General features: G+C 72.8%; 48 protein-coding genes and 2 pseudogenes (1 of these 50 running past the window's edge). 18 read left to right on the plus strand and 32 right to left on the minus strand.

Annotated features, from left to right (window positions below; all coding sequences use genetic code 11):
- The first annotated feature begins 60 nt into the window (after nucleotides 1-60).
- Complete coding sequence (locus AC0I8G_RS10975; RefSeq protein ID WP_471730079.1) at nucleotides 61-1,041, plus strand: aldo/keto reductase; 981 nt, start codon at nucleotides 61-63, stop codon at nucleotides 1,039-1,041.
- Between the two features lie 95 nt (nucleotides 1,042-1,136).
- On the opposite strand, the gene AC0I8G_RS10980 is transcribed toward AC0I8G_RS10975, so the two are convergent.
- From AC0I8G_RS10980 to AC0I8G_RS11010, 7 genes are read right to left on the minus strand one after another with little or no spacing between them, the layout of a single operon-like run.
- Nucleotides 1,137-1,967, minus strand: coding sequence for an MBL fold metallo-hydrolase (locus AC0I8G_RS10980; protein WP_471729948.1), 831 nt, complete (start codon nucleotides 1,965-1,967; stop codon nucleotides 1,137-1,139).
- Complete coding sequence (locus AC0I8G_RS10985; RefSeq protein WP_471729949.1) at nucleotides 1,964-3,979, minus strand: phage holin family protein; 2,016 nt, start codon at nucleotides 3,977-3,979, stop codon at nucleotides 1,964-1,966. Before AC0I8G_RS10985 ends, AC0I8G_RS10980 begins: the two co-directional genes overlap by 4 nt.
- 9 nt (nucleotides 3,980-3,988) lie before the next feature.
- Nucleotides 3,989-4,903: a GTPase Era gene (era, locus tag AC0I8G_RS10990; protein WP_380260216.1), complete on the minus strand. Its 915-nt coding sequence runs from the start codon at nucleotides 4,901-4,903 to the stop codon at nucleotides 3,989-3,991.
- Nucleotides 4,896-6,224 (minus strand): hemolysin family protein, encoded by a 1,329-nt coding sequence (locus AC0I8G_RS10995; protein ID WP_380260217.1) that lies wholly within the window; start codon nucleotides 6,222-6,224, stop codon nucleotides 4,896-4,898. The genes era and AC0I8G_RS10995 overlap by 8 nt, the downstream gene beginning before the upstream one ends.
- A 3-nt stretch (nucleotides 6,225-6,227) precedes the next feature.
- Nucleotides 6,228-6,749, minus strand: a complete 522-nt coding sequence (ybeY, locus tag AC0I8G_RS11000) for an rRNA maturation RNase YbeY (protein ID WP_328295472.1) — start codon at nucleotides 6,747-6,749, stop codon at nucleotides 6,228-6,230.
- Nucleotides 6,746-7,798: a PhoH family protein gene (locus AC0I8G_RS11005; RefSeq protein WP_380260218.1), complete on the minus strand. Its 1,053-nt coding sequence runs from the start codon at nucleotides 7,796-7,798 to the stop codon at nucleotides 6,746-6,748. The genes ybeY and AC0I8G_RS11005 overlap by 4 nt, the downstream gene beginning before the upstream one ends.
- A gap of 57 nt (nucleotides 7,799-7,855) precedes the next feature.
- Nucleotides 7,856-8,719 carry a DUF72 domain-containing protein gene (locus AC0I8G_RS11010; protein ID WP_471729950.1) on the minus strand — a complete coding sequence of 288 codons (864 nt, stop codon included), beginning with the start codon at nucleotides 8,717-8,719 and terminating at the stop codon, nucleotides 7,856-7,858.
- 62 nt (nucleotides 8,720-8,781) lie between these two features.
- On the opposite strand from AC0I8G_RS11010, the gene AC0I8G_RS11015 reads away from it, so the two are divergent.
- Nucleotides 8,782-9,879, plus strand: coding sequence for a Gfo/Idh/MocA family oxidoreductase (locus tag AC0I8G_RS11015; RefSeq protein WP_471729951.1), 1,098 nt, complete (start codon nucleotides 8,782-8,784; stop codon nucleotides 9,877-9,879).
- Nucleotides 9,880-9,918: 39 nt separating this feature from the next.
- On the opposite strand, the gene AC0I8G_RS11020 is transcribed toward AC0I8G_RS11015, so the two are convergent.
- Complete coding sequence (locus AC0I8G_RS11020; protein ID WP_471729952.1) at nucleotides 9,919-11,934, minus strand: GMC oxidoreductase; 2,016 nt, start codon at nucleotides 11,932-11,934, stop codon at nucleotides 9,919-9,921.
- 31 nt (nucleotides 11,935-11,965) lie between these two features.
- On the opposite strand from AC0I8G_RS11020, the gene AC0I8G_RS11025 reads away from it, so the two are divergent.
- Together AC0I8G_RS11025 and AC0I8G_RS11030 are read left to right on the plus strand one after the other, a co-directional pair.
- Complete coding sequence (locus AC0I8G_RS11025; protein ID WP_471729953.1) at nucleotides 11,966-12,781, plus strand: aminotransferase class IV; 816 nt, start codon at nucleotides 11,966-11,968, stop codon at nucleotides 12,779-12,781.
- 23 nt (nucleotides 12,782-12,804) lie between these two features.
- On the plus strand, nucleotides 12,805-14,376 hold the full coding sequence (locus tag AC0I8G_RS11030; protein WP_471729954.1) for an alkaline phosphatase D family protein: 1,572 nt from the start codon (nucleotides 12,805-12,807) through the stop codon (nucleotides 14,374-14,376).
- Between the two features lie 32 nt (nucleotides 14,377-14,408).
- Here the strand turns inward: AC0I8G_RS11030 and AC0I8G_RS11035 are convergent, their stop codons facing one another.
- The 6 genes from AC0I8G_RS11035 to AC0I8G_RS11060 all read right to left on the minus strand — a co-directional run bounded on the left by AC0I8G_RS11035 (nucleotide 14,409) and on the right by AC0I8G_RS11060 (nucleotide 24,041).
- A complete protein-coding gene (locus tag AC0I8G_RS11035; protein ID WP_471729955.1) occupies nucleotides 14,409-16,316 on the minus strand; it encodes a chorismate-binding protein in 1,908 nt (635 codons plus the stop codon).
- Between the two features lie 72 nt (nucleotides 16,317-16,388).
- On the minus strand, nucleotides 16,389-17,096 hold the full coding sequence (locus AC0I8G_RS11040; RefSeq protein WP_471729956.1) for a DUF899 domain-containing protein: 708 nt from the start codon (nucleotides 17,094-17,096) through the stop codon (nucleotides 16,389-16,391).
- Between the two features lie 59 nt (nucleotides 17,097-17,155).
- Nucleotides 17,156-17,575, minus strand: coding sequence for a hypothetical protein (locus AC0I8G_RS11045; protein WP_471729957.1), 420 nt, complete (start codon nucleotides 17,573-17,575; stop codon nucleotides 17,156-17,158).
- Nucleotides 17,576-17,762: 187 nt separating this feature from the next.
- Complete coding sequence (locus tag AC0I8G_RS11050; RefSeq protein WP_471729958.1) at nucleotides 17,763-19,637, minus strand: S9 family peptidase; 1,875 nt, start codon at nucleotides 19,635-19,637, stop codon at nucleotides 17,763-17,765.
- A 71-nt stretch (nucleotides 19,638-19,708) separates the two neighbouring features.
- Nucleotides 19,709-21,493 carry an N-acetylglutaminylglutamine amidotransferase gene (locus AC0I8G_RS11055; RefSeq protein WP_471729959.1) on the minus strand — a complete coding sequence of 595 codons (1,785 nt, stop codon included), beginning with the start codon at nucleotides 21,491-21,493 and terminating at the stop codon, nucleotides 19,709-19,711.
- Nucleotides 21,474-24,041 (minus strand): glutamate--cysteine ligase, encoded by a 2,568-nt coding sequence (locus tag AC0I8G_RS11060; RefSeq protein ID WP_471729960.1) that lies wholly within the window; start codon nucleotides 24,039-24,041, stop codon nucleotides 21,474-21,476. The genes AC0I8G_RS11055 and AC0I8G_RS11060 overlap by 20 nt, the downstream gene beginning before the upstream one ends.
- Nucleotides 24,042-24,187: 146 nt before the next feature.
- Here AC0I8G_RS11060 and AC0I8G_RS11065 point away from each other — a divergent pair, with 146 nt between their 5' ends.
- Nucleotides 24,188-25,123, plus strand: a complete 936-nt coding sequence (locus tag AC0I8G_RS11065) for a hypothetical protein (RefSeq protein WP_471729961.1) — start codon at nucleotides 24,188-24,190, stop codon at nucleotides 25,121-25,123.
- 36 nt (nucleotides 25,124-25,159) lie between these two features.
- Here AC0I8G_RS11065 and AC0I8G_RS11070 read toward each other — a convergent pair whose 3' ends face one another.
- The 5 genes and pseudogenes from AC0I8G_RS11070 to AC0I8G_RS11090 all read right to left on the minus strand — a co-directional run bounded on the left by AC0I8G_RS11070 (nucleotide 25,160) and on the right by AC0I8G_RS11090 (nucleotide 28,852).
- Nucleotides 25,160-25,903, minus strand: a complete 744-nt coding sequence (locus tag AC0I8G_RS11070) for a DNA-formamidopyrimidine glycosylase family protein (RefSeq protein ID WP_471729962.1) — start codon at nucleotides 25,901-25,903, stop codon at nucleotides 25,160-25,162.
- A 1-nt stretch (nucleotide 25,904) separates the two neighbouring features.
- Complete coding sequence (locus AC0I8G_RS11075; RefSeq protein ID WP_471729963.1) at nucleotides 25,905-26,141, minus strand: hypothetical protein; 237 nt, start codon at nucleotides 26,139-26,141, stop codon at nucleotides 25,905-25,907.
- A 9-nt stretch (nucleotides 26,142-26,150) separates the two neighbouring features.
- Nucleotides 26,151-26,542, minus strand: a pseudogene (locus AC0I8G_RS11080) (hypothetical protein); the annotation flags it as partial.
- 139 nt (nucleotides 26,543-26,681) lie between these two features.
- Nucleotides 26,682-28,464 (minus strand): annotated as a pseudogene (locus AC0I8G_RS11085) (N-acetylglutaminylglutamine amidotransferase).
- A 22-nt stretch (nucleotides 28,465-28,486) separates the two neighbouring features.
- Nucleotides 28,487-28,852, minus strand: coding sequence for an HIT domain-containing protein (locus AC0I8G_RS11090; protein ID WP_471729964.1), 366 nt, complete (start codon nucleotides 28,850-28,852; stop codon nucleotides 28,487-28,489).
- A gap of 175 nt (nucleotides 28,853-29,027) precedes the next feature.
- On the opposite strand from AC0I8G_RS11090, the gene AC0I8G_RS11095 reads away from it, so the two are divergent.
- Complete coding sequence (locus AC0I8G_RS11095; protein ID WP_471729965.1) at nucleotides 29,028-29,570, plus strand: SigE family RNA polymerase sigma factor; 543 nt, start codon at nucleotides 29,028-29,030, stop codon at nucleotides 29,568-29,570.
- Nucleotides 29,567-30,718 (plus strand): Gmad2 immunoglobulin-like domain-containing protein, encoded by a 1,152-nt coding sequence (locus AC0I8G_RS11100; RefSeq protein ID WP_471729966.1) that lies wholly within the window; start codon nucleotides 29,567-29,569, stop codon nucleotides 30,716-30,718. The genes AC0I8G_RS11095 and AC0I8G_RS11100 overlap by 4 nt, the downstream gene beginning before the upstream one ends.
- 54 nt (nucleotides 30,719-30,772) lie before the next feature.
- Here AC0I8G_RS11100 and dnaJ read toward each other — a convergent pair whose 3' ends face one another.
- Both dnaJ and hrcA read right to left on the minus strand, forming a co-directional pair.
- A complete protein-coding gene (gene dnaJ, locus AC0I8G_RS11105) occupies nucleotides 30,773-31,894 on the minus strand; it encodes a molecular chaperone DnaJ (RefSeq protein ID WP_380260235.1) in 1,122 nt (373 codons plus the stop codon).
- Nucleotides 31,895-31,937: 43 nt separating this feature from the next.
- Nucleotides 31,938-32,978, minus strand: coding sequence for a heat-inducible transcriptional repressor HrcA (gene hrcA, locus AC0I8G_RS11110; protein WP_380260236.1), 1,041 nt, complete (start codon nucleotides 32,976-32,978; stop codon nucleotides 31,938-31,940).
- Between the two features lie 111 nt (nucleotides 32,979-33,089).
- Here hrcA and AC0I8G_RS11115 point away from each other — a divergent pair, with 111 nt between their 5' ends.
- Entirely contained in the window at nucleotides 33,090-33,956 is an 867-nt protein-coding gene (locus tag AC0I8G_RS11115; RefSeq protein ID WP_471729967.1) for a DUF3097 domain-containing protein, read from the plus strand.
- 21 nt (nucleotides 33,957-33,977) lie between these two features.
- Nucleotides 33,978-34,391 (plus strand): DUF4870 domain-containing protein, encoded by a 414-nt coding sequence (locus tag AC0I8G_RS11120; RefSeq protein ID WP_471729968.1) that lies wholly within the window; start codon nucleotides 33,978-33,980, stop codon nucleotides 34,389-34,391.
- A 25-nt stretch (nucleotides 34,392-34,416) separates the two neighbouring features.
- On the opposite strand, the gene AC0I8G_RS11125 is transcribed toward AC0I8G_RS11120, so the two are convergent.
- From AC0I8G_RS11125 to hemW, 3 genes are read right to left on the minus strand one after another with little or no spacing between them, the layout of a single operon-like run.
- Nucleotides 34,417-35,457, minus strand: coding sequence for an LLM class F420-dependent oxidoreductase (locus AC0I8G_RS11125; RefSeq protein WP_471729969.1), 1,041 nt, complete (start codon nucleotides 35,455-35,457; stop codon nucleotides 34,417-34,419).
- Between the two features lie 58 nt (nucleotides 35,458-35,515).
- Nucleotides 35,516-35,965 carry an EVE domain-containing protein gene (locus AC0I8G_RS11130; RefSeq protein ID WP_471729970.1) on the minus strand — a complete coding sequence of 150 codons (450 nt, stop codon included), beginning with the start codon at nucleotides 35,963-35,965 and terminating at the stop codon, nucleotides 35,516-35,518.
- A 42-nt stretch (nucleotides 35,966-36,007) separates the two neighbouring features.
- The gene (gene hemW, locus AC0I8G_RS11135) at nucleotides 36,008-37,213 is read right to left on the minus strand and encodes a radical SAM family heme chaperone HemW (RefSeq protein ID WP_471729971.1); all 1,206 of its coding nucleotides are present in this window, start codon (nucleotides 37,211-37,213) and stop codon (nucleotides 36,008-36,010) included.
- A gap of 89 nt (nucleotides 37,214-37,302) precedes the next feature.
- Here hemW and AC0I8G_RS11140 point away from each other — a divergent pair, with 89 nt between their 5' ends.
- From AC0I8G_RS11140 to AC0I8G_RS11150, 3 genes are read left to right on the plus strand one after another with little or no spacing between them, the layout of a single operon-like run.
- Nucleotides 37,303-37,593: a metal-sensitive transcriptional regulator gene (locus tag AC0I8G_RS11140; RefSeq protein ID WP_380260242.1), complete on the plus strand. Its 291-nt coding sequence runs from the start codon at nucleotides 37,303-37,305 to the stop codon at nucleotides 37,591-37,593.
- A gap of 47 nt (nucleotides 37,594-37,640) precedes the next feature.
- Nucleotides 37,641-37,826, plus strand: a complete 186-nt coding sequence (locus AC0I8G_RS11145; protein ID WP_471730080.1) for a heavy-metal-associated domain-containing protein — start codon at nucleotides 37,641-37,643, stop codon at nucleotides 37,824-37,826.
- 37 nt (nucleotides 37,827-37,863) lie between these two features.
- Nucleotides 37,864-40,026 (plus strand): heavy metal translocating P-type ATPase, encoded by a 2,163-nt coding sequence (locus tag AC0I8G_RS11150; protein ID WP_471730081.1) that lies wholly within the window; start codon nucleotides 37,864-37,866, stop codon nucleotides 40,024-40,026.
- A gap of 66 nt (nucleotides 40,027-40,092) precedes the next feature.
- Here the strand turns inward: AC0I8G_RS11150 and AC0I8G_RS11155 are convergent, their stop codons facing one another.
- The 6 genes from AC0I8G_RS11155 to AC0I8G_RS11180 all read right to left on the minus strand — a co-directional run bounded on the left by AC0I8G_RS11155 (nucleotide 40,093) and on the right by AC0I8G_RS11180 (nucleotide 47,908).
- On the minus strand, nucleotides 40,093-41,277 hold the full coding sequence (locus AC0I8G_RS11155; protein WP_471729972.1) for a glycoside hydrolase family 1 protein: 1,185 nt from the start codon (nucleotides 41,275-41,277) through the stop codon (nucleotides 40,093-40,095).
- A gap of 35 nt (nucleotides 41,278-41,312) precedes the next feature.
- Nucleotides 41,313-43,013, minus strand: a complete 1,701-nt coding sequence (locus AC0I8G_RS11160; RefSeq protein WP_471729973.1) for an ABC transporter ATP-binding protein — start codon at nucleotides 43,011-43,013, stop codon at nucleotides 41,313-41,315.
- Nucleotides 43,013-43,954, minus strand: a complete 942-nt coding sequence (locus AC0I8G_RS11165; protein WP_471729974.1) for an ABC transporter permease — start codon at nucleotides 43,952-43,954, stop codon at nucleotides 43,013-43,015. The genes AC0I8G_RS11160 and AC0I8G_RS11165 overlap by 1 nt, the downstream gene beginning before the upstream one ends.
- 5 nt (nucleotides 43,955-43,959) lie before the next feature.
- Nucleotides 43,960-45,003, minus strand: a complete 1,044-nt coding sequence (locus AC0I8G_RS11170) for an ABC transporter permease (RefSeq protein ID WP_471729975.1) — start codon at nucleotides 45,001-45,003, stop codon at nucleotides 43,960-43,962.
- Nucleotides 45,000-46,577 carry an ABC transporter substrate-binding protein gene (locus tag AC0I8G_RS11175; RefSeq protein WP_471729976.1) on the minus strand — a complete coding sequence of 526 codons (1,578 nt, stop codon included), beginning with the start codon at nucleotides 46,575-46,577 and terminating at the stop codon, nucleotides 45,000-45,002. Before AC0I8G_RS11175 ends, AC0I8G_RS11170 begins: the two co-directional genes overlap by 4 nt.
- Nucleotides 46,578-46,759: 182 nt before the next feature.
- On the minus strand, nucleotides 46,760-47,908 hold the full coding sequence (locus tag AC0I8G_RS11180) for a LacI family DNA-binding transcriptional regulator (RefSeq protein WP_471729977.1): 1,149 nt from the start codon (nucleotides 47,906-47,908) through the stop codon (nucleotides 46,760-46,762).
- Nucleotides 47,909-48,052: 144 nt separating this feature from the next.
- On the opposite strand from AC0I8G_RS11180, the gene AC0I8G_RS11185 reads away from it, so the two are divergent.
- From AC0I8G_RS11185 to AC0I8G_RS11205, 5 genes are all read left to right on the plus strand, one after another.
- Complete coding sequence (locus AC0I8G_RS11185; protein WP_471729978.1) at nucleotides 48,053-48,862, plus strand: DUF1206 domain-containing protein; 810 nt, start codon at nucleotides 48,053-48,055, stop codon at nucleotides 48,860-48,862.
- A 172-nt stretch (nucleotides 48,863-49,034) separates the two neighbouring features.
- On the plus strand, nucleotides 49,035-49,910 hold the full coding sequence (locus AC0I8G_RS11190) for a GTP-binding protein LepA (RefSeq protein WP_471729979.1): 876 nt from the start codon (nucleotides 49,035-49,037) through the stop codon (nucleotides 49,908-49,910).
- Between the two features lie 16 nt (nucleotides 49,911-49,926).
- Nucleotides 49,927-50,928 carry an acetylxylan esterase gene (locus AC0I8G_RS11195; RefSeq protein WP_471729980.1) on the plus strand — a complete coding sequence of 334 codons (1,002 nt, stop codon included), beginning with the start codon at nucleotides 49,927-49,929 and terminating at the stop codon, nucleotides 50,926-50,928.
- Nucleotides 50,925-51,590: a hypothetical protein gene (locus tag AC0I8G_RS11200; RefSeq protein WP_471729981.1), complete on the plus strand. Its 666-nt coding sequence runs from the start codon at nucleotides 50,925-50,927 to the stop codon at nucleotides 51,588-51,590. Before AC0I8G_RS11195 ends, AC0I8G_RS11200 begins: the two co-directional genes overlap by 4 nt.
- A 31-nt stretch (nucleotides 51,591-51,621) precedes the next feature.
- Nucleotides 51,622-52,605, plus strand: coding sequence for an LLM class flavin-dependent oxidoreductase (locus tag AC0I8G_RS11205; RefSeq protein WP_471730082.1), 984 nt, complete (start codon nucleotides 51,622-51,624; stop codon nucleotides 52,603-52,605).
- A 62-nt stretch (nucleotides 52,606-52,667) separates the two neighbouring features.
- Here AC0I8G_RS11205 and lepA read toward each other — a convergent pair whose 3' ends face one another.
- Nucleotides 52,668-54,515: a translation elongation factor 4 gene (gene lepA / locus AC0I8G_RS11210; RefSeq protein ID WP_471730083.1), complete on the minus strand. Its 1,848-nt coding sequence runs from the start codon at nucleotides 54,513-54,515 to the stop codon at nucleotides 52,668-52,670.
- Between the two features lie 171 nt (nucleotides 54,516-54,686).
- Between lepA and AC0I8G_RS11215 the strand changes: the two genes are divergently transcribed.
- A complete protein-coding gene (locus AC0I8G_RS11215; RefSeq protein ID WP_471729982.1) occupies nucleotides 54,687-55,622 on the plus strand; it encodes a DUF4349 domain-containing protein in 936 nt (311 codons plus the stop codon).
- Between the two features lie 39 nt (nucleotides 55,623-55,661).
- On the opposite strand, the gene AC0I8G_RS11220 is transcribed toward AC0I8G_RS11215, so the two are convergent.
- Nucleotides 55,662-57,077 carry the 3' portion of a GGDEF domain-containing protein gene (locus tag AC0I8G_RS11220; protein WP_471729983.1) on the minus strand. 120 nt of this gene lie beyond the right edge of the window, so the window shows 1,416 of its 1,536 coding nt (coding positions 121-1,536); its start codon lies off the right edge, out of view — the gene reads right to left on this strand; it ends in the stop codon at nucleotides 55,662-55,664.

Below are 57,077 nucleotides of genomic sequence, written 5' to 3' on the forward strand. Positions count from 1 at the left end.
GGCACCGCCCCCCGGGCGGCGGTGCCGTCGCACGCCCCCGCGAACCCCCGAGGAGACACCGTGGAACACACCCACCTGGGCCCGACCGGCCTCACCGTGAGCCGGATCGTCCTCGGCTGCATGAGCTTCGGCGACGGCAACGAGCAGCAGACCTGGACCCTGGACGCCGAGGGCGCCGAGCCGATCTTCCGCGAGGCCGTGGAACTCGGCATCACGTTCTGGGACACCGCCAACGTCTACGGCCGCGGCAGTTCCGAACGCGTCACCGGTGAGGCGATCAGGAAGTACACCCGCCGCGAGGACGTCGTCCTGGCGACCAAGCTGTTCGGGGAGATGGGCCCCGGTCCCGGGCAGTCCGGCCTCTCGCGCCGGGCCGTCCTGGAGCAGGTCGACGCGTCCCTGCAGCGCCTCGGGACCGACTGGATCGACCTCTACCAGATCCACCGCTTCGACCCCGCCACCCCGGTGGAGGAGACGATGGAGGCCCTGCACGACGTCGTGAAGGCCGGCAAGGTCCGCTACCTCGGCGCCTCGAGCATGTGGGCCTGGCAGTTCGCGAAGCTGCAGAGCGCCGCCGACCTCGGTGGGTGGACGCGCTTCGTCTCCATGCAGAACCAGTACAGCCTCGCCCAGCGCGAGGAGGAGCGGGAGATGTTCCCCCTCCTGGCCGACCAGGGCGTCGGTTCCATCCCCTGGGGGCCGCTGCAGGCCGGGAAGATGGCCCGCCCGTGGAGCGAGCAGAGCACCGCGCGCGCCGGGGACGAACCGCAGACCGATCCCAAGGGCAACCCTGTCCGCCTCGACACCGACAAGGGCATCGTCGACGCGATCGAGCGGATCGCCGGCGAGCGGGGCGTGTCGATGGCGCAGGTCGCGCTGGCCTGGGTGCTGCGCAACCCGGTCGTGGACGCGCCGATCGTCGGGGCGACCAAGGTGCACCACCTCCGCGACGCGGTCGCCGCCCTCGACGTCGACCTCACCGACGACGAGGTCACCGCGCTCGAGGAGCACTACGTCCCGCGCCGGCCGACGTTCTTCTGAGCGGTCCCGGACGACGAACGGCCCGCCACCCCCTCGGGGCGGCGGGCCGTTCGTGTCTCAGCGCGATCACCGGAACCGGCGGGGAAACCCGGCCCTCAGAGGGTCAGCGAACCCCCGACGGGCAACTGCGCCGCGCCGGTGACGCCGCGGCGTGCGGCCTCGGCGACGAAGCGGCGGCCGGGTTCCACGAACCGGTCCCCCATGGTCGCGCCCAGCGCGACGGGGTGCAGCGTCCCCCAGTGCACGGGGATCGAGGTTCCCGGCCGGACCCGCGCGACGAGGTCCGCGGCCTGCTGCGGGTCGAGGTGGTGCGGGCCGAGGGTGTGCCCCCAGCCCCCCACCGGGACGAGGGCGACGTCGGGGGAACGTCCCCCCGCGGCGAGCACCGCGTCGGACTCCTCGAACTCACCGGTGTCGCCGACGGCCCACAGCAGCAGGTCGTCGGGGTCGCGCTCCGGGAAGGTCCCGGGGATCCGCACGAGGTGTTCCACGGCCACGGCCTCCGGGGCCCGACTGAACCGGGCTCCCGTCCGGTGGCCGGTGTGGTGGGCGGGCAACGCGCTCACCTGCACCGCACCGGAGGTGAACGGGAGTTCCACCGTGGCCCCGACGGCGACCTCGAGCACCTGGGTCGCGGGGACCCGGAGCTTCCAGCGCACCCAGTCCGAGGAACCCGGCGGGGTCACGAGCACCGCCGGCCGCAGCCGTCGCAGGGAGGGCAGGTCCAGGTGGTCGTGGTGGAGGTGGGAGACCAGGGCCAGGTCGCACCCGGCCGACGCCGACGGCGCGGGCGTCGGGGGACGCCGTCGCAGGTGCCCCAACCCCGGACGCAGCACGGGGTCGGTGACGATGCGCAGGTTCCCGGCGGAACGGGTGACGTCCACCGTCACCGTCGAGTGCCCCAGCCACCGCAACGACGCGCTCACAGGTCGACCTCCTTCATCCAGCGGACCAGTTGTTCGTGGATCGTCGCCGCCCCGACGATCGGCGCCTCCCCCGGCACGGACCGGTCGCGCAGGTCCTCGGCGACCTTCCACTCCGCGGGGTGCACCAGCACCGCCTCGGTCTGCCACCCACCGAGTCCGCCGTGCGAGCCGACCTGTTCCTCGAAGGCGTGGACCTCCCCGGAGACGGGGTCCACCGTGGAGTGCACGAAGAGCGCGGGAGCGGTGGCGAACCGCATCATCCGCAGCAGTTCCCCGGCGGCACGCGGCCCGAACGGGAGCAGCGGGTCGATCCCCTCCACCCGCCCGGAGACGAGGTGGTGCTCACCCTCGGGACCGACGGCGACGACCTCCTCGTCGCGACGGCCGACGACGAAACCCACCCCGCGGGTCTCGACCAGACCCGGCACGAGCGCGGGCCAGCGACGGTCCACCTCGTCCAGGTCCAGTCGCCCCTGCGGCGCGTCGGGCATCGAGAGCAGGGCGGTGCAGCCGGCGGTCGCGACGACGACGGAGTCGCGTCCCGAGGCGACGACCTCCTCGTGCCGGTTGCTGACGAGTTCGGCCCGGGTCGACGTCGCGAAGTCGCGGACCAGGACGTCGACGCGGCCCCGCATCTCCTCGCCGGCGGCTGTGGTGACGACGGGGTGGGTGGGGCCCTCGCGGTCCATCAGGTCGTAGACGAGGTCGCGCAGGTGCCGCCCGGACACCTGCTCGAACGTCGGTCCCTGCGCCTGCCCGTGGTCGGAGACGATGACGACGCGGTAGTCGCGGGGCGCGGCCGCGGCCACGTCCGCCAGCGTCTGCAGCACCCGGTCGATCCCGGCGAGGGCGTCCAGCGATTCCGCCCGGGCCACGCCGGCGTGGTGGGCGACCTCGTCGTAGTCGAGGAAGTCGACGAACACCACCGAGCGCCCGGCGGAGAGTTCCTGCGCCACCAGGACGACGTTGAGGTCACGCAGCAGGGTGTTCGTCACCGCGCGCAGCAGGACGTACCAGCCGCGCCGCGGGATGCGCGGTTCGACACGGCGGACCCGCTGCTGCCAGCCCTGGTAGAGCTCCTTGACGATCTCCCCGACCGTCAGCAGCAGGCTGCGCAGCACCACGAACGGGCGGGCGACGTAGCGCAGGTAGGGGCGCCCCGATCCCCCCGCCCGCGAGGTGGAGACGACGAGGTGCGCGTGGCCGGCCTCGCCGGAGAACACGTTGCCGATGCTGGCCCCGTCGCGGGCCAACAGCCCGGTGCGCCCGGCAGCGTGCGCCGCGGCCCGGACCCGTCCCTCGATGATCGCGGCGTCCGCCGGGCGGTTCGAGACCAGCACCCGGCGCAGTTCCGGGTCCCACCAGCGGAAGGCCGGGACGTCCTCGGTGCTGCCGTGCAGGAACCCCGCCTGGCTGGCCGGGGTCGTGGACGGCAGCGCCGCGCGCCAGCCCTCCGCCAGGTGACTGCCCTCGCGCAGCCAGCGTGCGATCGTGGTCAGCGTTCCCGAGTGCAACCCGAACTGCAGCAACGGCATCGAGAGACCGTCGACCTGCACGACGAGCAAGCCCGGCGGGCACGCCTCCCCCGGCGGACGCGGCCGGTGGCGCAGCAGTTCCCGCACCACCCACCGGCTGTCGTTGGCCCCGATGACCCAGCGGGCGACGACGGCCACCAGCCCGGTCCAGAAGTAGACCAACCACAGGGCGTTCAGGTCACGCAGGTCGAGACCCGGCACCACCGTCAGCGCCGTGTGCAGCAGCAGCAGCTGCACGGAGACCCCGATGAGGACCGTCGGCAACGGACCGAGGAAGGCGACCAGCGGGCCGAGCAACGGGCGGACGACCAGGTCACCGACCGCGAGGACCCCGGCGGAGGCGAGCAGCCAGAACGGGGAGGACACCTCCACCCCGGCGACCAGGTGAGCACTGATCCACAGCGCGAACGCCGTGGGCAGCAACGAGAGCAGCAGGTCCCGGGTGTCGCGGGCGGTGAAGGCGAACCAGGTGCGCACCGAAGGCGCTCAGAACCCGAGGCGCTGCAACTGCTTGGGGTCGCGCTGCCAGTCCTTCGCGATCTTCACGCGCAGGTCGAGGTGGACGCGGGTCCCGAGCAGGGCCTCGATCGAGCGGCGAGCCCTCGTCCCGACGTCCTTCAACCGCGCGCCGCCCTTGCCGATGATGATCCCCTTCTGGGAATCGCGTTCGACGTAGAGCCACACGAAGATCTGCAGCACGCCGTTGTCGCCCTCGTTCATCTCCTCGACGACGACCGCGAGGGAGTGCGGGAGTTCGTCGCGGACCCCCTCCAGCGCGGCCTCGCGGACGAGTTCGGCGACCATGACGGACTCGGGTTCGTCGGTGAGTTCCCCGTCCGGGTACAACCGCGGCCCGACGGGCAGGTGCCCGAGCAGGACGTCGGCGACGGTGTCGACCTGTTCGCCGGTCTTGGCCGACCCGGGGACGACGTCGGCGAAACCTCCGAGCACCTGCTCGCCCAGGGAGACCAGCGCCAGCAGCTGTTCGGCCACCTGCTGCTTGGAGGCCTTGTCCGTCTTGGTGACCAGGCCGATCTTCGTGGAGCGCGGGATCCTGCCGAGGGCCTCGGCGATGAACTTGTCCCCGGGGCCGATCTTCTCGTCGGCGGGGATGCAGATCGCGACGATGTCGACCTCGGCGAGGGTCTCGTGGACCCGGTCGTTCAGCCGCTGCCCGAGCAGGGTGCGGGGCCGGTGCAGACCCGGGGTGTCGACGAGGACGAGCTGGGCGTTCGGGCGGTGCACGATGCCCCGCACGGTGTGGCGGGTGGTCTGCGGTCGCGACGACGTGATCGCGACCTTCTGCCCGACGAGAGCGTTGGTCAGGGTCGACTTGCCCGCGTTGGGTCGCCCGACGAGACAGGCGAACCCGGACCGGTGGGGGGTGGTCTCTTCAGTCATTCTGGTGCCCTCCGGCGTGGTCGTCGACGAGTTCGGACTCTGCGTCCTCGGGGTGTTCGGGCAGGCGGTGCACGAGCACCGTCCGCACCTGGTTGCGGCGGCCGACGCGCCCGTCGGCCTCCAGCCGCAACCCGTGGACCTCGCCCACGGCGCCGGGGACGAGGACCTCCCCGAGGGTCTTGGCGAGGAGCCCGCCGACGGTGTCGACGTCCTCGTCCTCGATCTCCTTCTCGAACAGGTCGCCCAGTTCCTCCACGTGCAGGCGGCTGGAGACCCGGAAACCCCCGTCGGGCAACGGCTCCACCTCGGGGGCCTCGCGGTCGTACTCGTCGGCGATGTCGCCGACGATCTCCTCGATCACGTCCTCGATCGTCACGAGACCGGCCGTGCCGCCGTACTCGTCGACGACGATCGCGACGTGCGTGGTGTCGCGCTGCATCTGCTTGAGCAGGTCGTCGACGGGCAGGCTGTCGGGGACGAACACCGTCTGGCGGACGACGCTCTCGACCCGCTCGGCGCGGGCGGCGTCGGGGTCGGCGTGGAAGCGGCGGGCGACGTCCTTGAGGTAGACGACGCCCAGGACGTCGTCGGAGTCGTCGCCCACGACGGGCATCCGGGAGAAGCCCGAGCGCAGGAACAGGGCCTCGACCTCGTAGAGCCCCGTGCCGCGGCGGGCCGACACGATGTCGGTGCGGGGCACCATGACCTCGCGGACGAGGGTGTCGCCGAACTCGAAGACGGAGTGGATCATCCGGTGCTCACCGGCCTCGATGACCGAGGTCTCCCCGGCCAGCTCGACGATCTCGCGCAGCTCGGCCTCGGAACCGAACGGCCCGTGCCGCAGTCCGCGCCCGGGCGTGACGGCGTTGCCGACGGCGACCAGCGCCCGGGCCACCGGCCCCAGGACGGTGGTGAGGCGGACCAGCACGGGCGCGGCGCGCAGGGCCACGGACTCGGAGTGCAGCCGCCCGAGGGTTCGCGGGCCGACGCCGACGAGGACGAAGTCCAGCGCCGACATCCCGAGACCGGCCAGCAGCAGGACGAGCCACCAGGAACCGGTCCAGCTCGCCACCGCGACGGTCACGCAGACCGCGGCGAGGGTCTCGCAGACGACGCGCAGCAGCGTCGCGACGGTGAGCACCGAGGCCGCGGACTCCAGGACCCGGCCCAGTTCCGGGGCGCCCCGGCGCCCGTCGGCCTCGAGGTCGCGGGCCCGGCGTCGCGACGTGCCGGCGATCGCCGACTCGGCCGCGGCGACGAGTCCGCCGGCGAAGAGGAGCGCGAGCGCCAGGAGCAGGAGCGGGACGGCCGGCGCACCCACGGCTCAGCCCCCCGACGGCAGCGCGCGGTGGCCGACGGTGGGGGTCGGGTCGCCGGGGCGACCGATGCGGGCCAGGAACCCCAGCACCAGGCGCCGCTGGAGCGTGAACATCTCGCGCTCCTCGTCGGCTTCGGCGTGGTCGTAGCCGAGCAGGTGCAGGATGCCGTGGGTCACGAGCAGCAGGACCTCGTCGGCCGTGGCGTGACCGGAGGCCTTCGCCTGCGCGGCAGCCACTTCCGGGCACACGACGACGTCGCCGAGCAGACCCGGCTCGGAGGTGCGGCCCTCGCGGCCGGGACGGAGCTGGTCCATGGGGAACGACATCACGTCGGTGGGGCCGGGTTCGTCCATCCACTGCACGTGCAGCCGGGACATCGCCTCGGTGTCGATCATCAGGACCGACAGTTCCGCCAGCGGGTGGACCCGCATCTCCTCCAGCACGTAGCGCGCCAGGTGGGAGACCTCGACGGTGTCGACGCCGCGGCCCTCCGCGAACGAGCTCTCGTCGACGACCTCGATGCTCATCGGCTGCGGCCCCCGTGACCGCCGTGGCGGGCCGGGCGGGTGTCGTCGTAGCGCTCGTAGGCGTCGACGATCTCCGACACCAGGCGGTGGCGGACGACGTCGGTGGAGGTCAGCCGCGAGAAGTGGACGTCGTCGATGTCCTCGAGGATGTCCTGGACGACGCGCAGCCCCGAGTCCGTCCCGCTGGGCAGGTCGACCTGGGTCACGTCGCCGGTGACGACGATCTTCGAGCCGAACCCGAGACGGGTCAGGAACATCTTCATCTGCTCGGCGGAGGTGTTCTGCGCCTCGTCGAGGATGATGAACGCGTCGTTGAGGGTGCGCCCGCGCATGTACGCCAGCGGCGCGACCTCGATCGTCCCCGCCGCCATCAGCCGCGGGATCGAGTCGGGGTCGAGCATGTCGTGCAGCGCGTCGTAGAGCGGGCGCAGGTAGGGGTCGATCTTGTCGGTGAGGGTGCCGGGCAGGAACCCGAGCCGCTCCCCCGCCTCGACGGCCGGGCGGGTCAGCACGATCCGGTTGACCTGCTTGGCCTGCAGCGCCTGCACGGCCTTCGCCATCGCGAGGTACGTCTTGCCGGTACCGGCCGGGCCGATGCCGAACACGATGGTGTTCTCGTCGATGGCGTCGACGTAGCGCTTCTGGCCGACCGTCTTCGGCCGGATCGTGCGACCCCGGCTGGAGAGGATGTTGAGGGTCAGGACGTCGGCGGGACGGTCGTCGCCGGTGCCGTTGGCCTGGGCCCGCAGCATGGAGACGGAGCGTTCGACGGCGTCCGGGGACAACGGCTGACCCGCGCGCAGGACGGCGGTCATCTGGTCCACGAGGCGCTCGACGAGGGCGACCTCACCCGCGGCGCCGGAGACGGTGATCTCGTTGCCGCGGACCAGGACGTCGGCCTTCGGGAAGGCCCGTTCGAGGACCCGCAACAGCTCGTCGCGGGCGCCGAGCAGGGAGACCATCGCGACCTCGGGCGGCACGACGATGACGTGACGGGTCACGGCCGAGGTCTGGGCCGAGGGTTCGGGGGTGCGGTCGGTGCTGGCCATGATCGCCCTGTGGGGCAGTTCGCCTCCGTGCTGAGGGGTGCGCTGTCGTCCCCGATCCTAACGAGCCCTCGCCCGGAGGGCCTCCGCGTTCCCCGTGTCCGCCTCCGGCAGCCGCGCGGCGAGCCGCAACGCGTCGTGCGGAGCGTGGCCGTGGGCGTCGTTGTCGAAGTACACGACGACGTCCGCGGTGCGCGACCAGGCACGGACCTTCGCGGCCCAGGCGTCCAGCGCCGCGTCGGAGTAGGCGTTGCTGTAGAGCTCCTCGTCGCCGTGCAGGCGGACGTAGACCAGGTCGCTGGTGACGGCCTCGGCCTGCAGCCACCGCCCGGCCGACTGGGCGACCACGCAGGCGACGTCGTGGGCGCGCAGCAGCGCGAGCGCCTTCTCGGTGCAGAAGGACTCGTGCCGGAACTCCAGGGCGTGGCGGACGCGCCGTCCGGCGAAGCCCCGCGGTGCCCGGGTGAGCGCCCGCTCCGGTGGCAGCCTCTCGTCGTGGCGCCGGGCCAGGGCCGCGGCCTGCCCGACGGTCCGCGGCAGCAGCGCGAGGAAGGTGGCCACGACCTCCTCGTCGTAGTGCACGCTCTCGGGCAGCTGCCAGAGCACGGGTCCCAGCCGGTCCTGCAGGGCCAGCACCCCGGAGGCGAAGAAGTTGGCCAGCGGGCGCTCCACGTCCCGCAGCCGCTTGAGGTGGGTGACGAAGCGGGCGCCCTTGACGGCGAACTCGAACCCGTCCGGGGTCTGCTCGCGCCACGTCGCGTAGGTCGTCGGGCGTTGCAGCGAGTAGAACGACCCGTTGATCTCGATCGTCGACAGCCGGGCCGCGGCGTGGGCGAGCTCGTCGCGCCGGCGCAGGCCCGCGGGGTAGAAGTCCCCCCGCCAGGCGCGGTAGCTCCACCCCGAGATGCCGATGCGCACGCTCACGGGGTCCAGCTACCCCGTGCGGCCGGGTGGACACGCGTCCTGGCGCCACTACCGTCGGCGGGGTGAGCCTCCCCACCCGACCCGCGCGCATCGCCCTCACGGGGGGAGGTTTCCGCGCCGGTCTGCACCTGGACCTGGTGGCGCGGCTGCCGGAGCACTTCGAGGTGAGCGGCGTCCTGGTCCGCAGCGACGCCGCCGCGGCGAGGGCCACCGCACGGGGGCTCCCCGTCCACCGCGACCTCGACGGGCTGCTGGGCGCCGCCCCGGACCTCGTCGTCGTCTCGGTGGCCGCCGCGGCCGCCCCGGGACTGGTGGTGGAGCTGCTGGAGCGGGGCGCCGCGGTGCTGACGGAGACCCCGCCGGCCGCCGACCTCGGCGGGTTGCGGTCGTTCTGGGCCGCGACCGGGCCGGACGCCCGGGTGCAGGTGGCGGAGCAGTACCTGCTGTCCCCGCACAACGCGGCCCGCCTCGAGCTGGTCCGATGGGGCTCGCTGGGGACCCCGACCTCGGTCCAGGTGTCCTCCACCCAGCTGCACCACGCCACCTCGATGGTCCGCGGGTTCCTGGGTCTCGGCGCGGAGCCCGCCCGGGTCGTGGCGAGCGCCACGACGGCCCCCCTGGCCGACCCGATCACCCGCGCCGGCTGGACCGGGAACGCCGCACCGCGCCCCCAGGTCACCACGATCGCCACGTTCGACTTCGGCGACGGCCGCAGCGCGCTCTACGACTTCACCGAGACCCAGACCCGCAACCCGCTGCGCCACCGGCGGCTCGTCGTGCGCGGCAGCCTCGGGGAGCTGGTCGACGACCGCCTCGTCCGCCTCGCGGACGCGACCACGGTGCTGACGTCCTCGATCGAGCGCCGCCAGACCGGGCACCACCAGGACGTCCAGGGCTTCGACCTCGACGTCCTCTCCGCGGACGGGGAGGTCCTGTTCCGCAACCCCTACGTCGGGGCGCGCCTCTCCGACGAGGAGATCGCGGTCGCCACGCTGCTGGAGCGCGCGGGCACCTGGGCCCGCGGTGAGGGGCCCGGACCGTACCCGTTGGCCGAGGCCGCCCAGGACCAGTTGCTGTCGCTGGCCATCGCCGAGTCGCTGGCCACGGGCGGGCCGGTGCGGACGGCGGGCGAGGCGTGGGCCGGCGCGCTCGGTCGGTGATGCCCGACGGTGATGCCCGACGGTGATGCCCGACGGTGATCAGGCGGGCGAGCGGCGGGTGCTCCCCCGGACCATGTCGTCGGCGATCCGGGCGGCTCCGGCGAGGACCGTCAGGACCGGGTTCACCCCGCCGTTGGTGACGTGCAGGGACGCGTCGACGACGCGGAGGTTCCGGTAGCCCCAGACCCGTCCGCACGGGTCGGTCACCGAACGCGCAGGGTCCGTTCCCGTCCGGGCGGTCCCCGCCTGGTGCTGACCGCCGCTCGGCCCGAGACCCGGCGGCGGACGGTGCGCCACCCGCGACGCGCCGGACGCCGACAGCCAGTCCGCAGCCCGGGCCGAGAGGAACTCCTGGGTCCGCCGGTCCTCGCCGTGGATGCCGCCCGAGAACCGCGCGACCGCGACCCCGGAACCGTCCCGCACGCGGGGGTCGAGGCGCACCCGCGACGACGCGAGCGTGACCTCCTGCGCCGGTCCCACGACCTGCACCAGGTGCCGGGCCAGTTCCCGCAGCCCGGAGCGGGCGGCCGGTCCCCGCGCCGGGAGGAAACCCGCCGCCACCAGCGCTCGGCGGGTGCCCGCGGGCGTGGGGACGAACTCGTTCGCGAGCATCCCGCCGCCCACGAGGCCGGGGTTGCCGTGCCGGAGGTCGCCGGTCGCGATGGCCGGCCCGGGCCCGAGGAGGTCCACGACCTCCTCGGCGAACACCGCGGTGGCCCCGCCGTAGACGTGGCCCTGCAGGTGGCGCCCGACCTGGTCGGTGGCGTTGCCCATCCCCGCCGGGTCGCCGTCGTGCGCGCTCGTCAACAGCACCCGTGCCGTCTCCACGGCCCCGGCGGCCAGCACGACCTCCTCCGCGAGGACGGTGCGCCGCCAGGCGACGCCGTCGAGGGTCCCGACGAGGGAGACCCCCGCGACGCGGCCGGCGGTCCCGGGCAGGACGCGGTCCACCCGCGCGCCGGACACGACGTCGCAGTTCCCGCTCGCCACCGCCCACGGCACGGCCGTGTTGTGCGTCCCCGTCTTGGCGTCGACGGGGCAGGCGAAACCCACGCACTGCGCGCACCGGGCACAGGCCGCCCGGCCGCCGAACTCCTGGGTGTTCACCAGCAGCGGGACGGCCGTCGTGCTCAGGCCGAGGGTCGCGGCCCCCGCCGCGAGCACCCGTTCCTGGACCCCGCCCGGCAGCGGCGGCATGGGGTACGGCCGACGCCGGGGCCCCGCCGCGGTGTCCCCCTCGGCCCGCCCGCTGACGCCGAAGGTCCACTCGATCTCGTCGTAGTAGGGCTCGAGGTCGGCGTAGCCGATGGGCCAGTCCGCCAGCGCGCTGCCGTCGGGAACCCCGTACCGGGTGGCCATCCGGAAGTCGTCGGGGGCGAACCGCCAGGCCTGCGCGCCGTAGACCCGGGTGCCGCCGCCCACGAGCATCGCGTTGGCGTTCCACCCGCCGTCCCCCGGCCGCAGCACCCGCCCGGCCAGCGTGCGCGGGTCCTCAGCACCGCGCGGTCCGGTCAGCGGGTCCAGACCGGTCGCCGCCCGAGGGTTGCGCAGGTGGTCCCGCGAGAGTTCCGCGGTGCCCGGCCAGTCGCCTCGTTCGACGAGCAGCACCCGACGCCCGGACTCCGCGAGCTTCCACGCCGCGACCCCACCGCCGGCGCCGGAACCGACGACCACCACGTCGTAGCGGTCCCCCACCTCGCCCGGGGTGCGGAAACCCGCGGCGACGTCGTCGACCCCGGCGATCGGCGTGGTCCGGCCGGGGTGCCACCGCAGGTCCGGCCAGGTCGAGGGGTTCGCGAGGTGGACGTCGGCGACGAGGTCGACGAACCAGCGGAACTCCGCGTCCTCGACCTCCGGGAACCCCGCACCGACCCGGGCGAGCACGTCGCCGACCCGGCCCGCCCAGTCCGGGCGGTCCACGGTCAGGACGGTCGAGAGGTCGTCGGCGACCCGCGCCGCCACCTCGTCCTCGACCGCGAGGACGTCGCGCAGGACGGCCCGCAGGACCGCCCCGTCCACGGGGGACCCGGGTCCGGCCACGTCGCTGCCCACCACACCGGGAACCCTAGGGTGCGACGATGCCCCGGTGAACCCCGTCCGCCCCCGCACCGCGGTGCTGGGCCCCGGGGAGGTCGCGTGGGACGCCGCGGTCGTCCCGGCCGACGACGCGGGACTGCGGGGTGAGGGGTGCTTCGAGACGATCCTGGTCCACGGCGGCCGGCCCGCGCACGTGGTGCGGCTCGAGGAGCACCTGGACCGCTTCGAACGGTCGGCCGCCGCCCTCGACACGTCCTTCGACCGGGCCGGGTGGACCGCCCTGAGCGCGGCCCTCGTGGACGAGGTACCGGACGGCGTCGAGGCGGTGCTGCGTCTCTCCCTGTCCCGCAGCGGCTCGGGGGTGGCGACGGTCCGGCCCCTGCCCGCGTCCGTGCTGGCGGGACGCGACGGGGTGCACGTCGTCACCCTGGCCCGCGGGACGGTGGCGGTGGCCGGCGCACCGTGGTTGCTCGGCGCGGTGAAGACCTCCTCCTACGCGGTGAACGGGGCCGCGCTGCGCGAGGCGGCCCGCCGCGGCGCCGACGACGCGCTGTTCGTGGACGCGCAGGGGTTCCTGCTGGAGGGGCCGACGGCGAATCTCCTCTGGCACCTGGACGGGGCGTGGCACACCCCGGTGCCGGCCGGGCGCGGGGTTCTCCCGGGAACCACCCTGGCCGCGGTCGGACCCGCCCGCGAGGTGCTGCGCCGCCCGGAGGAACTCCTCCGCGCCGACGGGGTGTGGCTGCTCTCGAGCCTGCGGGGCGCGGCGGCGGTCCTCAGCGTCGACGGGACCCCGTTGCCGGGCGACGCCGACCTCACCCGGCGCCTGCAGCAGGTCGCGCTGGAACGCCCACCCCTTCACTGAGAGTTCTCCCGCCCTGCACAGCGATGTCACCTGGACCCGACAGCCTTCGCCGGGTGTCGATCCCCTCCTCCCCCTTCTCGCGCCGTTCGCTCCTCGCCGCCGGTGGCAGCGGCCTGCTCGTCCCCGGGCTGATGCGTTCCGGGATGCCGAGCATCACCCACGGCGTCCAGTCCGGTGACGTCACCTCGAACACCGCGACGATCTGGACCCGCGCCGACCGCACCGCCCGGATGTTCGTCCAGGTCTCCCCCACGGGTTCCTTCGGCGCCGACTGCCGCACCTACCGCGGACCGCTGCTCACCGCGACGAGCGACTTCACCGGACGCCTCGACGTCACCGGGCTGCCGTCCGCCGCCGACGTCCCCTACCGCGTGGTCCTCGGCGAACCCGACGCCCACCGCCCGGACGGCGACTCGCTCGAGGGTTTCCTGCGCACCGCCCCCACGACGGGCGACCACCGGCGCATCCGGTTCCTGTGGAGCGGTGACCAGGCCGGTCAGGGCTGGGGCCGCAACCCCGACCTCGGGGGTTTCCCCATCTACCGGTCGATGGCCGAACGCGACGCCGACTTCTTCCTGCACTCCGGGGACACCATCTACGCCGACGGCGTCATCTCCGGCGACGTGACCCTCCCGGACGGCCGGGTCTACCGCAACGTCGTCACCGAGGCGAAGTCGCACGTGGCGCAGACCCTCGACGACTTCCGCGGGGCGTTCCGGTACAACCTGGAGGACCAGGCGTACCGGGACTTCTTCGCCAGGGTCCCGCAGGTGAACCAGTGGGACGACCACGAGGTGCACAACAACTGGTTCCCGCACGAGATCCTCGACGACCCCGCCTACACCGAGAAGCGCGTCGACGTGCTGTGGATGCGCGGCGAGCAGGCCTGGCGCGAGTACGTCCCGATCTCGCAGCGCCGGGACGGGAAGGTCTACTCCCAGTTCTCCTTCGGCCCGTTGCTGGACGTGTTCGTCCTCGACATGCGGACCTACCGCGACGCGAACCCGTGGGGTTGGGCCGGTGGCGGGGTCCGTCCCGACGGTGGGATCCTGGGGACGGAGCAGGCGCAGTGGCTGGTGGAGGCGATGGCCGCCTCGACCGCGCGGTGGAAGGTCGTCCAGGCCGACATGCCGATCGGGCTCGTCGTCCCCGACGCCGCGTCGAACGGGATCGAGGCGATCGCGCAGGGCGACCCGGGGGTCCCGCGCGGGCGGGAACAGCAGATCGCCTGGATCCTGCGCGAGCTGAAGAACCGCGGGGTCCGCAACCACGTCTGGCTCACCGCGGACGTGCACTACACCGCCGCCCACCACTACGACCCCTCGCGCGCGGCGTTCACGGAGTTCGACGACTTCTGGGAGTTCGTGTCCGGACCGCTGCACGCGGGTTCCTTCGGCCCCAGCGAGCTGGACGCGACGTTCGGTCCGGAGGTCGTGTTCCAGTCGGTGCCGCCGCACGCGAACACCTCGCCGCTGGAGGGCTCGCAGTTCTTCGGTGAGGTCGAGATCGACCCGGACACCGAAGGGCTCACGGTGACGTTGCGCGACATCGCGGGGGCGGCGCTCTGGAACCGGACGCTGCAGCCCCGGGGTTGAGCGAGTGGAGCGTTCCGCGGCTCGCGCAGGCCTCAGAGCCGCGGAACGCTCCAGTCCGTGTCGGTGGTGAGGGCACTCAGCGGGGCCCGCAGCTTCAGCAGCACCTCGGCGACCTCGGCGTCCGGGTCGGAGTCGAGCACGATCGCGCCGCCCGCCCCGACCCGCCACTCCCCGCCGACGAGGACGGCGGTGCGGATGACGACGGCGAGGTCGGCCGCCCCGGTGGTGGAGAACCAGCCGATCGTCCCGGAGTAGATCCCCCGGGCCCGCTGTTCCAGGGCGTCGATGATCTCCGTCGTCCGGAGCTTCGGGGCCCCCGTCATCGAGCCGGGCGGGAAGCAGCTGCGCAGGCAGTCCACCGCCGACACCTCCGGGCGCAACCGCCCCCGCACGGTGGTGACGAGCTGGTGCACGGTGGGCAGCGTCTCGACCGTCATGAGGTCGGGCACCGTGACGCTGCCGGGGGTGCAGACCCGGCCGAGGTCGTTGCGGAGCAGGTCGACGACCATGAGGTTCTCCGCCCGGGTCTTCGGGTCGGCCTGCAGCGCAGCGGGATCGGTGTCGAGGGCCGCGGTGCCCTTGATGGGCCGGGTCTCGACCGCGCCGGAACTGCCGATGCGCAGGAACCGTTCCGGCGAACTCCCCGCCACCACGACGTCACCGCAGCGCAGGTACGCCGCGTAGGGCGCCGGGTTGGCGCGCCGCAACCGGCGGTAGACCTCGAACGGACGACCCTGCGCGGGGACACGGGCCTGCGTGGTCAGACAGATCTCGTAGCTCTCCCCCGCCCGCAACTGCCGCTGCGCGGCGAGCACGTCCTGCCGGTAGTCCGCGGGTGCGGTGTCCAGGATCACCGGGAGGTCCTGCGCCGCAACCGGTTCCGGTAGCGGGGGGAGGTCGGCCAGCGCCTCGGCGGTCTCCCCGATCCACCGTGGTTCCGCACCGCCCAGCGACAACGCGACCACCCAGGTCGCGTCCTCGTCGTGGTCGACGGCGACGAAGCGGTCGCAGAAGGTCCAGGAGCAGGCCGGGGTCTCGTCCCGTCGCGCCGTCGGGAACCCGCACTCGTCACGCGCCTCGTACCCCGCCCACCCGACGAAACCCCCGGCGAACTCGAACGGCACCGCCTCCGCACCGGCCACGGTGCGTTCGCGCAGCGCCCCCGCCAGGGCGGCGAGGGAGTCCACGCCGGTCCCGTCCCCGGCCCCCAGGAAGGAGAACCGCCCCGACCCCGCGCCGCGTGCCGCGGAGTCCAGCCAGAACGCGGCGTCGGACCCGGCGAAGAGGTGGGCGAAGGCCCGTTCCGCGTCCACGGCGGGCCTGGTCCTTCGAGCGTGCAGCCGGTAGCGCGGACGCGCCGTCCACCGTTCGCACCACCGCACGAAGTTCTCGACGATCCGCGCCCCCGTGGTGCTCGCGACCGACTCGGGGTGGAACTGCACCCCGACCAGCGGACGGGTCCGGTGCCGCAACGCCATGAGGACGCCGTCGGACCCCCAGGCCAGGGCCTCCAGGGTCTCCGGCAGCGGTTCCGCGACCCGGAAGGAGTGGTACCGGGTCGCGGCGAAGCCGTCGGGCAGCCCGGCGAGCACGCCCGTCCCGTCGTGCCGGACCCGGTCCACGAAACCGTGCCGCGGCTGCGGCGCGAGGTCGACCACGGCCCCCTCGGCCAGGGCGATCCCCTGCATCCCCAGGCACACCCCCAGGACGGGGACCTGCGCGCGGGCGAGCACGTCGGCCGCCAGCCCGAAGTCCCGCGCGTTGCCCGGGTGCCCCGGACCGGGCGAGACGACGATCCCCGCGAACCCCGCGAGGTCCAGCTCGCCGGGCGCGACGTCGTCGTCGCTCACCACGACCGGGTCGGTCCCGGTGGCGACCGCCAGCAGCTGGACCAGGTTGTGGGTGTAGGAGTCGTGGTTGTCCACGACGAGCCAGCGCACCGGGGAAGGGTGCCACACCCCGCCCGCCCCTCCTCGCGCCCCTCCGGGGAGCCGGGCTGCTCGGAGCTCGGCCTACTCGGCGAAGTTCGGCATCGCGCTCCGCGCGTCGACGACCCGGTCCGCCGGTTCCTCCCAGTCCTCCTGCCGCCCGAACACGGTGAGGTCGAGCCAGGAGTAGGCCCCACCGAGGTACTCGACCCCGCGGGCGAAGCTGGAGTAGGTGTGGAAGGTCCGGCCCCCCTCGCGCAGGAAGCAGCTCACACCGGGCTGTTCCCCGGAGGCGCCCTCGGCGTCGCGGTAGTTGTACTCGGTCAGCCCCGCCGCCGGGTCCAGGGTGACGTGGAAGTCGCGGTTGAACCGGCTCCCCCCGGACGACACCCACGGAAAGCTCCACCCCCGGGAGGCGGCGACCTTCGCCAGCTTCTCGTGCGGTGCCAGGGACACCGCGGCGAACGTCGTCCGCCGGGCGCGCAGGTGGGTCAGCCACCCCGGGGAGAGTTCGTCCAGACCGGCGGTGCAGGCCGAGCACGCCTCGTCCCACGACGGGTCGAACATCACGTGCTGCACGATCAGCTGCGAGTGCCCGTCGAAGAGGTCGGCGAGCGTGAGTTCCCCGTCGGGCCCGGTGAAGCGGTAGTCGTCCTCGACCTCGACCATCGGCAGCCGCCGCCGGTCGGCGTTCAGGGCGTCCCGGGCCCGGGTCGCCGCCTTCTCCCGCTGCAGCAGTTCCTTGCGCTCGCGCAACCACGCCTCACGGGTCACGACGTCCGGCAGGGCCATGGTGTCCTCCTCGACCTCGGGTGTGCTGTCGGGGTGGTGACCCGGCGCCGCCGCCGGACTCATCGCTCAGTCCGGGACGACCGTGCGGTCGACGGGTTCGGGGTCGGCCGGCTGCACGCTGACGCTGGGGAAGTCGGCGAGGCGGCCGGCCCCGGCGTGGTCCCGGTCGTCAACGTCGACCCGCTCTGCAGGTGGACCACGAGCAACCGCGCGAGGGCGACGAGGCCGTCGACGTGGGCCCGCTCGTGACCGTGGCCGGGGTCGAGACCGAAACCCAGCAGCGCGTGCCGGGCCTCGATCCCGGCCTCGAGGGCGGGCGCCGCGTCGGAGCGGTGGTGCCGGTACACGTCGCGCACGGCCGGGACGCCGTGCTCCTCGGCCAGGGAGTGCAGCCGACGGGACAGGTGGTGGTCGAAGGGGACCGTCATGTCGAGCACGGTGATGCCCGCGAGTTCCTCCCGGGAGTTCTCGCCGGCCACGACGACGGCGTCGTCGGGTGAAGATCGTGACGTGCGCGCCCTCGGCGAAGCGGGCGCTGTGCGCCCCGAGGGGCTGGGGATCCGCAGCAGCTCCACGAGCGTCGTGGTCAGGTACTCGACGTCGATGGGCAGGTCGGTCGCGCCGCTGGGCGTCTCGTTCGCTCGCGCACCCGTCCCCGCGGTGCCCTCAGGAGACCGCTCGCAGGTGCGCGGTGAGGAAGCTGACCGCGCTGCGCGTCAGCGTCCGCCGCGACTCCGCGCGGCGGTAGTCGTGCCCCTCGCCGGCCAGCTCGAGGTAGTCCACCTGCCGGTCCAGCCCGCGCAGCGCGGCCACGATCTGGCGCGCCTCGCCGATCGGGACGTTGGTGTCCAGCTCCCCGTGCACGACGAGGAGGGGGACGTCGATCGCGTCGGCGCGACGCAACGGCGAGAGCTCCTCCAGCAGGACCCGGTCGTGTTCGGGGTGCCCGTACTTGCTGACCGCCGCCGCCCCGATCCAGGGTTCGGTGTCGCGGTAGAACGTCGTGAGGTCGCTCATGCCGCAGATGTCGATGCCGGCGGCGAACACGCCCGGCGAGAAGGCCAACGAGGCGAGGGTGAGGTACCCGCCGTAGGAACGACCCGTGACGGCGATCCGGTCCGCGTCGGCGAACCCCCTGGCCACCAGGTGCTCGGCCGTCGCGAGGACGTCGGCGAAGGCGTCGTGACGCTTCTCGACGTCGTCGGCGTGCACGAACTCCCGACCGAACCCCGAGGAGCCCCGCACGTTGGGGGCGAACACCGTGATGCCGGCGGCGACGAGGGTCTGGACCATCGCGTTGAAGGTGGGACGTTCCTGCGCCTCCGGACCACCGTGCAGGCTCAGGGCCGCCGCGCCGGACGGGTCCGGTGCCTCGTACAGCCAGCCGGTGAGCGTCAGCCCGTCGTGCGCCGCGTAGGTCTCCAGCGTGGGGACGACGAGGTCGCGGACGGGGAGTTCCGGTGAGTGCGTGATCCTCGTCCACTCCCCCGTCGCGGTGTCCAGGTGCCAGAGTTCGCGCGGGCGCGAGGGCCCTTCGACGCCGAGGACGACGCTGCGCCCGTCCCGGGAGAGGACCGGGTCGGTCGCGACCAGACCCGGCAGACCGTGCAACCGGGTCCGTTCCCGCGTCGTGGTGTCGAAGAGTTCCAGCTCGCTGGCTCCGGCGACGTTCCACACCAGCAGCAGCAGCGTCCCCGCGTCGTCGCCGTCGACGAACTCGAGTTCCGCGTCGTCGCGCGCGGCGAGCGTCTGCGCCTCCCCGCGGTAGCCGTTGGGCCCGAAGGGCATCCCGATCAGCTGGCGCCGCGGCAACCCCACGTCGGAGGCGAGGTAGACGTAGACCGGACCGGTGTCACCGGCGGGGGCCGGACGCAACAGGGCCACGTCGGTGGAGCCGGTGGCCCCGTGCGGCAGCAGCGGCTGGTGCTCGTCGATGAGCCGGTCGACGACCACGCAGAACTGCTGGCCGCGTTCACCGTCGACGACGACGAGGAAGCGTTCCTCCTGCGAGACGTCGAGGACGTGGACGAGGTCACCCTCGGCCAGCGGGTCCAGCCGGCCGGTCGCCGGGTCGCCGAGGTAGCAGCGCGAGGGTCTCCCCCCGACGGGCGGGAACGTCACCACGACCCGGTGGCCGCTGCGGGTCCAGGGCCCGAGCTCGGCGTGCTCGTGGGCGTCCCCCGCGATCCGGCGGGCGTCGCTACCGTCGGGGCGCACCACCCACACCTCGGTCCGCACACCCCCACCGACGGCCACCGAGCACGCGAGCCAGCGGCTGTCGGCGGCCCACGACACCGACACCACGGGGTCGGGTGAGAGGTGGACGTGACGCGCCGCGGGCATCTCCCCGTCCAGGACGACCTCCTGGATCCACAGCTGCGGGATCCCGGAACGGTCGGAGACGAACGCGACCTGGCGGGCGTCGGGGGTCATCGTGGGTCGCCAGCTGCCCCAGGCGGCGACGAGTTCGTCGCCCAGCGCGAGAGCGTCCTCCAGCGGGGAGGCGGACGGCGGATCCTGCTCGAGGGTTCGGTGCTCCACACCCCCATGCTGCACCCACGGCCCCCGTCGCGGGGGAACGGGAGGCGCACCGGGACCCCGGGCCGATCCGCTCACCCCACGTCGTGGTGCTGCAACCACATCTCCAGCAACGCCAGCTGCCACAGCACGTTGGACCCGAGCGGGGTGCGGTCGACGTTGGGGTCGGCGAGCAACCGGTCGACGACCTCGGGCCGGAACAACCCGCGCCGCTTCGCCGCGGGGTCGGTGAGGGCGTCGCGGACCCGCTGGAGGTAGGGGCCCTCGAGCTGACGGATCGCCGGGACCGGGAAGTACCCCTTCGTGCGGTCGATGACGGCGTCGGGGACCAACCCGCGCGCGGCCCGCTTGAGGACCCCCTTCCCGCCGTCGGCGAGTTTCAGTTCCGGCGGGATCCGGCCGGCGAACTCGACGAGTTCGTGGTCGAGGAACGGGACGCGCGCCTCCAGGCCGTGCGCCATCGTCATGTTGTCGACGCGCTTCACCGGGTCGTCGACGAGCATGACGGTCGTGTCGTTGCGCAGCGCCGCGTCGAGCGAGGTCTCCGCGCCCGGACGGCCGAACGCCTCGGTGATGAAGTTCCCCGGGGTGTCCGAGCCCGGCAGCCACTCCGGGGCCAGCACGTCGGCGAGGCCGGCGTAGCGACGGTCGAAGAACACCTGCGCGTAGGCCTCGACGGCGTCCGCCCGGGGAACCCCCGCCAGCGGTGGGTACCAGCTGTACCCGCCGAGCACCTCGTCCGCGCCCTGGCCGGACTGGACGACCTTGACCGACTTCGAGACCTCCTGCGACAGCAGCAGGAAGGCCACGCAGTCGTGGCTGACCATGGGTTCGCTCATGGCGTCCACGGCCGCGTCGATCCCCGGCAGCAACCGGGAGGAGTCGACGTGGATGCGGTGGTGGTCGGTCCCGAACTCCTTCGCGACCAGCGAGGAGTACTCGTACTCGTCGCCCGACTCCCCGCCGGCGGAGTCGAACCCGATGCTGAACGTCGCCAGGTCGCGCTGGCCCGCCGCGTCGAGCAGGGCCACGACGAGGCTGGAGTCGAGACCGCCCGAGAGGAGGACCCCGACGGGGACGTCGGCGACCATCCGGCGTTCCACCGCGACGCGCAGCTTCTCCAGCAGGCCCTGTTCCCAGTCCCGCGCGCTCCAGCCGGCGAACTCCTGCGAGCGGGTGAACTCCGGTTCCCAGTAGGTCGTGTCGGTGGACCTGCCGTCGCGCTCGACCACGCGGACGGTCGCGGGCGGGAGCTTGCGCACCCCCGTCAGGATCGTGCGGGGGGCGGGGACGACGGAGTGGAAGGTCAGGTACTGGGCGAGCGCCTCGCGGTCGATGCTGGTGTCGACACCGCCACCGGCGAGCAGGGCCTGGACGGTGGAGGCGAACCGCACCCGGTCGGCCCGGGTGTCGACGTAGAGGGGTTTGATCCCGAGCCGGTCGCGGGCCAGCACCAACCGGCCGCTCTCGTGTTCCACCAGGGCGATCGCGAACATCCCGAGCAGGTGCTCGACGAAGCGGGTTCCCCACTGCGCGTAGGCCTTCTCGACGACCTCGGTGTCGGAGGTGGAGAAGAACCGGTGCCCGGCGGCCTGCAGCTCGGCCCGCAGTTCCCGGTAGTTGTAGATGCAGCCGTTGAAGACCACGGTGATCCCCGCGGTGTTGTCGACCATCGGCTGCGCACCCGCGGGTGAGAGGTCGATGATGGAGAGTCGCCGGTGGCCCAGTGCGACGGGACCGCGGGCCCAGATCCCGTCCCCGTCCGGTCCCCGGTGCACCAGGCAACCGGTCATCCGGGCCAGCGCCGCGACGTCGGCGCTCGCCCCGTCGAACCTGACCTCACCGGCGAGTCCGCACACGGGCCTCTCCCTCCTGGTCGTCGTCGCCGCGCAGGATCCAGGTGTCCTTGGCGCCGCCGCCGCGCGAGGAGTTCACGACGAGGCTGCCCTCGGGCGCGACCCGGGTGAGCGCCACGTCCGCGAGGTGGCACTCCTCCTCGCCCGTCCCGGTGACGTAGACGAACGCCCGCAGGTCCACGCGTCGCGGTTGCAGCGTCGCGCTCCCGGCGTTCCAGCTCGGCACGGAGGACAACTGCACGACCTCCTGCGCGACCCAGTTCGACGGTTCCGCGGCGATCTCCTGGCGTCGGGCTGCGACCTCCGCCGCGCTCGCGTAGGGCCCGATCAGCACGCCCTCACCGCCGTATCCGTCGACGGGTTTCGTCACGAGTTCCCCCACGCGTTCCAGCACGGCCCGACGTTCGACCTCGTCGCTGAGGCGGTAGGTGGGCACCGACTCCAGCAGCGGGCGTTCCTCGAGGTAGTAGTTGATGAACTCCGGCACCGAGCGGTACATCGCCTTGTCGTCGGCGATGCCGTTGCCCGGTGCGTTGGCCAGCACGACCCCGCCCGCGACGGCGACGTCGAAGACCTCCTGGCCGATCCGGCGCCCGGCGTGGTCGCAGAGGTCCAGCAGTTCCCCGTCGAGGCGGAGGTAGACGGCCCCGACGGGGTCCCCCGTCCCCCGGTGCACGACGCGGCCGCGCTGCACGTCGAGGTCGTCGGCGCCGACCAGCAGCAACCCGGCCCCGTCGGCGAGCTTGCGGTGCTCGAACCAGGCGGCGCTGGCCGGGCCGCTCGAGAGCAGCACCGGGCGCATCCCGGGACGCGAGCGCGACAGCAACGTCGAGCGCAGGCGCTCGAAGGCGGTGGCCGGGTCCAGCATCGCCGCCGGCCGCGGCATGTCGGGCACGACCGCGTCCACCAGAGCCCGGGCCGCGATCCCGTAGGCGGCGCCGCTGGGGTTGCGGACGTTGTCCTCCAGGACCCGCCAGCCGCCGTACTCGTTGCGGATCAGGTCGAAACCCATGACGGGCGCGCGCACCACGTCGTCGGGCAGCCGCGTCGCCTGCGACTCCCACCCGGGGGCACCGACGACGGCGTCGCGGGTCAGGACCCCGTCGTGCAGGATCCGCTGGGCTCCGTAGACGTCGCGCAGGAAGCACTCGATCGCCCGGGCCCGCTGCACGAGACCGCGCCGCACCTGCTGCCACTCGTGGGGCAGGATCACGCGCGGCACGAGGTCGACGTGGAAGGGCTTCTCGACGAGGCCCTCCGGGCCGCTCACCACGTAGGCGAGGTGGCGCTCACGCGCCCAGGCGTCCCGTTCGGCCTCGGCCGCGGCGACACCGGCCGGGCCCAGGGTGCGGACGTGCTCGATGACCTCGCGGTAGGCGGGGCGCGGCTGGGCGCTGACGCCCACGGCCTCGTCCCCGGCGCGGGTGCGGTAGCGCCGCAGGGCGGCCGTCGCCGGGGCCTCCCCGGCGGCCGAGCCGTGGGTCTCCTCCACGACGAGACGCACGACGTCGTCCAGTTCGCCCCGTTCGACGAACGCCGCGCGCTGGCGGTCGGCGGAGTTCCCGCGGGCGAGCGTCGCCTCGGTGAGCTCCGCCACCTCGTCCCAGTCGCCCAGTTCCTCCAGCTGCGGACGCAGCCGCCCCAGCAGCGTGCGGACGGCTTCCGGGGCCGGCAGCGGACGCGGGTGGTCGTTGCCGTCGAGGAGGTCGCCGGAGAGACCACCGCGAGCGGCCTGCCAGATCCCGGCCCGGTAGAGCGGCGACGGGGCCTGCGGCCGCGGGCGCCCGGCCTCGATGTCCAGCTCGGCGGCGCGCACGCTGGCGCGGAACAACCCGGCGATGAGCACGGCGTCGTCGACGAGCGGGCAGGCGTCGCAGACGCGGAGTTCCAGGGTGGGCGCGTGCGAGCTGGGCCGGACGTCGAAGTAGGCCATCTTGCGGTCGGCGATGACTCCCGAGGCGATGAGGTCGTCGAGGAGTTCGTCGTACTCCGCCGCCGACTCCAGGGCACCGGTGGTCCCGGCGCTGGGCCAGCGTTGCCAGATCGTGGTGCGGATGCTCGCGTAGCCGGTGTTCTGACCGTTCCAGAACGGCGAGCTGGCCGAGAGGGCCAGCAGGACGGGGAGGGTCGGGGCGATCCGCTGCATGATCTCGACGGCCAGGTCCCGGTCGGCGATCCCGACGTGGATCTGGGTGCCGCAGATGAGCTGTTCGTCCACCAGGAGCCGGTACTGCTCCTGCATGCGCCCGTAGCGTCCGGTCGCGGTGAGCTCGAAGTCGGTGAACGTCGAACGAGGTGCCGTGCCGACGGCGGCGACCCCGAGCCCGTCGCGGCTGGCGGCCTCGACCAGACCCTTGCGCAACCGCAGGAGTTCCTCGCGCAGTTCCGTCAGGGTCGACACCACGTCGGTGTTGGTCTCCACCGTGGTGCGTTGCAGTTCGGCGGAGTAGGAGGCGCTGTCCAGCCGGGACAGCACCTGGGGAGCGCGTGCCGACAGTTGCCAGCTCTCCAGGTCGATCAGGTGGAGTTCCTCTTCCGCTCCGAGAGTCATCTCCGCGCCCATTCCCACAAGCTAGACCTCATCGCGGGTCGTGCCGCCGGAGACGGGCCGCGAAACAAGACCTTTACGTGGAGACCGTCATTTGTGACACTCAGTAGTCAGTCGATCGCTGAGGGCAGTCGTGCCACGATGTCACCGTGGACTTCCCCACCCTGCTCGACGAGCTCTACGCGGTGCCGCCCGGCGAGTTCACCGCGACCCGGGACCGCTGGGCCCGTGAGGCCCGCGACGACGGGGACCGCGAACTGGCCGGTCGGATCGCCGGCCTGAAGAAGCCCCCCGTCCCCGCGTGGGCCGTGAACCTGCTCGTCCGCGAACGCCGCGACGAGGTCGAGCAGCTGCTGGAGCTCGGGGCCGCGATGCGGGAGGCGACGGCCTCGCTCGCCGGTCCGGAACTGCGTGAGCTCGGGGTGCAGCAGCACCAGGTCCTGGACGCGATGCGCGTCCAGGCCGGGCGGCTCACCCTCGCCGCCGGTGTGCGTCTCAGCCTCGACGTGGGCGAGAAGGTCGTCGCCACCCTCCGCGCCGGCATGAGCGACCCCGCGGCCGCGGACGCCGTCCGCTCCGGGACGCTGGTCCGCCCGCTGGAGGCGACGGGTTTCGGCGAGGTCGACCTCGACGGGGCGAGCGCCGCGGACTCCCCCGTCCGCCCCGCCCCCGCGGCGAAGAAGACCCACGCCCGCCGACCGGTGCCCCAGGACGAGCTGAAGGCGCGGCGGGAGGAGAGGGCGGCCCAGGAGGCCGAACGCGAACGGGCCGAGGCCGAACGCCGCGACCGCGAGCGGCGCGAGCTCGAGGAGGCCGTCGACGCGGCCCGCGAGGAGCTGGCGGAGGCCCGCGACGACGCCGGCACCGCCGCTGCGGAACTCGGCTCGGCCCGGCGTCGCAGCGAGGACCTCGCCCGTCGGCAGGAGGACCTGCAGGCCAAGCTCGCCGCGGTCACCGAGCAGCTCGACGCCGCCACCGACACCCTGCGTTCGGCCGAACGCGGTGCCCACAGCGCCGACGAGCGCGTCACCCGCGCCCAGCGCGAACTCACCCACCTCGAGGCCCGGCTCCCCTCCGACGCGTGATCCGGCGGGGGTTCCTGCGAGATCACGGGTCGGGGGTCAGGACTGGTCGGTGGGGCAGACCCAGGCGGTGCGGCCCGCCAGGGTCCAGCTCCGGACGGGCGTCCCGCACCGGCGGCAGGTCTCGCGCTCGTAGACCCAGCGCTCGTCCGGCGCGCTCGGATCGGAGACCACCTGGCCCGCCTCGAGCCCCAGGGTGAGGTGCTCGACGGCGAGGTCCCAGAGCAGAGCGGCCTCCTCGACGTCGATGCGGCGGGACGGGTCGATCCCCGCGAGGAAGAGCAGTTCCGCCCGCCAGGCGTTGCCGATCCCGGCCCAGACCGACTGGTCCAGCAACGTCGCCCCCACGACCCCCCGGGCCGCGGCGAGCCGCCGCGCCGCCTCGTCGCGGGCGGCCGCGCCCACCCGCAACGGGTCCGGACCGAGGGTCGCGAGCAGTGCGTCGCGCGCGTCCTGCTCCAGCGCCTCGCACCTGCTGGGCGCGATCAGCGAGAACGCCGTGCGCTCCCCCACCAGCCGCATCCTCGTCCCGCCCCGCGGGGGCAGGGTCAGGTCCTCGGTGCGCAGGAAGAACCCCCGCAGCCCCAGGTGGACGTGGAGGTCGGGTGCCTCCTCGAAGGAGTGCAGCAGGTGCTTGCCGTACGCCTGGACGTCGAGGAGGCGGCGCCCGTCGAACGGGGTCGCGTCGAACTTCCCCTGCGGGCTGGTCACGGACAGCACCTGACCCGCCAGCGCCTCGCGCTGGTCGCGGGCGTGGCGGTGCAGGACGTGGGCCTCGGGCACGTCAGCCCAGCGACGCCGGCTTGGCCGGGGTGAACAACCACTCGTCGAAGAACGCGGTGAGGTCCTGCCCGCTGAACTGCTCGGCGAGGGCGACGAACTGCGGGGTGGTCACGGCCCGGCCCCGCTGCTGCTCGAACCAGGAGCGCAGGATCCGCGAGAACGCCTCGTCGCCGACCCTCCCGCGCAGCGCCGGCAACGTCATGGCCCCGAGCAATGCCCCGACCACTCTGCGCACCATGGCCGGACCCTAGTGCCGCTGAGCGGATCCTGTGAACCCTCGGGTCTCGAGGAACAGCAGGTCCAGGGACCTCTCGGCCGTCGGGCGCGGAGCGTGGTGGGCGAGCCCCGGACGTTCGTCGGCCTCGATGACGACGTGGGTCCGGTCGCGGACCGTCCGGACGAACACGTCCAGGTTCCGGTCCCGCGGGGCGCGGTAGCGGTTCAGCGGCAGCCGGAACGTGATCGAGGGATCCGGGCAGAGTTCGTGCGGCGCGAGAACGACCAGCACCCGGGGGTCCCGCACGTACACGGCGATGTCGCGTTCACCGGTCTCCTCGGCGCGCAGGCGTCGACCACGTCCCGCTGGTCGGCGAACGTCTGTCCGAACACCAACCGACCCCAGCCCATGTCCAGGACGACGTCGGCGGCCATCTCGGCGGTGAACCACGTGGGTGGCCGCTGCCGGTTCCGGGTCGAGATGGTCGGCACGTCCAGGGAACGGTGCCGCGACCCGGCCACCGCGGAACGTCGTCTCGTCGTGGTCACCGCTCGTCCCCGGTCAGACGATGCCGTGCTGCTGCAACCACATCTCGAGCAGCCCCAGCTGCCAGAGCCTGTTCCCCCGCAGCGGGGTGAGTTCGGAGTTCGGGTCTCCCAGCAGCCCGTCGACGTGGCCGGGGCGGAACAGCGCCCGGTCCCGGGCGGCCCGACTGGTGAGCGCGTCCTTCACCAGACCGAGCACCTCGCCCTCGAGGTGGGTGATCGCCGGGACGGGGAAGTACCCCTTCGGCCGGTCGATGACCTCGCGCGGGATCATCCGGTACCCGACCCTCTTGAGGATTCCCTTGCCGCCGCCGACGAGTTGCAGTTCCGGCGGGATCGCGGCGGCGAGTTCGACGAGTTCGTGGTCGAGGAAGGGGACGCGCGCCTCCAGCCCCCCGGCCATCGTGGCGTTGTCGACGCGCTTCACCGGGTCGTCGACCAGCATGACCTCGGTGTCCAGGCGCAACGCGGCGTCGACGGCCGTGTCCGCCCCGGGTCGGGCGAAGTGCTGTTCCAGGAACTCGCGCGACACGTCGATGGAGGTGAGCCACTGCGGGTTCAGGACCTGCGCCACCCCCGCGTGGTCGCGGTCGAAGAACGCCGTCGCGTAGGCGTCGACCCCCTGGGCCGGGGTGAGTCCGGACAGCGGTGGGTACCAGTGGTAGCCGCCGAACACCTCGTCGGCCCCCTGACCGGACTGCACGACCTTGGTGGTCTGCGAGACCTGCTGCGAGAGCAGGTCGAAGGCGACGACGTCGTGGCTCACCACGGGTTCGCTCATGGCGTCGACCGCGTGCCCGAGCGCCCCGACGAGTTCGGCGCCGGACACCCGGATGCGGTGGTGGTTCGTCGCGAACCGCTGCGCGATCGCGTCGGAGTACTCGAACTCGTCCCCGTCGCGACCGCCCACGGACTCGAAGCCGATGGAGTAGGTGGCGAGGTCGGTCCGGCCCTGTTCGGCGAGCAGCGCGGTGATGAGGCTGGAGTCGAGACCGCCGGAGAGCAGGACGCCGACGGGGACGTCGGCGACGGTCCGCCGTGCCACCGCGGTGCGCAACGACGCGAGGACCGCGTCCTCCCAGTCCTGCTCGGAGAAGGAGGCGTACTCCTCGCGTCGCACGTGGTCGGGGGCCCAGTACCGGTGCTCCCGGCTCCGCCCGTCGGCCTCGACCACCCGGACGGTGGCCGGCGGGAGCTTCCGCACACCCTGCAGGACGGTGTGCGGCGCGGGGACGACGGCGTGCCAGGAGAGGTAGTGGTGCAGGGCGACGGGATCGATCGTGGTGTCCACGTCGCCCGCCGCGAGCAGCGCCGGCAACGAGGAGGCGAACCGCAACCGACCCGGGGTCTCGGCCAGGTAGAGGGGTTTGACGCCGAGCCGGTCGCATGAGGACGACCCGGCCGGAGTCGCGCTCGTGGACGACGACGGCGAACATCCCGACGAGGTGGTCGACGACGTCGACGCCCCAGCGGTGGTACCCCTTGACGACGACCTCGGTGTCCGAGGTCGAGGTGGAGCGGTAGCCGTACCTGATCAGTTCCTCGCGCAGCTGCGGGTAGTTGTAGATGCAGCCGTTGAAGACGGCGGTGAGAGCGAGGGCGGGGTCCTGCATCGGCTGGGCGCCGCAGGCCGAGAGGTCGATGATCGAGAGCCGGCGGTGCCCGAAGGCGACCCGCCCCTGGGCCCAGACGCCTTCACCGTCCGGGCCGCGGGCGGCCATGGCCTGCGACATCCGCTGGACGGCGGCCACGTCCGCCGCCCGACCGTCGAACCTGACTTCACCGCAGAGACCGCACACGTCCGACCACCCAACCCTCGGGTCAGCCGGGGGGCCAGGTGAAGTCGCGTCCGCCGAGGACGTGGCCGTGCACGTGGAAGACCGACTGCCCCACCGCCGTCCCCGTGTTGAAGACCAGCCGGTACTCCCCGCCGCAGCGCTCGTCGGCGATCTGCTGGGCCACCGCCACGAGGCGGGCGAGGGTCTGCGGGGCCGCCGCGGCGAGCTCCGCGACGTTCTCGAAGCGCTCCCGCGGGACGACCAGGACGTGGACGGGAGCCTGCGGGGCGACGTCCTCGAAGGCGACGACGAGGTCGTCGGAGTGGACGATCGTCGCCGGGACCTCCCCCGCCACGATCCTGAGGAACAGGTCGTCGGGGGCGCGCTGCACGCGGGAGACCTCGGCCATGCCCCGCACGCTACCGGGCCGTCTCCGTGGGGGATCGTTGCCTCCCCGGTCCCACCAGACGTCACCGGGGAGGCAACGATCCCACCCGGCGGACGCGGCGCGCCCCCGACGAGTCGCGAAATGATCTCCGGTTGGATGTCAACCGTGACCCTGCGTGACTCGTCTGTGCACTGTGATGGTGACGAAGGAGCGGCTGGTCGTGGTTGACGACCCGCGCTCGTGGACGGCCGACGAGGCGGTCAGTGCGCTCTACGCTGCGCACTGGCGGCGCTTCGTCGGGCTCGCGGCGTCCCTGATGGGCGAGACCGCGAGCGCCGAGGAGGTCGTCGCGGAGGCGTTCGTGACGCTGCACGGGCGCTGGAACCGGCTCGCGGACAAGGGGTCGGCGGTCGCCTACCTGCGCACGAGCGTCGTGAACGGGGCCCGTGACGTCGTGCGGCACCGGGTCGTCACCGACCGCAAGCGTCCCCTGCCGGACCCGGAGCCTGCGGGTCCGGAGGAGCAGGCCGTGCGGGCCGCGGAGCACCGGATGGTGCTCGGCGCGCTGGACGGGTTGCCGACCCGGCAACGGGAGGTCCTGGTGCTGCGGTACCAGGGCGAGATGTCCGAGGAAGACATCGCGGCCGCGCTCGGCATCAGCCGGGGTGCGGTCAAGACCCACGCGCACCGCGGGTTGTCCGCGTTGCGCACGGCCATGTCGAGCGAGGAGCAGCAGTGAACGAGGAGACCCCGCTGGGGCCGCTGCCGGATCCCGCCGGCCACGACGAACTCAGTCCCACCGCCAGGCAGCTGCAGGACGCCCTCGCCGCCCGTGCGGCCGGGGTGCAGCCGACCGACCGTCTCGAGGAGATCCGCATGACCAGCCGAGCCAACCGTCGTCGTTCCCGCACCCGTGGCGGGCTGGTGGCGGCGGGGGTCGCGGCCGTCGTCGTCGTCGGTGGCGGCGGCTACGCGCTGACCCAGCGCGGGAGCGACAACGTGACGACGGTGGCCAGCACGGCGTCCTCGTCGACCTCGCCGACCTCATCGACCCCCTCCACCTCGTCGAGCACGCCGGCGACGGACTCGACCCCGATGTCCTCGCAGCCCGCCGGCTCGGGGGGCACCCCGGCGGCCACGTCGGTCACCTCGGCCCCGGCGACCTCCACGGCGGGCGGGACGGGGGGCACGCTGCCCACCGGTGCGACGTCGGTGCCGGTGTACTGGCTGGGCGGGCAGCCGGCGAAGCTGTACCGCGAGTACGTGAAGGCCGGGTCGGGCGCGAACGACGCGACCAACGCGTTGCGCGCCATGCTGTCCGGCTCCCCCACCGACCCGGACTACTCGAGCCCGTGGGCGAAGGACGCGACCGCGACGGTGAGCGAGGCGGGCGGGAAGCTCGTGGTGGACGTGGCGGCCTCCGCGGCGTCGGGCTCCACCGGTGACGCGACCCTGGCGTTGCAGCAGCTCGTCTACACGGTGACGGCGGCGGCGGGCGACGACCAGCCGGTCGAGCTCCGGGTCGGCGGGAAGGCGGGGCAGTCCCTGTTCGGGACGAGCGTCCCGGCGTCGCTGTCACGGGCGCCGCAGGCCGACGTGCAGGCCCCGGCGTGGATCACCTCGGTGTCCCCGAGCGCCGGTTCGGTCACGGTGAAGGGCGTCGGGACGGGTTTCGAGGGGACGCTGCTCTACACGTTGACGAACTCCGCCGGCGCCGAGGTGGCCCGCGACTCGGTGCAGGCCGGCGCGAACGGCACCTTCGCGGAGTTCTCGTTCACGGCGGCGGTGCCGGCGGGGACCTACACCCTGGCGGTGTTCGCCCCCGACGAGTCCGACGGCGAGGGCTCCGGCCCCGTCGGCGACACGAAGACCGTCACCATCCCCTGACCCTCCTCCCGTTCCGTGATCTTGCTGGGTCTCCCAGCAAGATCACGGTGCGGGTCAGCGACCGGAGAAGCGGCCGCGCAGCTTGGAGAAGACGCCCTGGTGGGCGGGGCCGAGCTTGCCGGCCGGCCGGACCTCGCCGCGCAGTTCGGCCAGGCGGCGGATCAGCTCCTCCTGCTCGTCGTCGAGGTCGCGCGGCGTCGTGACCTCCAGGGTGACGAGCAGGTCGCCGCGGCCCTGGGACCGCAGGTGCTCGGCGCCCTTCTGCTTGAGGGTGACGACCTCGCCGGCCTGGGTGCCGGGGCGGACCTCGACCTCCTCGTCACCGTCGAGGGTCTCCAGCGGGATGCTCGCGCCGAGCGCGGCCGCGGTCATCGGCACGTGCAGGGTGCAGAGGAGGTCGTCGCCGTTGCGGGTGAAGACCGGGTGCGGGCGTTCGTGGATCTCGACGTAGAGGTCACCGGGAGGACCGCCGGCCGTGCCGACCTCGCCCTGCGAGGCGAGCTGGATGCGGGTGCCCGTGTCGACGCCACCGGGGATGCGGATGGTCAGCGGGCGGCGGGCGCGGATGCGGCCCTCACCGGAGCACTCCAGGCACGGCGAGGGCAGCACGGTGCCGAAGCCGCGGCAGGTGGGGCAGGGCGCGCTGGTCATGACCTGGCCGAGCAGCGAGCGGACGACGCGCTGCACCGAGCCCTGGCCGTGGCAGATGTCGCAGGTCTGGGGGCTGGTCCCCGGCTGGCAGCAGGAGCCCTGGCACGTCGTGCACAGCACGGCGGTGTCGACCTGGATGGAGCGTTCGCCGCCGAACGCCGCCTCGGCGAGGTCGACGTCGACGCGGATGAGCGCGTCCTGGCCGCGTTGGGTGCGGCTGGCGGGAGCTCCCGCCCGACCGCCCCCGCCGCCCTGGCCGAAGAACGCGTCCATGATGTCGGAGAAGCCGAACCCCTGGCCGAAGCCGGCTCCGCCGCCGCCGGGCATGGACCCGCCGCGGTCGTAGGAGGCGCGCTTGTCGGGGTTGGAGAGCGTCTCGTAGGCCTGCGAGACCTCCTTGAACTGCTCTCCCGCGTCGGGGTTCACGTCCGGGTGGAGCTTGCGCGCGAGCTTGCGGTAGGCGCGCTTGATCTCCTCCGCCGAGGCGTCGCGGGAGACGCCGAGGACGTCGTAGTAGTCGCTCACGAGGTCGTGGTTCTCCTGTCGGTCTTCATCACGGGGCCGAGCTTCACTGGGACAGGATGCGGGAGACGTAGCGTGACACCGCACGCACCGCTGCCATCGTCGTCGGGTAGTCCATGCGGGTCGGCCCGAGCACGCCGAGGCGGGCGACGACGGTGTCCGGGCCCGTGCCGTAGCCGCTGGTCACGACGGAGGTGCCGTCGAGACCGAGGTGCAGGTTCTCGGCGCCGATCCGCACGGTGAGACCGCCGCGGTCGGCGTCCTCGGTCAGCTCCTGGACGAGGCGCAGGAGGACGACGTGCTCCTCGAGGGCCTCCAGGACGCTGCCGAGGGAGGTGCTGAGGTCGGCGCCGGACTTCACGAGGTTCGCGGTCCCGGCGATGACGACGCGTTCCTCCAGCCCTGCGGTGAGGCAGTCGCCCAGGGCGACGGCGACCTCCGCGGCGACGGCGAGGTCGCCGGGCGGGGTCTGCTGGACGAGGTCGGTGAGGTCGTCGCGGGCGTCGCGCAGCCGTTTGCCGACGACCCCGGCGTTGACGCGGGTGCGCAGGGCGGCGAGCTGGACGCCGAGGGACTCCGGGTCGGCGGCGGAGCGGACGTCGAGGACGCGCTGCTCGACGCGACCGGAGTCGGTGATGAGCACCAGCAGCGCGCTGCGCCCGCCGACGGGGACGAGCTCGACGTGGCGGACGGCGGCGCGCGAGAGCGAGGGGTACTGCACGACGGCGGCCTGGCGGGTGATCTGCGCCAGCAGCCGGACGGTGCGGTCGACGATGTCGTCGACGTCGTCGGCCCCTTCGAGGAAGGTCTGGATCGCCCGCTTCTCGGCCGGCGTCATGGGCTTGACGTTGGCGAGGCGGTCGACGAAGAGGCGGTAGCCCTTGTCCGTGGGGATGCGTCCGGCGCTGGTGTGGGGCTGGGTGATGTACCCCTCCTCCTCCAGCACGGCCATGTCGTTGCGGATGGTGGCCGGGGAGACGCCGAGCTGGTGACGCTCGACGAGCATCTTGGAGCCGACGGGTTCGTGGCTGGACACGTAGTCCTCGACGATGGCGCGGAGCACCGCGAGCCTGCGGTCGTCGCTCATCCCGTCCCCTCTCCCCACTGGCACTCGTGTCGTGCGAGTGCCAAGTCTAGGCCGTCACCGCACGGCCGCGCCTCCCCCGTCGACCACACGGGTCTGGTTAGCGTTCCGCGCGTGACCCGTTACGAAGACCGGTACGGCGGCGACGTGCTGTCCTCCGACCCGCACGCCCGCACGAACCCGAAGCCCGTGCACCGCGACGAACCCGCCGTGCACGGCCTGGTCGTGGAGGACGTGGAGACCGGCTGGGTCGGAGCCGTCGTCCGGGTGGAGAAGAGCGGTGGTGTCCACGTCGTCGTCCTCGAGGACGGTCGCGGGCGCACCCGGACCTTCCCGCTGGGCCCGGGGTTCTGGGTCGAGGGGCAGCCCGTGCGTCTCGTCGCACCGAAGGCCGCGGCCCCCGTGCGGGCCACCCGCACGGCCAGCGGTTCGGTGGCCGTGGCCGGGGTGGGCGCGCGGACGGCGCGCGCCTCGCGGATCCTCGTCGAGGGCCGGCACGACGCCGAGCTGGTCGAGAAGGTGTGGGGCGACGACCTGCGGATCGAGGGGGTCGTCGTCGAGATGCTCGACGGGGTCGACGACCTCGACGCCGCGATCCGCTCCCTCGCCCCGCAGCGCGGTCGCCGGATCGGGGTCCTGGTCGACCACCTGGTGCCGGGGTCGAAGGAGTCCCGGATCGTGGCGCAGGTGTCCAAGGGCCCGCACGTGCTGGTGCTGGGTCACCCCTTCATCGACGTCTGGCAGTCGGTGCGCCCGCAACGCCTGGGGTGGCAGCGGTGGCCGACGATCCCGCGCGGGCAGGACTGGAAGCACGGGATCCTCGCCGAGCTCGGCTGGCCGCACGCCACCCAGGCCGACGTCGCGCACGGCTGGAAGCGGATCCTCGGCACCGTCCGCAGCTTCGCCGACCTGGAGCCCGCGCTGCTCGGGCGGGTGGAGGAACTGGTGGACTTCGTGACGGCCGACCTGGACGACCGCTGAACGACGCGCCAGGATCGGAGGGTGAGCAACCCCCAGCACCCGCCGCCGCAGCAGCCGCCGATGTACTCCCCCGCGCCGATGACGCCCGCGGACGAACGGATGTGGGGGATGTTCGGCCACCTCTCCGCGATCGCGGCGTCCTTCGTCTCGTTGCCGTTCCTCGGCCCGCTGATCATCTTCCTGGTCTACAAGGACCGGAACGGGTTCGTGCGCGGGCACAGCGCCGAGGCCCTCAACATGACGATCTCCTTCGTGGTCTACGAGTTCGTGCTCGGCGTCGTCTGCTCGGTCCTGGCCCTGGTCACCTTCGGGCTGGCCTACGTCCTGATGGTCGTCCCGGCCGTCGTCTTCCTGGTCTGCGCGATCCTCGCGGCCGTCGCGGCGAACGGCGGCCGGGTCTACCGGTACCCGCTGATCTTCCGCCTGGTGCGCTGACCCCTCCCGGTGCGCTGGGCGGGGTTCAGGCGATGGCGCGCAGGTCCGCGGTCCGGGCCTCGAGGTCGCCGGCGAGGGGGATGACCGACACGGTGCTCACCCCGGCGGCGGCGTAGTCCGCCAGCCGGTTCCGCACGTGCTGCGCGGAACCCACCAGGCAGGTGGCGTCCAGGAACCCCGCGGGGACGGCGGCCGCGGCCTCCCGGTGCCGTCCGGCCAGGAAGTGCTCCTGGACCTCGTCGACGGCGTCGGAGAAACCGAGGCGACGACCGAGGTCGGCGTAGAAGTTCTTCTCCCGCGACCCCATGCCCCCCAGGTACAGGGCGACGTAGCGACGGACGGGGAGTTCGGCCCGGGTCCGCTCCTCCCCCGTCGCGTCGGTGAGCAGCAGCGCGACGCTCGCCGTGACCTCGAAACCTTCGGCGGGCCGGGTGCGCAGGGCGAACCCGGAGCGCAACTGGTCGAACTGCGTGGAGGAACTCTCCGGCACGAGGAACAGCGGCAACCACCCGTCGGCGATCTCGCCGGCGAGGGCGACGTTGCGCGGGCCGACGGCGGCGAGGTGGATCGGGAGGTCGGGGCGGGGCGGGGGTTGCATGAGCTTCAGCGGGATCCCCGGGCCGCCGGGCAGCGGCAGCGTGAGGTGTTCCCCGGCGTACTCGGAGGTCTGACGCGCGAGCAACCGCCGCACGACGTCGACGTACTCGCGGGTGCGCCCCAGGGGTTTCGCGAACGGCTGGCCGTACCACCCCTCGGCCACCTGCGGACCCGAGACGCCGAGCCCCAGGCGGAACCGGCCCCCGGAGATCCCGTCGAGGGTCGAAGCGCTCATCGCGGTCATCGCGGGGGTGCGGGCCGGGATCTGCAGGACGGCCGAGCCGAGCCCGATCCGCGACGTCCCCGCGGCCAACCAGCCCAGGACGCTGACCGCGTCGGTGCCGTAGGCCTCCGCGACCCAGGCCGAGGCGTAGCCGGCCTCTTCCGCCGCCCGCGCCAGCGACAGCGCCTGCGCCGCGGCGGGGCCGATCTCACCGGTGAGGTAGCCGAGGCTCAGTCCGAGGTCCACCCGCCCGACCCTAGACCTCGGCGCAGGACCCGGCGGGACCCGCCGGTGCGCGGTCGGCTCACGCAGGCACCTGGCCGAGCACGAGTCCGGCGAGCAGGGCGAAGTCCTGCGGGTCCAGCGGCACGAGGCCACGACGCAACCGGTACCCCCAGTTCGCGGACGCGGTCAGCGCCAGTCGGTCCCGGACCTCTTCGAGCGCCAGCGGCTGCACGGGTTCGTAGTCGACGAGACGACGGAACGGCCGGAACGAGCTGCCGGGCGCCATGACCTGCTCCGCCTGGAAGCTCTCGTCGTCGGCGACGACGCCGAGCGCGGTGAACGCCCGGAGCGGGACCCTGCCGCCCATCTCCTCGGTCGGGGAGTAGTAGACGAAACCGTCACCGCGCCGCAACCGGTCCAGCCCGGAACGCTTGCCGTGCTGGACCTGCGCGAAACCCTGCCGGACACCGATCCGCACGTGGGCGGCGCTGACGACACCGAGCCAGGCACGTTCTGGGAGCTTCTCCATGCCGGGCAGTCTCACCGGAGAAGGTGACACCTCCTGTCAGGTTCAGGCCAGGAGCTGACGCACGACCGCGTCGGCCAGCAACCGGCCGCGGCGGGTCAGCGCGACCCGACCACCGGGGGCCGGCTCGAGGAGGCCGTCGAGGAGCAGCTGCGCGGTCGCCGTCCGCACCCCCCACCAGGCGGGGTCGAAACCCTCGGACAGCCGGGACCGCAGCAGCACGTCCTCGACGCGGCGGTCCTCGGCGGCCAGGACCTCGCGGGCGTGGGCCGGGGACTCCCCGGCGCCGATGCGGCCGGCGTAGGCCGTGGGGTGCTTGACGTTCCACCACCGCAGGCCCCCGACGTGGCTGTGCGCTCCGGGGCCGATCCCCCACCAGTCACCGCCGCGCCAGTAGGCGAGGTTGTGCCGGCAGGCGAACCGGGGCTCGCGCGCCCAGTTGCTGACCTCGTACCAGGAGAAGCCGGCGGCCGCGAGGGTGTCGTCGACGATCTCGTACTTGTCGGCCTCGTCGTCGTCGGAGGGTTCCGGGACCTCGCCGCGGCGCATCTGCCCGGCGAGCTTCGTCCCCTGCTCGACGATGAGGGCGTAGGCCGAGACGTGGTCGGGTTCGCAGGACAGCGCCGCGTCGAGGCTGACGCGCAGGTCGTCCAGCGACTCCCCCGGCGTGCCGTAGATGAGGTCGAGGCTGACCTCCAGTCCCGCCTCCCGGGCCCAGCGCACGGCCAGCGGCACGCGGGCCGGGTCGTGGGTCCGTTCCAGCACGGCGAGGACGTGCGGGACGGCGGACTGCATCCCGAAGGACACCCGGGTGAAACCCGCGGCGGCGAGGCGCTGCAGGCCCTCGGGGGTCACCGAGTCCGGGTTCGCCTCGGTGGTCACCTCGGCGCCGGGCGCGATGCCGAGCTCGTCGCGGACGGCGCCCAGCATCAGCTCGAGGTCGGCGGCCGGGAGCAGCGTCGGGGTCCCGCCGCCGAAGAAGACGGTCTCGGCAGGGCGGACGGCGTCCCCGAGCACGCGGGCGGCGAGGCGGACCTCCTGCGCGGCGGTCGCGGCGTACGCGGCCTGCGAGCCACCACCACCGAGCTCGGTGGCGGTGTAGGTGTTGAAGTCGCAGTAGCCGCAGCGCACCGAGCAGAACGGGACGTGCAGGTAGACGCCGAAGGTGCGGTCCGCCGCGCCGCGCCGGGCGTCGGGGGGCAGCGACCCGTCGGTCGGGACGGGCTCGCCGTCGGGGAGGGTGCTCGGCACGCCCCCAGTGTCACCCCGCCACCGCCGCCGTGTCGTACCCCTAGGGGGTAGGGGTTGCGTGGGAAACCCCAGGGGGGTATCAAGGAGTCATGGAGAACGCAGTCGGGTACGCCGGTGAGAAGGACGAGGTCCTGAAGCGCCTGCGCCGGATCGAGGGTCAGGTCCGTGGCCTGCAGCGCATGGTCGAGGAGGACGTCTACTGCATCGACGTCCTGACGCAGGTCTCGGCGGCGACGAAGGCCCTGCAGGCCGTCGCGCTGTCGCTGCTCGACGACCACCTCGGGCACTGCGTCGCGCAGGCCGCCGCCGAGGGTGGTCCGGTCGCGGACGCCAAGATCAAGGAAGCCAGCGCGGCCATCGCGCGGTTGGTGAAGTCGTGAGTGACGTCGGGAGTGAGGCAACCGTGAACGAGTTCGACGTGTCCGGCATGACGTGCGAGCACTGCGTGCGGGCGGTGACCGAGGAGGTCTCGACCCTGCCCGGTGTCACCGACGTACGCATCACCCTCGTGCCCGGCGAGAACTCCACCGTGCACGTGACGAGCACCTCCCCCCTCGACCGGGCCGCGGTCGCCGCCGCCGTGGACGAGGCGGGTTACGAGCTGGCGGAGTGATCCCGTGAGCGATCGGGTCGAACTGCTCATCGGTGGCATGACGTGCGCGTCCTGCGCGAACCGCGTCGAGAAGAAGCTCAACCGGATGCCGGGCGTCGAGGCGAGCGTCAACTACGCGACGGAGAAGGCGCACGTCCTGCTGCCCGTCGGCACCGCCGTCGAGGCGGCGATCGAGGTCGTCGAGGCGACGGGGTACACCGCCACCGTGCCCACCCCCCTCCCCGAGAGCGAACCCGTCGTCTCCCAGGGGGATCCGGCGACGGAGGTCCTGCGGCGCCGGGTCCTGGTCTCCGCCGCGCTGGGGCTGCCCGTCCTGCTGCTCTCGATGGTCCCCGCCCTGCAGTTCACCAACTGGCAGTGGCTGGCCCTCACCCTGACCGCCCCGGTGGCGGTCTGGGGTGCGTGGCCGTTCCACCGCGCCGCGTTCGTGAACGCCCGCCACGGTGCGGCGACCATGGACACCCTCGTCAGCCTGGGTGTGATCGCCGCGTTCGCCACGTCGCTGGTGTCGCTGTTCCTCGGTGACGCCGGGATGCCCGGGATGCACATGGAGTTCTCGCTCTTCGGCGCAGGCGGTGACGAGCTCTACCTCGAGGTCGCCTCGGTCGTCACCGTGTTCGTGCTCGTCGGGCGCTACCTGGAGGCCCGGGCCCGGCGCAGTTCCGGCGCCGCGCTGCGGGCCCTGCTCGCGTTGGGGGCCAAGGACGTCGGGCTCCTCGACGACACCGGGGAACGTCGCGTCCCGATCGCGGAACTGCGGGTCGGGAACCGGTTCGTCGTTCGCCCGGGTGAGACGGTCGCGACCGACGGGACGGTGCTCGAGGGATCCTCCGCCATCGACCTCAGCATCGTCACGGGTGAGACCGTCCCCGTCGAGGTCACCGCGGGCGACGCCGTCGTCGGCGGCACCGTCAATGCCGGCGGCCGCCTCGTCGTGCGCGCCACGCGCGTCGGGGCCGACACCCAGCTCGCCCGGATCGGTCGCCTCGTCGAGGCGGCCCAGTCGGGAAAGGCTGCGGCGCAACGGCTCGCGGACCAGGTGTCGGGGATCTTCGTGCCCGTCGTCCTCGTCGGGGCGGTGGCGACCCTCGTCGGCTGGCTGCTGGCCGGGGCCTCCCCCGGTGCGGCTCTGACGACGGCCGTCGCGGTCCTCGTCATCGCCTGTCCGTGCGCGCTCGGGCTCGCGACCCCGACCGCGCTGCTGGTCGGCACCGGGCGCGGCGCCCAGCTGGGGATCCTCGTGAAGGGCCCAGAGGTCCTGGAGTCCACCCGGCGCATCGACACCGTCGTGCTCGACAAGACCGGCACCGTGACGAGCGGCCGGATGACCCTCGTCGACGTCGTGCCCGCGGCCGGGGTGTCCCCTGAGGACCTGCTGCGCGCGGCTGGTTCGCTGGAGGACGCCTCGGAGCACCCCGTGGGCCGGGCGCTGGCCGCCGGGGCCCGGGCGCGGGTCGCGCTCTCCTCCGTGCGGGACGTGGTCGCCGCGGCGGGGGCCGGGATCGCCGGCGTCGTCGACGGTTCGCCCGTCCGCGCCGGTCGTCCCGACTGGGTGGGGGTTCCCGTGCCTACGGAACTCTCCGGCGCCCTGGAGCAGGCCGAGTCCGCCGGACGCACGGCCGTCCTGGTCGCCTCCGCCGGCCGGGCCCTCGGCGTGCTGTCGGTCGCGGACACCGTGCGCGAGACCAGCGCTGAGGCCGTCGCCGGTCTGCGGTCGCTGGGCCTGCACCCGGTGCTGCTCACGGGCGACAACGAGCGGACGGCACGGGCCGTCGCCGCCGCCGTCGGCATCGACGACGTCACCGCGGGTGTCGCTCCCGAGGACAAGGTCGCCCACGTCGCCCGGTTGCAGGCCGAGGGGCACGTCGTCGCGGTCGTCGGGGACGGCGTCAACGACGCCGCGGCCCTCGCGACCGCCGACCTCGGCATCGCGATGGGCAGCGGCACGGACGTGGCGATCGAGGCGAGCGACCTCACCCTGGTGCGGGCCGACCTGCAGGCCGCCGTCGACGCGGTCCGGTTGGCGCGGCGCACGCTGTCCACGATCCGCGGGAACCTGTTCTGGGCCTTCGCCTACAACGTCGCGGCCCTGCCGGTGGCGGCGGCCGGGCTGCTGAACCCCGTCGTCGCGTCCGCGGCGATGGCGTTCTCGTCGGTGTTCGTCGTCACGAATTCGCTCCGCCTCCGCCGTTTCCGCTGACCGACTCCTGGGGAGCTTTCCACCCTTCCGCGTGCCGAGAAGGGTGGAAAGCTCCCCAGGAGTTGGTCAGCGGAGGGCGTTGGCCTTCGAAACCTCACCCAGCCAGTGGGCAGAGGGCTTGGGGTGGCGTTCGAAGGTCTCGCGGTCCCAGGCGATCAGGCCGAAGGTGGGACGGAACCCCGACGCCCACTCGTAGTTGTCGAGCAGGCTCCAGTGCAGGTACCCGCGGACGTCGATCCCGTCCTCGAGGCACGCATGGACTCCCTCGAGCGCACCCTGGGTGTAGGCGATCCGACGGGAGTCGTCGGCGGTCGCGATGCCGTTCTCGGTGACCATCAGCGGGACCCCGCCGGTCAGTTTCCAGGCCGAGCGCAGCCCGTCGGCCGCGGCCTGCGGGTAGAACTCCCACCCGGTCAGCGTGGTCTCGACGTCGTCGGCCACGGGGACCGGGCCGTCCGGGCCGACGAAGGTGCGGGTGTAGGCCTGCACGCCGACGAAGTCGTTGCCCCGGGAGTTCTCGAGGTACCAGTCGTCACGCGGGTGGCCGTAGGTGTGGAGCGTCTCCTCCGCACCCGGTTCGCCCGTGCTCTTGAACGCCTGGGTCGCGATCGTCCAGCCCGACTTCACCTCCGGCAGCTGCGAGAGCACGTCGCGGGCCCGTTCGTGCGAGGCCAGCAGCTGGTCGGCCACGTGCAGGTCCGGGTTCGGCAGCCCGTGCGCGACGAGGTTCGAGGCGTTCTCTCCCCCGGCCAGCATCGCCGCGATGTTGGGTTCGTTGATCGTGCAGACCCAGTCCACGTCGCGGACGACGGGCAGGGCCGCCTCCACGTAGCGGCCGAACAGGTCGACGGCGTCGTCGGCGCGCCAGAACCCGTCGCGCTCGAACCAGCGCGGCACCGTGAAGTGCATGAGGGTCACGACCGGTTCGACCCCGAACTCGCGGCAGGTGTCGACCATGCGCCGGTAGTGGTCGAGCGCGGCCCGGGACACGAACCCGCGCTCGGGCTCGATGCGGGCCCACTCGACGCTGAACCGGTAGGAGTTCAGGCCGAGGTCGGCCAGGAGGCGGATGTCCTCGCGGTAGCGGTGGTAGCTGTCGGCCGCGTCGCCCGAGGGCTCCACGATGCCGCGGGTGGTGGCTGCGTCGGGTTCGTGCTCGTGGGCCCACCAGTTGCTGGCGACGTTGCCGCCCTCGATCTGGTGCGCGGCCGTGGCGGCACCCCAGAGGAACCCCTCGGGGAAGCGGAGCATGGGTCGTCCTTCCGGTGTCTCGGAGAGCAGTCGCGTCAGCGCGTGTGCGCGCGGGCGGGGTTCGGGACGGCGTCCAGGAGCTGCACCGTGTAGGGGTCGGTGGGGTGCTGCAGGACGTGCGCCGTCGACCCGCGTTCGACGACGCGACCCTCGTGCAGGACGAGGATGTCGTCGGTGATGAGCCGGGCGCTCAGCAGGTCGTGGGTGATGTAGAGCAGCGACAACCCGAGCCGTTCACGCAGTTCCTCGAGGAGGGCCAGGACGCCGGCGCGCAACGACACGTCGAGCATCGACACCGGTTCGTCGGCGATGAGCACCTGCGGTTCGCAGGCCAGCGCGCGGGCGATGACGACCCGCTGACGTTGCCCGCCCGAGAGCTGGTGCGGGAGCTTCTGCGCGAACTGGCCGGTCGGTGCGAGGCCGACGGTCTCCAGGATCTCGTGGACCCGACGGCGGGCGTCGGCGCCCTCGAGGTCGGTGTGGTTCAGCACCGGACGGGTCAGCTGGTACTCCACCGTGTGCAGCGGGTTCAGCGCCGCGTAGGGGTCCTGGAACACCATCTGCACGTTGCGGTGCAGGGCCTTGAGACCCCGACCGTTGAGCTTGCCGATGTTCAGGTCGCCGTGGGAGACCGAACCCTCGGTGGGGGCCTCGACGCCGGTGATCATCTTCGCGAGGGTCGACTTCCCGGAACCGCTGGCCCCGACCAGCGCCAGCGCACCGCCGGGTTCCAGGGTGAAGGAGACGTCCTGCACGGCGTGGACGGGGGCTTCGCCCCGACGCGGCGCCGGGTAGGTCTTCGAGACCCCGTCGACGACGATCGCGGAACCGCCGGGACGACCGTGGTCGAGGCGGGGACGCAGGCTGCGGTCCTCGAACCCGGGCAGCGAGACGACCTCCCCGCGCGGGTCGGCGTAGTGGCTCAGCAGCATCCGGGTGTACTCGTCGTGGGGGTCCTCGTGGACCTGCTGCGAGGTCCCGTCCTCGACGATCCGTCCCTCGTGCATGACCAGCACGCGATCGGCCGTCTCCAGGACGATGCCGAGGTCGTGGCTGATGAGCACCGCGGTGAAACCCTCGGTGCGCTGGAGCGCGGTGATGGTGTCCATCACCGCGTGCTGCACCAGCACGTCGAGCGCCGTCGTCGGTTCGTCGAAGACGACCAGCTGCGGGTCCAGCGACAGCGCCAGCGCGATCGAGACCCGTTGCCGCATCCCGCCGGAGAGTTCCCCGGGGAAGCGGTCGAGGACCTTGGTCTCCAGTTCGACCTTGCCGAGCAGTTCCGCCGCCCGGTCCCGCCAGTGCGCCCGCGGTACGTGGCCGTGGGCCCGGAAGACGTCGACGAAGTGGTCGCGGATCCGGCGCACCGGGTTCAGGGCGTTCATCCCGGACTGCAGGACCATCGCGAACCCGCCGTGGCGCTGGCGGCGGAGCTGTTCGTCGTCGAGTTCGCGGACGTCGTGCCCGCCGAAGAGGATCTGGCCGCCGTTGGTGCGGGCCGGGGGCTTCTGCAGCCGGGTGATGGCGTAGCCGAGGGTCGACTTGCCCGACCCCGACTCCCCCACCAGGCCGACGAACTCGCCGCGGCGCAGCGTGAACGAGACGTGGTCGACGGCCTGGACGGGGTCCTGGCCGTCCGACTCGTAGACGACGGACAGGTCGCGCACGTCCAGCAGCGGTTCGCCGAGCTCGCCCCCGGAACGCGATCCGGTGCCCAGGGTGTCGGGGCTGGTCATCACTTCCCCTTCCGAGCGGTCTTGCGAGCGGTCTTGACGGTGCCCTCGCGCAACCTGGGGTTGCTGACGGCGTCGACGCCGAAGTTGATGAGGGTCAGGCTCATGGCCAGCAGGGCGATGCAGAGACCGGGGGCGAACAGCAGGGCCCACTGCCCGGTGAGCAGCGCGCTGGAGTTCTGCGCCCAGTAGATCATCGTCCCCCAGCTGACGACGGAGGTGTCACCGAGGCCCAGGAACTCCAGCCCCGCCTCGGCGAGGATCGCCGCGGTCGCCGCGCCGAAGAAGCTCCCGACGATGAGCGAGGTCATGTTCGGCAGGATCTCGCGGAAGACGATGCGAGCCGAGGAGTCGCCGGAGAACCGGGCCGCCTCGACGAAGTCGCGGGAGCGCAGCGACTGCGTCTGGGACCGCAGGACGCGGGCGCCCCAGGCCCAGCCGGTGATGACGATCACCGCGATGATGACGGTGATGCCACCGTTCTGCAGGTAGGCCGCGATGACGATCATGAAGGGCAGGCCCGGGATGACGAGGAACAGGTTCACCACGAACCCGATGACCTCGGCCACCCACCCGCGGGTGTAACCCCAGGACAGACCGACGAGCACGGCGACGACCGTCGCGAGCAACCCGGCGGTGAACCCGACGAGGACGCTGATCCGGGCCCCGTGGACCAGTTGGCTCAGGACGTCCTCACCGGCGGCCGTGGTGCCCAGCCAGTGCGCCGCGGAGACGTCCTGGCCGCCTTCGAAGCTGTTGTCCTTGCCGTCGTAGGGCGCGATCAGCGGCGCGAACACCGCGACCAGCAGGAAGAACACCAGGACGACGACGCCGACCCGGGCCTTGCGGTTGGACCAGACGGTCGCGGCGGAGCGGGCGACGGTGCGCCAGGCGCTCGGTCCGCGTTCGACGCTGAGATCGCTCGGGGTGGTCGAGGTGGCCACGGGGATCACTTCCGGGTGCGGGGGTCGAGGAGGCCGTAGAGCACGTCGACGAGGAAGTTCGCGACGAGGACGCTCACGGTGATCATGAGGAACAACGCCTGCATCAGCGGGTAGTCCTGCCCGATGACGGCGTTGAAGAGCAGGTAGCCGATGCCCGGGTACCCGAAGACCTGCTCGACCAGCACCGACCCGCCGACGACCCCGCCCAGCGACAGCCCGAAACCGGTGAGGTTCGGCAGGATCGCGTTGCGGGCGGCGTAGCGGATCGCGACGGTGCGACCGCGCAGACCGTTCGCCTCGGCGAAGGTGACGTAGTCGTCGCCGAGGGTGTTGATCATCGCGTTGCGCATCCCGAGGATCCAGCCGCCCAGCGAGGTCAGCAGGATCGTGATGGCCGGCAGCGCCGCGTGGGCGAGGGCGTCCCCGAAGAAGTCGAGACCGAACGCGGGGGTCGTCGTCGCGGAGTAGGCGCCCGTCGTCGGGAACCAGTGCAAGACGTAACCGAGGAAGAACAGCAGCAGCAACGCGGTCCAGAAGTACGGGAACGTCGAGAGGAAACTGCCCGAGAGGGTCGGCAGCGCGTCCAGCCAGGTCCCGCGCTTCCACGCCGAGGCGACGCCGATGAGGGTCCCGATCACGAACGCCAGCACCGTGACCGCACCGACCAGCACCAGGGTGTAGGGCAGTGCCTGCGACACCATCGAGGAGACGGTCTGCGGGTAGAACGTGTAGGAGACCCCGAAGTCCAGGGTGAGCACCTGGTGCAGGTACGAGACGTACTGCGAGAGCAGGTTGCCGTCCGGGACCCCGAGCTGCGCCTCGATGGCGGCGCGGGTGGCGGGGCTGACGGGCCCGTTCTGGGAGAGTTTCGCGACCGCCGCGTCGGCCGGGGTACCCGGCATCAGCCGCGGCAACGCGAAGTTGACGGTGACGGCGGCCCAGAGGGTGAGCACGAACAGGCCGAGCTTCCCGAGCAGGTAGCGACCGGGGAACCCGGCTCCGGGCACCCGGGAGACCCGGGGTGCCGCGGCGGTGTCGAGGGCGGTCATGCCGCACTCCCCTTCCCGGCGAGCCGGAGGCGGGTGAAGATGCCCAGCGGCGCGGAGTCGTAGTTCTGCGGGGCCATGTACGGGTCGGCCTCGGTGGGCCAGCCGGTGAACTTGGCGTCGTTGTAGAGACCCCAGAGCCCGCCGTAGTAGAGCCCGATGACGGGCAGCTCGTCGTAGACCTTCTGCTGCAGCGCCTGCGCGGCGCGCAACTGGGCGGCGGGGTCGGTGGAGGACTTGAACGCCGTCAACAGGTCGTCGACGGTCGTGTCGGAGAACCGTTCGTAGTTCGCCTGCGTCGTCTTCCCCACGTCGGTGACGAAGTCGCTGGACATCAGGTCGTTGAAGGCACGGAACACGTCGCCGCCGCCCATGCCGCCGATCGCGACCTCGAACTCGCCGTTGCCCAGCGCCGACTGGTACCCCGCCGGCTGCGGGAGCTGGAGGGAGACGTCGAGGCCGATCTCACCGAGCTGGCGCTGGACCTCCTGGGCCGCGCGGGTCCAGTCGGTGTAGCCGTTGGCGGAGGTGAGGGCGAAACCCAGCTGCTTCCCGCTCGCGTCGACCAGCTTCTCCCCCTGCAGGGTCCAGCCGGACCGCGCGAAGGCGGCGAGCGCCCCGTCGCGGTCCTGGGCGACCATCCCCTGGTCCGGGATGTCGGGGTTCAGCCACTCCTGCTGGTTGGGCAGCATCAACCCGGTCTGGCCGGCGGGTTGCATGTACCCCTCGCTGGCCACCTGGGCGATGCGGGCCCGGTCCAGGGCCAGCGACATCCCGCGGCGCACGTCGACGTCGTCGAAGGGGGCGACGGTGTGGTTCGGGACGAGGGCGATGATGCCGCCGGGCGGGAACCAGAACTTGTTGTGCTCGCTGGCCGCGCCCCACGTCCCCTCGACGTCGGAGATGAACGAGTAGCTCCAGTCGTAACCGCGGGTGACGGTGTCGAGCTGGTTGCTGGTGCCCGGCAGGATCAGGTGGGCGATCTCGATCTTCTCGGCCTGCCAGTAGTCCTCGTTGCGGTCCATCGAGTACTGCTGCGGGTTGTAGTTGCCCAGCACGAAGGGTCCGGTGCCGACGGGGTTCTCGTTGCGGAACGTCGAGGGGTCCGCGACGTCGCTCCACAGGTGCCGCGGCACGATGCAGGTGACGCCGAGGACCGCGAGCGCCGGAACGTCGTCGGTCTGCAGGTGGAAGACGACGTGGTCGCCCTGCACCTCGAGGGAGTCCAGGTGCTGCCAGGCGCCCTTGGTGTCGAGGGAGGGGTTCGCCTGGAACAGGTCGAAGGTGAACTTCACGTCGTCGGCGGTGAACTCCTCGCCGTCGCTCCACCGCGCCTGCCGGATCGTCATGTCGATCGTGCGGGCGTCGGGGAGTTCCCAGGACTCGGCGAGCCAGGGGATCTGCTCGCCGTCGAGGGGGTTCACCAGGACGAGGGGTTCGTAGATCCACGTGGACGCGGTCCGCTTGTTCGTCAGGTACGGGTTGAAGTTCCTGTCGAAGAGCGGGTTGCCCTTGTCCGCGTTGATCAGCATGGTGTCGGCGCCGATCGTCGGATCGGCCTGACTGCGCACCTGCACGCTGCATCCGCTGAGTCCTGCGGCACTCGCGAGCGCGGCACCTGCACCGAACCCTGCGAGCACTCCCCGGCGCCTCACGGCCGGGCCCTGCCGAAGCGTCATCGCTCTCGACCTCCACGTCGTCGTCCCCGCCAACGTATGCGCTTACATCGCGCGGTGCAAGCCCGTGCCGCCAGAACGGCTCAGAGCGTGGGCGGGCAGCTCTCCCGCAGCAGCACCTCGACGGGGAGCCGGGTGTCCAGCCGCGGCGCCTGCGGCAGCGCGAGGCGGTCGACGATCGCGCGCACCGCGGCCCGCCCCAGTTCCGCCATGGGCTGGGCGACGGTGGTCAGGGGCGGCTCGGTGAAGCGGGAGACGTCGATGCCGTCGAACCCGGTCACCAGGACGTCCCCGGGGACCGAGAGCCCGCCGGCCCGGACCGCGTCGAGCGCCCCCAGCGCGGACTGGTCGTTGGCGCACACCAGCGCCCGCGGCGTCCGCTCCCGCAGCAGCCGGGTCACCGCCTCGAAGGCCCGGTCCCCCCGGAAGTCCCCGCGCAGCACCGGGACGGCCTCCGGCGCCACCCCGGCCGCGGCCAGCGCGGCGAGGAATCCCCGACGCCGCTCGGCCTCGTCCGGGGAGTCCTGCGGACCGGCGACGTAGACGACGTCGCGGACCCCGAGGGTGGTGACGACGTGGGTGGTGAGGGCTTGCATGCCCGCGGCGTTGTCGACGCTCACGTGGTCGAACCCGTCGGTGCGGGTCGCGTCGGCCAGCACCACGACGGGGATGCGCCGCGCCACGTGGGCCAGCAGGTCGTCGGAGACCGTGCGGGCCAGCACGGCGAGCCCGTCGACCCGGCCGGCGATGTCGTTGACGATGACCTCCCGGCTCGGTCCCCGTCCGGCCGCGACCATCAGGGCGAACCCGCGCCGCCAGGCCTCCACCTCGGCCCCGCGCAGGACCTCGTCGAAGTAGAGGTTGCGCATGGCCGGCGCCGGTCCCGGTCGACGGTCGTCGACGATCCGGACCCCACCCCGCAGCGTCATCGCGGGTCGCGGGTCGCGGACCGCCTCGTCGCGTGGGTCCTCGCCGTCGAGTCCGTCGTGACCGGGGAAGCACAACCCGATCACCCCGGTCCGCCGTCCGGCGAGCGCACGGGCGTTGCCGGAGGGGACGTAGCCGAGGTCCCGCACGGCCGTCATCACCCGTTCGCGCGTCGTCTCCCGGACGGCGTCGGGGGTGCGCAGGACGCGGGACACGGTGGCGATGGAGACGCTCGCGCGGTCGGCGACGTCGTAGACCGTGGGTGCCTTGCCGCCGGAGGTTCCCGGGGACGACGTGGCCGCCATGGCTGCGCGCCTCCTGCTCGCTCGTGCTCGTCCCGCGTTCGAGCGGTCACCACCGCAGAGCGCGGTGGGCTCGGACGATGCTACGGCGCTCCCCGGATCCCACCACCGGTTGCGGCGCGGGCCCCGGGGTCCAACCCTGTTCCGATGAACAGCAGGAACGTCCAGTCCCGGGCCGAAGAGGGTGCCCGTCGGGGTGAGGCCTTCGCCCGGGCCCACGAGGCCGGGGTGAAGCGCGTCGGGCGCGTGGGCGTGGCGGCCGAAGGGGTGGTCTACCTGCTCATCGCCTGGCTCGCGGCGCAGGTGGCGCTGGGTTCCGGCAGCGGTTCCGCCGACTCCAGCGGTGCGCTCGGCCAGATCGCCTCGAAGCCCTTCGGGGAGGTCCTGCTGGTCGTCCTGGCCCTCGGCTTCGTCGCCCTGCTCGCCTGGCAGGTCGTGGCGGCGATCACCGCGGACAAGACCTCGCGCCGGGTGAGCGCCGCGGCCAAGGCCGTGGCCGCCGCCGCGCTCGCGGTGTCGTCGCTGAAGTTCGTCGCCGGGGGCGGCTCCTCCAGCGGTCAGCAGCAGCAGACCGTCACCCAGCGTGTCCTCGAGGCTCCCGGCGGGGCCGTCCTGGTCGTGGTCGTGGGTCTCGTGATCGTCGGGATCGGGGTCGCGACGGTCGTGCGCGGGCTCCAGAAGAAGTTCGAGGACAAGGTCGAGGGCTCGCTCTCGCCCGCCCTGACCGGACTGGGGGTCGCCGGCTGGGTCGCCCGCGGTATCGCCTTCGCCGTCCTGGGCGTGCTGGTCGTCGTCTCGGCGGCCGGCGACACGGGCAAGTCCCGCGGTCTGGACGCCGCCTTCCACGAGATCGCCGCCCAGCCCTTCGGCACCGTCGCGCTCCTGCTGGTCGCCCTCGGGCTCGCGGCCTACGCCGTCTTCCAGCTGATCACGGCCCGGCGCCGCAGCCGGGCCTGATCGGCTCGGCCCACCGTGAGAACGTGATCTGACCGGGACAGCGGCCCGGGAACCAATCCGGTCGAGGATCGGTTGCGAACTGAGGGTGGCCTTACGAACGCGGATGCCGAACCGGCACACTGGTCCGCGGCAGTCCATCCCCAGACTGGGATCTCACGGAAGCAGGAGTCACGTGTCTCGCAAGATCATCACCCCGGGGGACATCCGCGACCACGTCCTGCGCCTCGGGGAGAAGTACCCGCCGATCAGCCTGGACTCCGTCGACCGCACGGTGCACGACCCCCGCCGGGTGCGCGACACCTTCGGCCACGTCATCGACTACCTGGCGCGCGTGGAGCTCGAGGTGGACCGCAACGTCCTCGAGCTGCTCACGCTGCTGCCGGACGTCTCCGAGACGGACCGCCTCTTCTACGCCGACGTCTGGCAGCCCCAGGAGATCCAGCACGGGCTGATCCTGGACCGGTTGCAGCAGGACATCGACATCGCCCCCGCCGACCCCAACACCGACGACGTGAACGCCAAGATCCGGCTGCTGGGGTCCCTGGCGCACTTCAAGCCCGTCCAGGAGGTCGCGCGGCTGCTCTACTACCTGACCGGCGCCGCGACGGAGAAGTCCGCGGTCGTGGCCTACAACCTGCTCGTGGACGGCCTCGACGGGATCGGCGAGACGGCGATCTCGAAGACGGTCGTGCAGCCCATCCGCCGTCAGGAACCGGGCCACTTCGCCTTCTACCGGCTCTCGGCGACGGAGATGATCCAGCAGAACGTCCTCGCCCCCTGGCAACTGCGACTGGCGAAGGTCCTGCGCCGCAAGTCCTTCGGCCTGGTCGGCGCGCACAACCCGCAGTACAAGGCGCAGCTCGGGGGGATCCTCAGCACCCTTGGCCTGGCCGAGAAGCTCGAGGACTTCGGCGCCCAGATCGGTCTGGTCGAGCGTGAGCTGCTGTGGGCGCGCGACCAGGGCATGCGCGTGCCCGACTACATCATGGCCGCGCTCAAGGACACGATCGAGCAGTTCCGCACCCAGGGGCTGCCCCGCCTCGTGTGAGCAGTAGCGTTCCACCGTGCCGCTGACCGATCTCCCGCTGGCCGAGCTCCGCACCTACCGCGGTGACGTGGCCGAACCCGCCGACTTCGACACCTTCTGGGCCGACAGCCTGGCCCTGGCCCGTGCCCACGACCTCGCGGTGACGCTGTCGCCGTACGAGGGGCCGGCGCTGCCCGCGCTGCAGGTCCACGACGTGCGCTTCGCGGGCTGGGCCGGTGATCCGATCGCCGCGTGGCTGATCCGCCCCGCGCACCTGACCGGCCCGCTGCCGGTCGTCGTGGAGTTCATCGGCTACTCCGGGGGACGGGGTCTGCCGGTGGACCGGACGACCTGGGCCGCCGCGGGCTTCGCCCACCTCGTCGTCGACACCCGCGGGATGGGGCAAGACACCCCCGACCCGGACCCGAGCGCCCCCGCGGGACAGTGGTTCGGCGGGTTCATGACCAAGGGGATCACCGACCCGGCGACGTACTTCTACCGCCGGGCCTACGTCGACTGCGCCCGCGCCGTGGACGTCGCGCACGCCCTGCCCGCCCTCGGGATCGACGTCGACACCAGCCGGGTGGTCGTGCGCGGCGGCAGCCAGGGCGGGGCGTTCACGCTCGCCGCGGCGGGCCTGTCCGGGGACCGGGTCGCCGCGGCGCTCGTCGACGTCCCGTTCCTCTGCCACGTCCGTCGCGCGGTGGACACCGCCCCCGACGGCCCGTTCCCCGAGGTCGTCCAGTACCTCCGACGGCACTCCCCCGAGGCCGTCGAGCAGACGTTCACCACGCTGTCCTACGTCGACGGGGCGAACTTCGCGGCCCGGGCGAGCGTCCCCGCCCTCTTCAGCGTCGCCCTCATGGACCCCGTCTGCCCGCCCTCGACGGTGTTCGCGACCTACAACCGCTACGGCGAGCGCAGCGGCCGGGACGTGGACAAGGACATCGACGTGTGGGAGTTCGCCGACCACGGCGGGGGTCTCGGGTTCCAGGTGCAGCGTCAGTTGCGCTTCCTCGAGCGCCTCGGGCTCCGGTGAGCGGGTTCGAGCCGGAGGTCGACCCGTGGGCCCTGTCCCTGGTGGCCCGCGTCGAACGTGAACCGCTCCCCACCCACACCGACGTCCTCGTCGCCGCGGCCCGGGCCGTCGTCCTGCTGCTGGACGACCCCCGGACCACCGACCCCGAGGGTGAGCTCCACGACGCGGTCCAGGCCTGGCGCGACCGGCGGATCCGCAAGATCTGCCGCCGCGCCCGCGGCGCGAAGTGGGACCGCACGGCTGGGCTCCCGCACGTCGAGGCCTCCCACGGGGACGCCGTGGTCCGGGTCTTCGCCCCGCACCCGCGCGACGAGGTGCCGCCTGCGCTGAGACCCCTGCAGGTCGGCGGCCTCGACCTCACCGACCCGGAGGACCTCCGGGCGCCCGGTCCCGACGGGCTGCTCACGATCCGGCTCAGCCCCGGGGTGACGATGACCACGGGCAAGGCCGCCGCGCAGGTCGGGCACGCCGCCCAGCTCGCGTTCGAGCAGCTGCCCGCGGCCCGGGTGGACCCGTGGCGGGCAGCGGGTTTCCCGGTGCGCGTCGTGACCGGGGCCCCGGTCCTGGCGGCCGCCGGACGGATCGACGTGCGCGACGGCGGTTTCACCGAGGTCGCGCCGGGAACGGTCACCGCCAGTGCAGGTTTCGAAGGGACGGTCTGACGTGCCGGAACAGGGTGTGGCGCTGCGGCGCATGGGGTTCCTGACGATCGGGTCGTTCGACCCGGCCGATCCCGGACCCGGCCACGAGACGACGCTGGAGGTCGTGGAACTCGGTGAGCAGCTGGGTTTCGACTCGGCGTGGCTGCGTCACCGGCACCTGCAACCAGGGATCTCCTCCCCCGTCGCGGTGCTCGCGGCCCTGTCCCAGCGGACCAGCAGGATCCACCTGGGGACGGCGGTCACCCCGTTGGGCTGGGAGAACCCGCTGCGCCTGGCCGAGGACCTCGCGACGGTCGACGTCCTCACCGGCGGTCGTCTCGAACCCGGCGTGAGCGTCAGCACGCCCATGCAGTACGAACGCGTCAAGGCGGCGCTGTACCCCGACACCGCCGACGTCGAGGACTTCGGCTACGAACGCGTCCTGCGGTTGCAACGGTTCCTGCGCGGTGACCCCGTGACCGACTTCGCCGGGACCGAGGGCATCGAGGTGTTCTCCGACCGGGTGGAACCGCACTCCCCCGGACTGGCGGACCGGCTCTGGTACGGCGGCGCGAGCCTGGCGTCGGCGCGGTGGAGCGGTGAGCAGGGGATCAACCTGCTGGCCTCCAGCGTCGTCCGCTCCGAGGACGGGTCCAGCGACTTCGCCGCGATCCAGGCCGGGCACCTCGAGGCGTTCCGCGCGGCGCACCCCACGGGGCGCACCTCGCAGGGACTGGTCGTGATCCCGACCGACACCGCCACCGCCACGCAGCGCGCCAGGTACCAGGCCTACGTCGACGCCCGGACCCCGCGCACCCGGGAACCGCAGGGCCCCGGCCGGTTGCTGTTCGCCCCCGACGTCATCGGGTCCAGCGAGGAGATCGCCGGGCAGTTGTGGGCGCACGTGGGGTTCCGCCTCGTCGAGGAGGTCGCCTTCGCCCTGCCGTTCGGTTTCGAGCACGAGGACTACGTGCAGATCCTCACCGACATGGCGACCCGTCTGGGCCCCCTCCTCGGCTGGTCACCCGCCCCCTGAACCGCCCCCTGAACCGACCGTGGTCCCGCGGGGAGACCCAGCGGGACCACGGATCGGGGAGGTTACTTCTTGGCGTTCTTGGGGTCCGCCGCGTCGGAGGAGAGCGCGGCGATGAAGGCCTCCTGGGGCACCTCGACCCGCCCGACCATCTTCATGCGCTTCTTCCCCTCCTTCTGCTTCTCCAGCAGCTTCCGCTTGCGGGTGATGTCCCCGCCGTAGCACTTCGCGAGGACGTCCTTGCGGATGGCGCGGACGTTCTCCCGGGCGATGACCCGGGCCCCGATGGCGGCCTGGATCGGCACCTCGAACTGCTGGCGGGGGATGAGGTCCTTGAGCTTGCCGGCCATCATCACCCCGTAGCCGTAGGCCTTGTCCCGGTGCACGATCTGGCTGAACGCGTCGACCTGCTCGCCCTGCAGCAGCACGTCGACCTTCACCAGGTCCGCGGCCTGCTCGCCGTCCACGTCGTAGTCGAGGGAGGCGTACCCGCGGGTGCGCGACTTCAACTGGTCGAAGAAGTCGAAGACGATCTCGGCTAGCGGCAGCCGGTAGCGCATCTCGACGCGGTCCTCGGAGAGGTAGTCCATGCCCTGCAGGTCCCCGCGACGCTGCTGGCACAGTTCCATGACCGCGCCGATGAACTCGGCGGGGCACAGGACGGTGGCGCGCACGACCGGTTCCCGGACCTCGGCGATCTTGCCCTCGGGGAACTCCGAGGGGTTGGTCACCTCGACGACCCCCTTGTCCTCCAGCGTGACCTGGTACGGAACGCTGGGGGCGGTGGAGATCAGGTCGAGGTTGAACTCGCGCTCGAGGCGCTCGCGGACGATCTCGAGGTGCAGCAGTCCGAGGAACCCGATGCGGAACCCGAACCCCAGGGCGACCGAGGTCTCCGGTTCGTAGCTCAGCGCCGCGTCGTTCAGCTTCAGCTTGTCGAGGGCGTCGCGCAGCAGCGGGTAGTCGGACCCGTCGATGGGGTACAGCCCGGAGAACACCATCGGCTTCGGGTCGCGGTAGCCGCCCAGCGCCTTCGTCGAGGGTTTCGCCGCGTTGGTGACGGTGTCACCGACCTTGGACTGGCGGACGTCCTTCACCCCGGTGATGAGGTACCCGACCTCACCGACCCCGAGGCCCTTCGACGGCGTGGGCTCGGGCGAGCTCACCCCGATCTCGAGGAGCTCGTGCGTCGCCCTCGTCGACATCATGACGATCTTCTCCCGCGGGGAGAGGCTGCCGTCGATGACGCGGACGTAGGTGACGACCCCGCGGTAGGTGTCGTAGACGGAGTCGAAGATCATCGCGCGGGCCGGACCGTCCGGGTCGCCGACCGGGGACGGGATCTGCTGCACGATCTGGTCAAGCAGCGGTTCGACCCCGACGCCGGTCTTGCCCGACACCCGCAGGCAGTCCTCGGGTTCGCAGCCGATGAGCTTGGCCAGTTCCTCGGCGAACTTCTCGGGCTGCGCGGCCGGGAGGTCGATCTTGTTGAGCACCGGGATGATCGTGAGCTCGTTCTCCATGGCGAGGTAGAGGTTCGCCAGCGTCTGCGCCTCGATCCCCTGCGCCGCGTCGACGAGCAGCACGGCGCCCTCGCAGGCGGCCAGCGAGCGGGAGACCTCGTAGGTGAAGTCGACGTGCCCCGGGGTGTCGATCATGTTCAGCGCGTAGTCGGTGCCCTGGTGGCCCCACGGCATGCGCACCGCCTGCGACTTGATCGTGATGCCGCGCTCGCGCTCGATGTCCATGCGGTCGAGGTACTGCGCGCGCATGGCCCGCGAGTCGACGATGCCGGTCAGCTGCAGCATGCGGTCCGCCAGCGTCGACTTGCCGTGGTCGATGTGGGCGATGATGCAGAAGTTGCGCAGCAGCTCCGGCGGCGTCGAGGCGGGTGCCGGTGAGGCGGCGGCCATCGGGGACACGGGCGGGGAGCACCTCTCGATCGGGCGGGCAGACGAACCCCCATGGTCGCACGTCCGCCCCCTCTCCCGTCCGTCTGCACGTCCCCGTGCGCGGGAACCGGCGGGTGCGCAGCGGCGTCCCAGCTCCACGGTCACGGCGACCGAACCCGCTGGAGGTGCCCGATGCCCGAGCCGACTCCCCCGTCCACCCGTTCCACCCCGTCCCGGGGCCGGCTCCTGGCCGCGCCCGCCGTGGCCCTGGTCCTGGTGCTGGGGGCCGCCGCCTGCAGCGGGTCCGGCGCCGGCTCGGACGGCTCCGGTTCCGGTTCCTCCCAGGGCATGGCCGACAGCGGCGGGGACACCGCCGGCACGGCGGAGGGGGGCAGCGTCGCCGCCCCGGCGGAGGGTGCGGAACCTGCGGCCGTCGCGGCCGTCGGGGACGCCCAGCGTGCGGTCGTCTCGACCGGGACGATCGCGGTCCGGGTGGAGGACCTCCCGAGCGCGACCACCGCCGTCGAGGCGTTGACGACCGGGGCGGGCGGGTCGGTCGCGGCCAGCCAGGTGGGCGCCGCGGGCGAGGACCAGCAGGCCCACCTCACCCTGCGGGTCCCGTCGGCGTCCTTCGAGGACGTGCAGGCGGGCGTCGCGGAGCTCGGTCAGCAGACCGACCGCTCGACGACGTCCACGGACGTGACGGCGGAGGTCGCCGACGTGGACAGCCGGGTGGCGTCGGCGCAGGCCGTCCTCGTGACCTTCCGCGAGCGGTTGCCGCAGGCGAGGACGATCCCGGACGTCCTGGCCATCGAGGGCGAGATCGCCACCCGGCAGGCGGACCTGGAGGCGCTGCAGGCCCGGCAACGGGTGCTGGCGGACCAGGTGTCGCTGGCCACGCTGGACGTGACGTTGACCCAGGGCGCTCCGACGTCGATCGTCGCGGCGAGCGACCCCGGGTTCCGGGGCGGGCTGGGGGCGGGGTGGCACGCGCTCGGTGAGTTCCTGCGGGTGGCGTCCCTCGTGCTCGGGGCGGTGCTGCCGTTCGTGGTGCCGGTGGCGGTCGTGGCCGTTCCGGTCCTGCTGCTGCGCCGGCGTCGGACGCGCAGGACCGCACCGGCGGAGTGAGGCCGGGACGCGCCTTCCGGGCCCCGTGCGGCCGAGAGCTCAGACCAGGCTCTGCGCGGCGGCGTCCTGACGTCGGCGCTTGACGGCGTACATGTCGCGGTCGGCGGCCGCGAGGACGTCGGGCCAGGGCGTGGCACCGGCGTCCACCGTGGCGACCCCGACGCTGGCCGTGGCGGGGACCGGGCCCTCCAGCCGAGCGGCGCGGCGCAGGCGCACCGCCCAGCCGCCGAAGGTCGCCGCCCCCGCGGGCAGGACCGCGGCGACCAGGAACTCGTCGCCGCCGAGACGACCGTGCAGGTCGCCGCTGCGTCCCACCGCGGTGAGGGAGGCGGCGAGGGCCTGCAGGACGCGGTCGCCGGCCGAGTGCCCGTGGACGTCGTTGATCTCCTTGAACCGGTCGACGTCGACGTAGGCGACACCGAGCTGCTCGTGGGCGGGGTCCAGGACGGGCAGGACCGCCTCGAACCAGGCGTCGATGCCGCTGCGGTTGAGCAGTCCGGTCAGCGGGTCGCGGGTCGCGGCGTCACGCAGCTGGGTCGTCAGGTCCTCCAGGACGACGGCGCGGGCGCGGGCGGCGGCGTGACTGGCCTCCCGGCTGAGCTGGTCGGAGATGAGACGGGCGAAGACGTCCATGGTCGCGAGGTCCTGCGGCTCCACCACGACGCTCTCGCGGCTCGCCGCGCACAGCGTTCCGAGGACCTCCTGGCTCGCACCGAGGAGGGGGACGCTGACGTAGGTGGTGATGCCCAGCTGGCGGGCGGCCACGCTGTCCCCCCAGACGGCGGGGACGTCGTCGGTGACCTGACGTCCCTCCTCCAGGGAACGGCGGCACAGCGTGTCGGACCAGTCGACCGTCAGGCCCTCGGGGATCTCCAGACCGCCCGTGTTGGAGGAGTGCACGATCCGCTGCTGGTTGCCGGCCCAGTCGATCATCGTGAGGTACGTCGACTCCAGGCCCACCACGTCGTGCAGGAGTTCGAGCAGGGGCCGGGTCAGGTGCTCGAGGTCGTGGCCCCCGCTGACGGCGGCGGCCACCGCGGGCAGCGCCCCACGGTTCCCGCGCGGCACGAGCGGCCCGGGAACCTGCCGGGCCTCCTCGCGGGAGACCTCCTCGACGTAGGCGGCGACGGTGTTCAGGGTGACGAGGTCGCGTTCGCTCAGGCTCGGGGTCGCCGTCCTGGACGCACCGCACACGGTGCCCGTGACGCGCCCGTCCCGGGTCAGCGGGACCCCGGCGTGGGCGCCGAGGTCGAACAGGACGCGGTGGGGGTGGGCACTGATGGTGGAGCGGGCCGTGTCGGGCACCAGGGGGGCGAGTTCACCCGTCGCGATCAGGTGGCAGAGCGTCTCCGACGCGGGGTGCGAGAGTCCGAGGAGGACCTCGCCGACCCCGTCCCGGGACCCGACGTGGGTGATGACGCGCTGGCCGTCGCGGAACTCCCCGAGGAAGGCGAC

It is taken from the genome of Kineococcus sp. AC630, from assembly GCF_979255925.1.

Bases quoted from the DNA above. Each gene is read 5' to 3' on its own strand.
- era (WP_380260216.1), bottom strand. From the start codon at position 4,903: ATGACTGAAGAGACCACCCCCCACCGGTCCGGGTTCGCCTGTCTCGTC.
- ybeY (WP_328295472.1), bottom strand. From the start codon at position 6,749: ATGAGCATCGAGGTCGTCGACGAGAGCTCGTTCGCGGAGGGCCGCGGC.
- AC0I8G_RS11005 (WP_380260218.1), bottom strand. From the start codon at position 7,798: ATGGCCAGCACCGACCGCACCCCCGAACCCTCGGCCCAGACCTCGGCC.
- AC0I8G_RS11030 (WP_471729954.1), top strand. From the start codon at position 12,805: ATGTCACCTGGACCCGACAGCCTTCGCCGGGTGTCGATCCCCTCCTCC.
- AC0I8G_RS11040 (WP_471729956.1), bottom strand. From the start codon at position 17,096: ATGGCCCTGCCGGACGTCGTGACCCGTGAGGCGTGGTTGCGCGAGCGC.
- AC0I8G_RS11060 (WP_471729960.1), bottom strand. From the start codon at position 24,041: ATGACTCTCGGAGCGGAAGAGGAACTCCACCTGATCGACCTGGAGAGC.
- AC0I8G_RS11075 (WP_471729963.1), bottom strand. From the start codon at position 26,141: ATGGTGCGCAGAGTGGTCGGGGCATTGCTCGGGGCCATGACGTTGCCG.
- AC0I8G_RS11090 (WP_471729964.1), bottom strand. From the start codon at position 28,852: ATGGCCGAGGTCTCCCGCGTGCAGCGCGCCCCCGACGACCTGTTCCTC.
- AC0I8G_RS11095 (WP_471729965.1), top strand. From the start codon at position 29,028: ATGGTGACGAAGGAGCGGCTGGTCGTGGTTGACGACCCGCGCTCGTGG.
- hrcA (WP_380260236.1), bottom strand. From the start codon at position 32,978: ATGAGCGACGACCGCAGGCTCGCGGTGCTCCGCGCCATCGTCGAGGAC.
- AC0I8G_RS11130 (WP_471729970.1), bottom strand. From the start codon at position 35,965: ATGGAGAAGCTCCCAGAACGTGCCTGGCTCGGTGTCGTCAGCGCCGCC.
- AC0I8G_RS11140 (WP_380260242.1), top strand. From the start codon at position 37,303: ATGGAGAACGCAGTCGGGTACGCCGGTGAGAAGGACGAGGTCCTGAAG.
- AC0I8G_RS11145 (WP_471730080.1), top strand. From the start codon at position 37,641: ATGACGTGCGAGCACTGCGTGCGGGCGGTGACCGAGGAGGTCTCGACC.
- AC0I8G_RS11150 (WP_471730081.1), top strand. From the start codon at position 37,864: ATGACGTGCGCGTCCTGCGCGAACCGCGTCGAGAAGAAGCTCAACCGG.
- AC0I8G_RS11155 (WP_471729972.1), bottom strand. From the start codon at position 41,277: ATGCTCCGCTTCCCCGAGGGGTTCCTCTGGGGTGCCGCCACGGCCGCG.
- AC0I8G_RS11160 (WP_471729973.1), bottom strand. From the start codon at position 43,013: ATGACCAGCCCCGACACCCTGGGCACCGGATCGCGTTCCGGGGGCGAG.
- AC0I8G_RS11170 (WP_471729975.1), bottom strand. From the start codon at position 45,003: ATGACCGCCCTCGACACCGCCGCGGCACCCCGGGTCTCCCGGGTGCCC.
- AC0I8G_RS11180 (WP_471729977.1), bottom strand. From the start codon at position 47,908: ATGGCGGCCACGTCGTCCCCGGGAACCTCCGGCGGCAAGGCACCCACG.
- AC0I8G_RS11185 (WP_471729978.1), top strand. From the start codon at position 48,053: ATGAACAGCAGGAACGTCCAGTCCCGGGCCGAAGAGGGTGCCCGTCGG.
- AC0I8G_RS11205 (WP_471730082.1), top strand. From the start codon at position 51,622: ATGGGGTTCCTGACGATCGGGTCGTTCGACCCGGCCGATCCCGGACCC.
- lepA (WP_471730083.1), bottom strand. From the start codon at position 54,515: ATGGCCGCCGCCTCACCGGCACCCGCCTCGACGCCGCCGGAGCTGCTG.
- AC0I8G_RS11215 (WP_471729982.1), top strand. From the start codon at position 54,687: ATGCCCGAGCCGACTCCCCCGTCCACCCGTTCCACCCCGTCCCGGGGC.